This window comes from Mucilaginibacter arboris (genome assembly GCF_009754915.1).
Lineage (GTDB): Bacteria > Bacteroidota > Bacteroidia > Sphingobacteriales > Sphingobacteriaceae > Mucilaginibacter_A > Mucilaginibacter_A arboris.
Genome location: NZ_WPIK01000005.1, coordinates 230,685 through 288,355, shown reverse-complemented (window position 1 = coordinate 288,355; position 57,671 = coordinate 230,685). Strand labels below are relative to the sequence as shown.

Annotated in this window: 49 protein-coding genes and 2 pseudogenes (2 of these 51 cut by a window edge); 29 read left to right on the top strand and 22 right to left on the bottom strand. The window is 39.2% G+C overall.

Annotation, left to right across the window (positions count from 1 at the left end):
- The 7 genes and pseudogenes from GO621_RS07565 to GO621_RS07535 form a co-directional block, all read left to right on the top strand.
- Positions 1–1,123, top strand: the 3' portion of a protein-coding gene (locus tag GO621_RS07565; protein WP_157565670.1) for a hypothetical protein. 38 nt of this gene lie to the left of the window's left edge; the window shows 1,123 of its 1,161 coding nt (coding positions 39–1,161); its start codon lies off the left edge, out of view; it ends in the stop codon at positions 1,121–1,123.
- Between the two features lies 1 nt (position 1,124).
- Positions 1,125–1,697, top strand: a complete 573-nt coding sequence (locus GO621_RS07560) for a condensin complex protein MksE (RefSeq protein WP_157565668.1) — start codon at positions 1,125–1,127, stop codon at positions 1,695–1,697.
- Complete coding sequence (locus tag GO621_RS07555; protein ID WP_198170168.1) at positions 1,681–3,771, top strand: ATP-binding protein; 2,091 nt, start codon at positions 1,681–1,683, stop codon at positions 3,769–3,771. Before GO621_RS07560 ends, GO621_RS07555 begins: the two co-directional genes overlap by 17 nt.
- 253 nt (positions 3,772–4,024) lie before the next feature.
- Positions 4,025–4,840, top strand: a complete 816-nt coding sequence (locus GO621_RS07550) for a DUF7281 domain-containing protein (RefSeq protein ID WP_232335605.1) — start codon at positions 4,025–4,027, stop codon at positions 4,838–4,840.
- A gap of 432 nt (positions 4,841–5,272) precedes the next feature.
- A pseudogene (locus GO621_RS07545) lies at positions 5,273–5,425 on the top strand (transposase family protein); the annotation flags it as partial.
- A 165-nt stretch (positions 5,426–5,590) separates the two neighbouring features.
- Positions 5,591–5,875 (top strand): annotated as a pseudogene (locus tag GO621_RS07540) (ISAs1 family transposase); the annotation flags it as partial.
- A gap of 389 nt (positions 5,876–6,264) precedes the next feature.
- Positions 6,265–6,813: a hypothetical protein gene (locus GO621_RS07535; protein WP_157565660.1), complete on the top strand. Its 549-nt coding sequence runs from the start codon at positions 6,265–6,267 to the stop codon at positions 6,811–6,813.
- Positions 6,814–7,198: 385 nt separating this feature from the next.
- Here the strand turns inward: GO621_RS07535 and GO621_RS07530 are convergent, their stop codons facing one another.
- A complete protein-coding gene (locus tag GO621_RS07530) occupies positions 7,199–7,402 on the bottom strand; it encodes a hypothetical protein (protein ID WP_157565658.1) in 204 nt (67 codons plus the stop codon).
- A gap of 315 nt (positions 7,403–7,717) precedes the next feature.
- Between GO621_RS07530 and GO621_RS07525 the strand changes: the two genes are divergently transcribed.
- The gene (locus tag GO621_RS07525) at positions 7,718–9,253 is read left to right on the top strand and encodes a lipase maturation factor family protein (protein WP_198170167.1); all 1,536 of its coding nucleotides are present in this window, start codon (positions 7,718–7,720) and stop codon (positions 9,251–9,253) included.
- A gap of 202 nt (positions 9,254–9,455) precedes the next feature.
- Here the strand turns inward: GO621_RS07525 and GO621_RS07520 are convergent, their stop codons facing one another.
- Positions 9,456–10,292 (bottom strand): DnaJ domain-containing protein, encoded by an 837-nt coding sequence (locus GO621_RS07520; RefSeq protein WP_157565654.1) that lies wholly within the window; start codon positions 10,290–10,292, stop codon positions 9,456–9,458.
- A 928-nt stretch (positions 10,293–11,220) separates the two neighbouring features.
- On the opposite strand from GO621_RS07520, the gene GO621_RS07515 reads away from it, so the two are divergent.
- Positions 11,221–15,480 carry a hybrid sensor histidine kinase/response regulator gene (locus tag GO621_RS07515; RefSeq protein WP_157565652.1) on the top strand — a complete coding sequence of 1,420 codons (4,260 nt, stop codon included), beginning with the start codon at positions 11,221–11,223 and terminating at the stop codon, positions 15,478–15,480.
- A 539-nt stretch (positions 15,481–16,019) separates the two neighbouring features.
- Here the strand turns inward: GO621_RS07515 and GO621_RS19275 are convergent.
- Positions 16,020–17,207: a GAF domain-containing sensor histidine kinase gene (locus tag GO621_RS19275; protein WP_317163403.1), complete on the bottom strand. Its 1,188-nt coding sequence runs from the start codon at positions 17,205–17,207 to the stop codon at positions 16,020–16,022.
- A 448-nt stretch (positions 17,208–17,655) separates the two neighbouring features.
- Here GO621_RS19275 and GO621_RS07505 point away from each other — a divergent pair, with 448 nt between their 5' ends.
- On the top strand, positions 17,656–18,699 hold the full coding sequence (locus tag GO621_RS07505) for an Atu2307/SP_0267 family LLM class monooxygenase (protein WP_157565696.1): 1,044 nt from the start codon (positions 17,656–17,658) through the stop codon (positions 18,697–18,699).
- A 391-nt stretch (positions 18,700–19,090) separates the two neighbouring features.
- Here GO621_RS07505 and GO621_RS07500 read toward each other — a convergent pair whose 3' ends face one another.
- The 3 genes from GO621_RS07500 to GO621_RS07490 all read right to left on the bottom strand — a co-directional run bounded on the left by GO621_RS07500 (position 19,091) and on the right by GO621_RS07490 (position 22,735).
- Entirely contained in the window at positions 19,091–19,489 is a 399-nt protein-coding gene (locus GO621_RS07500) for a hypothetical protein (protein ID WP_157565650.1), read from the bottom strand.
- Between the two features lie 724 nt (positions 19,490–20,213).
- A complete protein-coding gene (locus tag GO621_RS07495) occupies positions 20,214–20,936 on the bottom strand; it encodes a PIG-L deacetylase family protein (protein WP_198170166.1) in 723 nt (240 codons plus the stop codon).
- Between the two features lie 125 nt (positions 20,937–21,061).
- Positions 21,062–22,735: a carbamoyltransferase C-terminal domain-containing protein gene (locus GO621_RS07490; RefSeq protein ID WP_157565647.1), complete on the bottom strand. Its 1,674-nt coding sequence runs from the start codon at positions 22,733–22,735 to the stop codon at positions 21,062–21,064.
- Between the two features lie 147 nt (positions 22,736–22,882).
- Between GO621_RS07490 and GO621_RS07485 the strand changes: the two genes are divergently transcribed.
- The gene (locus GO621_RS07485) at positions 22,883–23,083 is read left to right on the top strand and encodes a hypothetical protein (RefSeq protein ID WP_157565645.1); all 201 of its coding nucleotides are present in this window, start codon (positions 22,883–22,885) and stop codon (positions 23,081–23,083) included.
- Between the two features lie 79 nt (positions 23,084–23,162).
- Here GO621_RS07485 and GO621_RS07480 read toward each other — a convergent pair whose 3' ends face one another.
- Complete coding sequence (locus tag GO621_RS07480; RefSeq protein ID WP_157565644.1) at positions 23,163–25,031, bottom strand: chloride channel protein; 1,869 nt, start codon at positions 25,029–25,031, stop codon at positions 23,163–23,165.
- Between the two features lie 381 nt (positions 25,032–25,412).
- Between GO621_RS07480 and GO621_RS07475 the strand changes: the two genes are divergently transcribed.
- The 6 genes from GO621_RS07475 to GO621_RS07450 all read left to right on the top strand — a co-directional run bounded on the left by GO621_RS07475 (position 25,413) and on the right by GO621_RS07450 (position 32,980).
- Positions 25,413–25,640 carry a hypothetical protein gene (locus GO621_RS07475; protein ID WP_157565642.1) on the top strand — a complete coding sequence of 76 codons (228 nt, stop codon included), beginning with the start codon at positions 25,413–25,415 and terminating at the stop codon, positions 25,638–25,640.
- Positions 25,630–26,331 carry a Crp/Fnr family transcriptional regulator gene (locus GO621_RS07470; protein ID WP_157565641.1) on the top strand — a complete coding sequence of 234 codons (702 nt, stop codon included), beginning with the start codon at positions 25,630–25,632 and terminating at the stop codon, positions 26,329–26,331. The genes GO621_RS07475 and GO621_RS07470 overlap by 11 nt, the downstream gene beginning before the upstream one ends.
- 491 nt (positions 26,332–26,822) lie before the next feature.
- Positions 26,823–27,125, top strand: coding sequence for a hypothetical protein (locus tag GO621_RS07465; protein WP_157565639.1), 303 nt, complete (start codon positions 26,823–26,825; stop codon positions 27,123–27,125).
- 104 nt (positions 27,126–27,229) lie between these two features.
- Positions 27,230–28,618 carry a TolC family protein gene (locus GO621_RS07460; protein ID WP_157565637.1) on the top strand — a complete coding sequence of 463 codons (1,389 nt, stop codon included), beginning with the start codon at positions 27,230–27,232 and terminating at the stop codon, positions 28,616–28,618.
- A gap of 13 nt (positions 28,619–28,631) precedes the next feature.
- Entirely contained in the window at positions 28,632–31,889 is a 3,258-nt protein-coding gene (locus tag GO621_RS07455) for an efflux RND transporter permease subunit (protein WP_317163402.1), read from the top strand.
- 5 nt (positions 31,890–31,894) lie between these two features.
- Positions 31,895–32,980: an efflux RND transporter periplasmic adaptor subunit gene (locus GO621_RS07450; protein WP_157565634.1), complete on the top strand. Its 1,086-nt coding sequence runs from the start codon at positions 31,895–31,897 to the stop codon at positions 32,978–32,980.
- 299 nt (positions 32,981–33,279) lie between these two features.
- Here the strand turns inward: GO621_RS07450 and GO621_RS07445 are convergent, their stop codons facing one another.
- The 9 genes from GO621_RS07445 to GO621_RS07405 form a co-directional block, all read right to left on the bottom strand.
- Positions 33,280–33,474, bottom strand: a complete 195-nt coding sequence (locus tag GO621_RS07445; protein ID WP_157565632.1) for a hypothetical protein — start codon at positions 33,472–33,474, stop codon at positions 33,280–33,282.
- Between the two features lie 205 nt (positions 33,475–33,679).
- Positions 33,680–34,915 carry a PepSY-associated TM helix domain-containing protein gene (locus tag GO621_RS07440; protein ID WP_157565630.1) on the bottom strand — a complete coding sequence of 412 codons (1,236 nt, stop codon included), beginning with the start codon at positions 34,913–34,915 and terminating at the stop codon, positions 33,680–33,682.
- 76 nt (positions 34,916–34,991) lie between these two features.
- A complete protein-coding gene (locus tag GO621_RS07435) occupies positions 34,992–37,418 on the bottom strand; it encodes a TonB-dependent receptor (RefSeq protein WP_157565629.1) in 2,427 nt (808 codons plus the stop codon).
- Between the two features lie 632 nt (positions 37,419–38,050).
- On the bottom strand, positions 38,051–38,422 hold the full coding sequence (locus tag GO621_RS07430) for a response regulator (protein WP_157565627.1): 372 nt from the start codon (positions 38,420–38,422) through the stop codon (positions 38,051–38,053).
- A gap of 113 nt (positions 38,423–38,535) precedes the next feature.
- Complete coding sequence (locus GO621_RS07425) at positions 38,536–39,054, bottom strand: DUF3347 domain-containing protein (RefSeq protein ID WP_157565625.1); 519 nt, start codon at positions 39,052–39,054, stop codon at positions 38,536–38,538.
- 194 nt (positions 39,055–39,248) lie between these two features.
- Entirely contained in the window at positions 39,249–39,479 is a 231-nt protein-coding gene (locus tag GO621_RS07420; protein ID WP_157565624.1) for a hypothetical protein, read from the bottom strand.
- Between the two features lie 228 nt (positions 39,480–39,707).
- Complete coding sequence (locus GO621_RS07415) at positions 39,708–40,310, bottom strand: hypothetical protein (protein ID WP_157565622.1); 603 nt, start codon at positions 40,308–40,310, stop codon at positions 39,708–39,710.
- A 74-nt stretch (positions 40,311–40,384) separates the two neighbouring features.
- Positions 40,385–41,227, bottom strand: a complete 843-nt coding sequence (locus GO621_RS07410) for an isoaspartyl peptidase/L-asparaginase (protein WP_157565620.1) — start codon at positions 41,225–41,227, stop codon at positions 40,385–40,387.
- A gap of 1 nt (position 41,228) precedes the next feature.
- Complete coding sequence (locus GO621_RS07405; protein WP_157565618.1) at positions 41,229–42,143, bottom strand: cyanophycinase; 915 nt, start codon at positions 42,141–42,143, stop codon at positions 41,229–41,231.
- A 149-nt stretch (positions 42,144–42,292) separates the two neighbouring features.
- On the opposite strand from GO621_RS07405, the gene cphA reads away from it, so the two are divergent.
- Complete coding sequence (gene cphA / locus GO621_RS07400; RefSeq protein ID WP_157565617.1) at positions 42,293–44,917, top strand: cyanophycin synthetase; 2,625 nt, start codon at positions 42,293–42,295, stop codon at positions 44,915–44,917.
- Here cphA and GO621_RS07395 read toward each other — a convergent pair.
- Positions 44,910–45,539, bottom strand: a complete 630-nt coding sequence (locus GO621_RS07395) for a DNA-3-methyladenine glycosylase family protein (RefSeq protein ID WP_157565615.1) — start codon at positions 45,537–45,539, stop codon at positions 44,910–44,912. The two genes, cphA and GO621_RS07395, sit on opposite strands and share 8 nt — an antisense overlap.
- Before the next feature lie 81 nt (positions 45,540–45,620).
- On the opposite strand from GO621_RS07395, the gene GO621_RS07390 reads away from it, so the two are divergent.
- The 8 genes from GO621_RS07390 (at position 45,621) to GO621_RS07355 (ending at position 52,295) form a co-directional block, all read left to right on the top strand.
- Positions 45,621–46,799, top strand: a complete 1,179-nt coding sequence (locus GO621_RS07390; RefSeq protein WP_157565613.1) for an esterase-like activity of phytase family protein — start codon at positions 45,621–45,623, stop codon at positions 46,797–46,799.
- Between the two features lie 37 nt (positions 46,800–46,836).
- Positions 46,837–47,049 carry a hypothetical protein gene (locus GO621_RS07385; protein ID WP_157565611.1) on the top strand — a complete coding sequence of 71 codons (213 nt, stop codon included), beginning with the start codon at positions 46,837–46,839 and terminating at the stop codon, positions 47,047–47,049.
- Between the two features lie 292 nt (positions 47,050–47,341).
- Entirely contained in the window at positions 47,342–48,622 is a 1,281-nt protein-coding gene (locus tag GO621_RS07380) for a replication-associated recombination protein A (protein WP_157565610.1), read from the top strand.
- 77 nt (positions 48,623–48,699) lie between these two features.
- Positions 48,700–48,942: a hypothetical protein gene (locus GO621_RS07375; protein ID WP_157565608.1), complete on the top strand. Its 243-nt coding sequence runs from the start codon at positions 48,700–48,702 to the stop codon at positions 48,940–48,942.
- 12 nt (positions 48,943–48,954) lie between these two features.
- Positions 48,955–49,314, top strand: coding sequence for a type II toxin-antitoxin system PemK/MazF family toxin (locus tag GO621_RS07370; protein ID WP_157565606.1), 360 nt, complete (start codon positions 48,955–48,957; stop codon positions 49,312–49,314).
- 306 nt (positions 49,315–49,620) lie between these two features.
- On the top strand, positions 49,621–51,093 hold the full coding sequence (locus GO621_RS07365; protein WP_157565604.1) for a DUF5687 family protein: 1,473 nt from the start codon (positions 49,621–49,623) through the stop codon (positions 51,091–51,093).
- A gap of 2 nt (positions 51,094–51,095) precedes the next feature.
- Positions 51,096–51,791 carry an ABC transporter ATP-binding protein gene (locus tag GO621_RS07360; protein ID WP_157565603.1) on the top strand — a complete coding sequence of 232 codons (696 nt, stop codon included), beginning with the start codon at positions 51,096–51,098 and terminating at the stop codon, positions 51,789–51,791.
- 9 nt (positions 51,792–51,800) lie between these two features.
- On the top strand, positions 51,801–52,295 hold the full coding sequence (locus GO621_RS07355; protein ID WP_157565601.1) for a GNAT family N-acetyltransferase: 495 nt from the start codon (positions 51,801–51,803) through the stop codon (positions 52,293–52,295).
- Positions 52,296–52,303: 8 nt separating this feature from the next.
- On the opposite strand, the gene GO621_RS07350 is transcribed toward GO621_RS07355, so the two are convergent.
- The 4 genes from GO621_RS07350 to GO621_RS07335 all read right to left on the bottom strand — a co-directional run bounded on the left by GO621_RS07350 (position 52,304) and on the right by GO621_RS07335 (position 55,519).
- Entirely contained in the window at positions 52,304–52,756 is a 453-nt protein-coding gene (locus GO621_RS07350) for a nucleotidyltransferase family protein (protein ID WP_157565599.1), read from the bottom strand.
- Positions 52,753–52,950: a hypothetical protein gene (locus GO621_RS07345; RefSeq protein ID WP_157565598.1), complete on the bottom strand. Its 198-nt coding sequence runs from the start codon at positions 52,948–52,950 to the stop codon at positions 52,753–52,755. Before GO621_RS07345 ends, GO621_RS07350 begins: the two co-directional genes overlap by 4 nt.
- A 67-nt stretch (positions 52,951–53,017) precedes the next feature.
- On the bottom strand, positions 53,018–54,316 hold the full coding sequence (locus tag GO621_RS07340) for a M28 family metallopeptidase (RefSeq protein ID WP_157565596.1): 1,299 nt from the start codon (positions 54,314–54,316) through the stop codon (positions 53,018–53,020).
- 81 nt (positions 54,317–54,397) lie between these two features.
- Entirely contained in the window at positions 54,398–55,519 is a 1,122-nt protein-coding gene (locus GO621_RS07335; RefSeq protein WP_157565595.1) for a DUF4407 domain-containing protein, read from the bottom strand.
- A gap of 193 nt (positions 55,520–55,712) precedes the next feature.
- On the opposite strand from GO621_RS07335, the gene GO621_RS07330 reads away from it, so the two are divergent.
- Genes GO621_RS07330 through GO621_RS07320 form a run of 3 tightly spaced genes read left to right on the top strand, consistent with a single transcriptional unit; the run spans position 55,713 to position 57,142 of the window.
- Complete coding sequence (locus tag GO621_RS07330; protein WP_157565593.1) at positions 55,713–56,027, top strand: rhodanese-like domain-containing protein; 315 nt, start codon at positions 55,713–55,715, stop codon at positions 56,025–56,027.
- 1 nt (position 56,028) lies between these two features.
- Positions 56,029–56,223 (top strand): DUF6358 family protein, encoded by a 195-nt coding sequence (locus tag GO621_RS07325; RefSeq protein WP_157565592.1) that lies wholly within the window; start codon positions 56,029–56,031, stop codon positions 56,221–56,223.
- Positions 56,224–56,233: 10 nt separating this feature from the next.
- Positions 56,234–57,142 (top strand): prohibitin family protein, encoded by a 909-nt coding sequence (locus GO621_RS07320; RefSeq protein ID WP_157565590.1) that lies wholly within the window; start codon positions 56,234–56,236, stop codon positions 57,140–57,142.
- A 15-nt stretch (positions 57,143–57,157) separates the two neighbouring features.
- Here GO621_RS07320 and GO621_RS07315 read toward each other — a convergent pair whose 3' ends face one another.
- Positions 57,158–57,671, bottom strand: partial view of a LacI family DNA-binding transcriptional regulator gene (locus GO621_RS07315; protein WP_157565588.1) — the final stretch only. Its footprint extends 542 nt past the window's final position; 514 of the gene's 1,056 nt are visible here — the last part of the coding sequence; its start codon lies beyond the right edge, outside the window — the gene reads right to left on this strand; its stop codon occupies positions 57,158–57,160.

Sequence of the window (57,671 nt, the reverse complement as noted above, 5' to 3'; positions counted from 1 at the left end):
AAAGCGCAAAGTCTTGTCCTATAAATATGATGATGCCTTGGAAGTGCTGGATTATAATGAGGATAAACTTCGCCTGTTGCTTGAATTCACGGTACTCAGAGAAAATGGGGCTTATTTGGAGCTTGATGATCACTTCCTTCAATTTTTTGAACAGGTATTAGAAGTAAATGAAGAAATAAATGTTTCCTACATCACGGAGAATCTCCAAACCATAAATCAAAACATCATTTATTACCTGAAGGAAAATAGTGAAAGCAGGAAATATAATTATTTAAGGCAGGTTAAAAGCGCCTTAAGAAAAACAGGGATTATTGCTATAAGAAATGTCGTTGACCTGAAACGTAATATCGACAATACTTTTAAGAATGAACCGAATTATAAAATAAAGAAAGCTAAACTGGAGCACCTTGATATTAAGCGGAATGATATTGCAACCCTCGTCATGTTAACTGATAACCTGGTGGCTGGGGATGAAGAGCAAACTTTTTTCAAAACCGCTTCAGATGAAGAACTGCAAAGGATCATTAATGCGTTGCGAGGGAAGCTTAATTTTTGCCGCCATAATTTAATTTATATACAAAAGCAAATTATAGAGTTTTTGAACCGTTTAAAGTATCAAAGCGGGCTGCTTGAAAAAATCAGGCAATTAAAATATTTAAAAGACCAATTCGAATTAAAAAGCAAGACAAACATCGTCAAACTTTTGCTGGCAGACCACTCGCTGGTTTATGAGCCTAATCCTACCTACTCCCTAAAGCTTTCTTTAGACCAATTGCAGAGCGATGATGAGGCACTTGATGCCATTAAAAAAGTTGTAAGCAGAAACAGGTCAGGCGGTCGTTCTGTAATTCAGCTTTCTGATAATAATTTATCCGATTATTTACAACTTGATATAGAAGAGGTAGAACAAATAAATCTTAAGGCGGTTAAAAATAGCTTTCTCGCCGGTAGTAATAATCTGTTCGATTTTTTGCGGACCTACGATTTTGGCAAGCCTGTATCTTTCGAGGAGTGCCTTACCATTTATTGCCAGCTTATTTGCCAATACGATCTGCAATTCAAGTTGACCGCGGAGTACCAAACTAGGCAAAACACAGAATATTTATTGATTTACCCGTTATAACATGCAGGAAATACCCAAACAGTCAGCAGAGGTTTTTGAAATACTGAATAAGGGACAATTTATTTGTTCCAACAGCAGTAGAGAATCCGTGTGTAAGCTTTATTCTGTAATCAACCAAGATTTTGATTCCTATTGTGATTATTTCAAGGGTATTAATCTGATCCTGGAAGAAGGTGATGAATACTATTACTTTGCCCGATTAGAAAGCCGCGCGGAAATGGAACGTAAACTGGAAATTGCCATGAAATGGATTGACATTGTTGATTTTCTAAAAACGTTTGAAAATAGTTTCGGCCCAGGGTTTCGATTCAAACCCTCTGACTTGTTGATAAGATTGAGCGTTGACGCGGATTTGAAAAATAAGTTAGAAGGTCTAAAAAAATACGCACCTGGAAAGGAAAAGCATTCGGAAATCATCGACAAAGTGTTAGACATTTTGGAGAAGGATAACTTTATCGAGTTAGAAAATATAATCGTACATGAATATAAAACCCTGGCTTCATTTACATACCTGGAAAAGTTGATACTGAACATAGACATAACAGAGGATATACAGCATGAGATACCTGAATAAAATCGTTTTTATAAACAGTGCCGGTATGCCTTATGCCGATATAAGCATAGATGGCAATGTTCATTTTATTGGAACCCAGGGTGTAGGCAAGAGCACCACACTCCGTGCAATACTATTTTTCTATAATGTCGATAAACTTAAATTGGGAATTGAAAAAGGTAAGCGCACATTCGACGAGTATTACTTCCCCTACGGAAACTCCTTCATCGTTTATGAAGTCGCAAGAGAGTCCGGCCCCTTTTGTGTATTGGCATTTAAGTCCCAGGGCCGCGTTGCTTTTCGTTTTATAGAGGGTTCATACAATAAAGATAATTATATCAATCCCGAAAACAAAGCAATGTCCTGGGAGCAAATCAGGGGTACTTTTTCCGGGACAAATACATACACGCGGAAAATTGAGCGGTATGAAGAATACCGGGACATTTTGTATGGCAATAACAAAGGCCTTAGTGCGGAATTTCGTAAGTATGCTTTGATTGAAAGCAGGCAGTATCAAAACCTGCCTAGAACTATCCAGAATGTATTTTTGAATTCAAAACTGGAAGCAGAGTTTATTAAACAAACAATTATCATGTCTCTGAATGAAGAGGACATAAAAATTGACCTTGCGCAATATGAACTTCACCTTAAAGACTTTGAAGTTCAACTGGATGATATAAGCAAATGGAGCATTAAAAATCGCTCCGGTGAAGTCGTTGCCCGTCTGATCGCTGATGCTGCAAAAGATGAGAAGCAAGTGGCTGATGAGCAGATAAGGGTTTTAACAAATCAGGTTAAGAACCAGGTAGAAGTAAAAAAGAAAGAGCGGGATAACAAAATTTCCAGAGAGAATACTATCCTGCAAGAAACTTTGAATAAGCTGTCCGAAGATATAAAATCCGAAGCTGTACAGGTGCAAACCCGCATTAATGACATCCAGCAGCAGGCCAGTAGAGCCCTGGAACATGCCGGCGCAGACACCATGCGTCTTAATGCAATTGACCAAGAACTTGTTGCGATAGTCGAGGAGCTGCAGTTTATCGAAAATAACAGGCAAACGGTTTCTGAATATGGCAAGGATAAACGTGAATTATTTGATCTGGTTGACAAATTTAAGTCAGATAAAAAGATTTATGAGAACCAGTTGGCCATAGAAAAGCAGCGTCACGAACTCGCCAAAGGCAAGCTTCAGGAATTGGTGATCAAACGGAATCATATCATCGCAGGTTTGGATGCTTCTCAAAGAAGAATTGAAGAAGATATCCTTACATTTGACAATTTCAGCCTAACGGAAGTTTTTTCAAAACTTGACCCTTCTGCTCTTATTATATCCGAATCCGTTAGAACCACGAGGCGGGTTAAGGATTTGATCGATGAAATTAATGACAAGAGCTTTTCAGTAAGGGACAAACTTGACGACTTGCTCACATCCATACAAAAATTTTTGAGTCATTTTTCTTCAGCAAACATATTTGGATTTAAAACCAATCTCATTGAGACCAGCGACTTTTTCCTTTTTGCCGAAAACTTAAAGGAGTTTTTGGAGGAAGACAAAATAGCGGAGTTTGAAAAGCGTACTAATGAACGTTTTGCCAGTTTAATCTTCCAGATTGGCAAAGAGACCACGGACCTTGTTTCAAAAGAAGCTACCATACAAAAAGTTATTTCGGACATCAATAAGGATTTCGAGGAGCGTAATTTTACAGGTGTCATTAAAAGCATTAATCTGCGTTTATCACCAAGTGCAAATAAAATTGTGATGCTCTTGACCGAAATCAGAAAGTTCAATGATGAACATGCCCTGTCTTTAGGTAAATCAAACCTTTTCACCGGAAGCGAAACAGAGCAGATCAATAAAAAAGCAGTAGGGTACCTTAAAAACTTCGCAAATGAAATCACCTCATCCAAACTCGAAGTGATCAACTTATCCGATACGTTTGAATTGCAATTTAAAGTCGTAGAAAATGACAATGATAGCGGCTGGGTTGAAAAGCTGACAAACGTTGGATCTGAGGGGGACAGATATATTGGTCAAGGCAATGATCAATATCATGCTTTTAAATGTTTTCAAGGAAAGTGCATCAAAAAGATTTAAAGATTTTCGCCTGCATTGTATGATGGACGAAATCGGTAAACTTCATCCCAACAACGTGAAGGGCATATTAAAATTTGCCAATGACCGGAATATTTTGTTGATTAACAGTTCACCAACATCATATAATGCTGTCGATTACAAGCACACCTATTTGTTGGCAAAGGACAATAGAAATGTGACAACGGTGAAAAAGCTCATTACTAATAATTAAAGTATGGTTTTAAGCAGATCATTAGCCAGTATATTTTTACAATTGTCTAAAGGTGAAAAAATACCAGCGAGCAAATTGAAAGGCCCGCTGGTAGCTGAATTATTGATGGAGGGTATTCTTGCTGATATAAGGTCTGGTCGTACAAGAAGCCTGTTGTATGTTCCGAAAGTCGAATCGCTCAACGCATTTTTATCAAATCGATTTTCCATAACTGATCTGGAATACTATATCAATAAGCTAAGCCAGGACATTATTACAAGGGCAGATCTAATTGAAGCTGCTGCTAATTCAAAAGCAAAAAAGGTAAGGACTTTTACAGGCTTTCTTGTAAATTGTTATGAACCTGTCACAGCCATACTGAACGGAGAAACTATCAAGGTTAATCCTCCTACCCGAACATTTCAATTTATAAATGATACGAAGCATTTTATTCCACATTCCGGCTTAACCATAGTAGGCGTTGAAAATTCTGAAAGTTTTACCCGTATAGAAAAGCAAAAACATTTATTTAAAAATATCCATCCGTTATTTGTCTGCAGGTATCCCCTTAATCAAAGCAAAGACCTGTTAAAATGGCTAAAAGCTATCAACAACCCTTATTTGCACTTCGGTGATTTTGATTTTGCAGGAATTGGCATATATGTAAATGAATATAAGCGTTATTTGGGATCGCGATCAACATTCTTTGTGCCCGATAATATAGAATTATTGATCAAAACTTGGGGAAACCGAAAATTATACGATAATCAGAAGATTAATTTTGATCTTAAGGTTGTCGCGGAGCCAAAAATTACAGCGTTGATTGATCTAATACATACTCATAAAAAAGGCTTGGAGCAGGAAATCCTTATAAAATAAAACGCTTATAATCGCACCATCGATCATGTGCCTTTGGTTGAAACTTTCTTTTTAAGATTTTTCAGTTTCCGCGCGATACGAACTTTTCGGTTGATGGCAAAAGCCTTTTCCCAAAACTCAATCGTCTTGCCGATCTGGTTATTCGCCTCGTAATATTCTCCGATCTTACGGTAGATCCTATCGATGCCAAAGCTATAGGATACATCTTTGTAATTAGGGCTTGGTGAATGTTGAATATATTGTTGATTAACAACCTATTAAGTACCAGGGTAGACGCAGTAAAATAAATTTCTTTTTAGATGTTGAAATAAGGGGGCAAATAATTGATTTTCAGTTGACCGTGTATTGGTTATCCATGTTTTATTTTATATATTTATTTGACAATCAGGTATTTGTATGAATAAAAAGTAGTGGGTTTCCACTTATTTTAGCACAATGAAAGATCATCGTTTAAATCGAAAAAGAAATCATGACATGCTTGATATTATCGCCATCACCATTGCCGCTGTTGTATGTGGTGCCGAAGACTGGTATGAAATTGAAGAATTTGCCTTAGCCAATGAACCTATTTCAAAATGTTTTTAACGCTGGAAAATGGCATACCCTCGCATGATAACATTAACCAAATTTTTTAGAAGGGATCACACAGGACCAATTGATCAGCATTGATGGAAAAACAATCCGGGGGCTAAGGAAAATGGCAAAAAGTCGCCTGTTCATGTAGTTAGCGCCTGAGCCGATCAAAACGGGCTAGTATTGGGCCAGCTTCGGGTTTACGAGAAATCGAATGAAATTACGGCTATCCCTGATTTATTAAAGTCGTTATTTATAGAGGATTGCCTGGTATCCGTTGATGCGATGGGGTGTCAACATAGTATTGCAGATGCTATCGTAGATAAGCAATGTGATTATTTGTTAGCTGTAAAGGGGAACCAGGGCGGACTGCAGGAAAACGTGCTTGATTCTTTCCGGTTTGCGCTTGCCATGCATCAACTTCCCTTTTTATTTTATCCATTGAAGCGATATGTCTGTTGAGGCATTGTCCGTTCAACACATGTAATTCTATTCCATCTTTTTTAGAGCCTGTTTAAATTTTATTCAATTTATTTTTATGCTTCTTTTATCACATAAAAAACCACTAAATTCTCATGCTTTTAGTATCGGGTAATAATGCAAAAAATAAAATTTATAGGCATAAAAGAAGCATTATAATTTCCTCTGATATAAATTTAAACAGGCCCTTAAATTCTCCCTTTTATTTTTTACTTGCCTACAGCTGTTTTTATGCCAGTGAACGCTGTATGGTAGCTGATGGTTTTAAGGCGATAAACAAAGCATAGCCATGATTAATCAGAATTTAAACAGCTTCTGTAGCTGCAATAAAAGCCATTCGTATCTTTGAAATAATTGAAAAGGTACTTTAAATGATCCATCCCAAATTTTATTTCCTGATTTTAACTTGTATTTGCGTGTTATTTAATGTTAAAACTTACGCACAAACAGATACGGGTAAAATAAAAACACAAACCTATTTGCAGGTTTACTACTCCCTCACCAATACACCCGGAACTCTTGGAGGAAAATCTAATTTATCAATTGAAGTTGGCAAGCAATGGAATGTTTTTAGCTTAGGGGTTGATTTAGGCAAAACTACTTTAGAACATATTAAGGGCAGAGATACGTCCTTCTATTTTGAAGTTAGGCCAAACCTTAACATTTTTCAGCAAGGCAGGTTTACCAATACACTTACGGTTGGCGTAGGATATGTTTTTTTAGCACCAAATAATTTTTTAAGCGAATTAACTTCCGGTATTGAGTATACTGCTACGGATCGTTTACACCTTAACGTAAACTTCGGCCAATTCTATTATAGCGGCAGATATACGGCGTCATCAGTAACATTTTTTGGAGTTTCTGCTTCTTATTACTTTTTACCTTACAAAAACAGGTCTTCTATTATAAAACCTAAATGATAGTTGTAAAATAACATCTGTCGGCCAAGTACATAAATATTAGAAATACTGCTTTAAACCTCAGTAAGAATGGCATAAAGGAAGGCAAAACATCTATTAAAGGCCGTTCGCTAATTGTTTAAGGGCATTAATACCGGGCATAAAAAATAGGCCCCGCCTTTGGTCGTTACAAATTCTGGCAGGTCATGGATCCGTGTCCTTGCCGGGCAGCCCTGCATGCTAAACACGTTTTTGTCATTTCGCTGCCCAATCAGGGGGTCAGTCTCGTCATTCAGTGCTCCAAAGGACTAATTATTTACCAGTTCTGCTGGACAAATTCAAATTGCCTTTCAATATTGCTGTTTAGGCAAATAAAATGAAGGCCCCGCTCTTTTTTGTCGTCTATTTATACGTTCTCTGACCGGTGCCCATACGAGCGTCCGCGCCAGATAATGAGGTGCCGGTTAACTGTCCGTAGCGAGATAGCAGGGCCATTAAATAACGAATCCCGGGGATTGGTACGGCGGATATGCGCACCTACCGGGCAGCCAAAGCCATCCGGGTCTTTTTCTGCAAAGCTGAAATTATTTTCTATCCATTTATATAGCAAACCGTTGTTACAGTTTTAGTGAATCAGTTAAGGTGGCTAAACAAACAGCCAATACTCTAAAGGCAAACGGATCAAAATTAATCCTTTTATCTGGCTGGTATTATTGATTTAAATAATAAACTAAGCCTGTTTAACTATCATTCAATATATTTTGTATGCTTCTTTTATCAGCCCAAAACAGTTAGGCTTTCTATACTATTTATATATTTTAAAAGCAAAAAATTTAGGCATAAAAGAAGCATTGCAATTACTGCTGATATATAAATATATATTTATCTGGACTGATTAAATTTACCAATGGAAGTGATAAACCAAATGGATAGTAAACCTAACAGCACTCTTGGCCTACCGGATGTAATGCCAACCTACCGGCTCACCCGCTTTGTTATTCTTCGCCTGTTAGGTGCAATTTACGCGATAGCCTTTCTCATAGCAATCAATCAAATTGTTCCTTTAATTGGCGCTAATGGCCTTCTTCCGGCAAGTATCTACCTCAAACAAGCGAGTGCTGCACTGGGTTCTGCCGGAGCTGGCTTTGTTCGCCTGCCATCGGTTTTTTGGTTCGGGTGTTCTGATGCAACACTTTTAACTGTCGCCTGGGCAGGGTTCGTGCTTTCCTGTGTGATTGTTGCTGGCTATGCTAATGCTTTGCTGCTTGCCGTTCTCTGGTTTCTCTACATGTCTTTTGTCCACGTCGGGCAAGAGTGGTACGGGTACGGCTGGGAAATCCAGCTTACCGAAACCGGTTTTCTGGCTATCTTTCTTTGTCCGCTGCTCGATCTGCGCCCGTTTCCTAAGTATGCACCACCCTTTGCCATCATCGTTTTATTTCGATGGCTGATCTGCCGGATCATGCTGGGTGCGGGAATGATCAAGTACCGGGGAGATGAAATATGGCGAAACGGAACAGTCCTTTATTACCATTTCGAAACGCAGCCCATTCCTGGCCCTTTAAGCCGTTGGTTTCATTTTTTGCCACGATCTGTTTTAAGAACGGGTGTTTGGTTTAACTGGCTGGCCGAACTTGTAGCACCCTGGTTTGTATTCTGGCCACGCCTTGCCCGCCATATTGCAGGAGTAGTAATCATATTATTTCAGTTTAATATTATCCTGAGCGGCAACCTTTCTTTTTTAAACTGGCTGACTATTATCCCCGCTTTAGCTTGTTTTGATGATGGTTTCTGGTCTAAAGTTCTCCCAAAAAAGCTTGTTATTAAGGCAGCAGCCGCTGCCAGTAATGCCGAAGAATCTAAACAGATGCTTACTACTGCCTGGATTGTAACTGCCCTTGTTGCAATTCTGAGTATCCAGCCTGCCTTGAACATCCTTTCTCCGGGACAGATTATGAACACTTCATTTGATCCGCTCGATCTCGTAAATACTTATGGTGCATTTGGGACCGTGGGGCAGGAACGTTTAAATGTGGTGTTTGAAGGAACAATGGACAGGGATTCCAGCGATAAAGCCAACTGGAAACCTTATATCTACAAAGGCCTGCCTGTGCTTCTGGATAAGCAACCGCCGCAAATTGCCCCTTATCAGTTGCGGTTAGACTGGCAAATGTGGTTTGCCTCAATGGCTTCTCCCAATGAATATCCGTGGACGTTAAACCTGGTATGGAAACTTCTTCATAACGATCCTGGTGCTGTAAGTTTGTTTGCCAGCAGTCCTTTTCCTAAAAAACGGCCGCAATTTATCCGTGCAGTTCTGTATCGTTACACTTTTGTTAAGCCAAATAACCCTCAGGGTTTTTGGTGGGGCCGTAAGCGGATTGGTATCTGGCTTCCGCCTATGTCTGCAAAAGATACGCGCTTAATCAGATATTTGAAAAGTGCAGGATGGATCCGATAACTTAAAAAGGCTTCTTGTTTTAGTACCTGTTTTAAATTTTTATGCGAAGAAAAAGGCTCATGCTTCTTTTAGCACCTAAAAATTTGTACCTGCATCAATTTAAAATTCAAACACTAATTTGTACCTGATAAAAGAAGCATTCCTGATAAAAGAAGTATTTGGTTTAGCGGAGAAAAAAGTATCAAATAACATTAAGAATTGTTTATTTGGTTTGAAGCGTCCATTTTGGAACATAACCAGTGCTGTTATCAAAAAGTATTTTATAGTACATGCTGCCTTTTTCTAATACAAATACTTGCGAATTGGTAGGGATTACCTTAATAATAACAGAACTGTAGTTATCAGATTTCCTCATATTGATTACACCGGTTTCGTTCGATCTGATGTAAGTGGCATATAAAAAAGGTGCATCTGCGTTGGTGCTTTTATCGGTATTGATGCTGTTTTTATCATTATTGCTGTTGTCGTTATAACTATTCGCCTTGTCGTTATCGCTATTTGTGTTGCTGCTGCTGGCAGTGGTCTTGCTGGCAGTAACAGGCACTTGCCCAACTAATGGCGTTTTTACAGTATCGGAATTTATTTTTGGAGGATTGATAATTGTCCTGATTTTAGAAATATGCCTTTTTTTATGATGTTTGGTTTTGTGGAACGAAACGGTGGTAAAAACAGTCGCTTTTTTCGTCTTGATTGCTTTTGAGCTGCTTATCGATTTGATAACATAATTACCAAATATAAAAGTGAATAGGATTAAGATAAGGGTAAATGAAACATCAATCGTCCGGTTTATAAAAAAACGTTGTTGCTTTTGATGAATTTTACTTAACCGGGCAGCCTGGATTTCATTTAATTCTTTATCGTATTGCCTGCGCCTGTCCGGGTCCCCAAGCACTTCGTAAGCTTCGCATACTTCCTGGAACTGGCTGTCGTTTTGGTTCAGGTAAGGTTGAAGGTTTTTTAATAAATTTTCATAAGCTTCCTTTATTTCTATCGAAGTGGAATTTATATCCGTTGCTAAAATGGAATAGAAATCCTTCATGTTTAATTAAACAACTAAGTTTGATAAACGGTTGGATTGGTTTTTTGCTACATCGTTTAATTCAAAAATGATAATCAGCCTTTGCCAGTACTTGTTGGAGGGGTTCTTACAGAATCTTCAGCCTTTATAAAACTGCCCGCTCTGCCTCCATTTCTCATAAAATAAAACTTCATCGATTTTCTGGCAACATTTAGCACGCCTAATATTGAAGTTGTTTAAACTTTTTTTCTGGCCGATGCTTCTTTTATCAGCTAAAAAATGTTAACCATTCACTAAAGACCTATAAGGTTTTCAAAACCTTATAGGTCTTTAGTGATTAAATGTAAACACCAATTTTACCCGGTAAAAGAAGCATGCGCACCAAGCCCGGGCACATCAATCCTAAGCATATCCGAAGGGTCTGTACAAACTTAAACAGGCCTTGAAAGTTTAAACAACTTCATTATAGGTAGCTATTTTCATGATAAAAACTGATTGGTGTTTTTTTAGCGATAGTACTTTAAAAAGCTCATCTTTTTAAAAAGCTTAAGCATAATCAATTTAATGGCTGCTTCTTTTTTCAGTGCAGATTTTTAGGCGGTAAAAGAAGCATCAGGATTTTTTTCTAAGATAGGTTTAAGCTGCCCTTGCTGCTTTAAAAACCAGCTATCAGGATTTAGTACAGCTTGTGTTTAAATTTCATGCTTCTTTTATCACCTAAAAAAGGTTCAACGATTATTGTGGCCTGATAAAAAAACAGGCATAAAAGAAGCATCCTGATAACGCTGATATAAATTTAAACACGCCTGCTTAACGCGCCTTCCGGCTTTGTAACCTTTTTAAATGGTTTAAGTATAAGTTTCTTGTTATCAAACCATTAAACTGTTATTGTTAATCACCCCACTGCTTGTTTTTAAAATCCGAACCCTATAATAGTTACCCCTAAAATATGATAAAGAGGTTAGTAAACCCTTATTTAAGAAATTTTAAAGCCGGTATTGTTTTAAGCCTGGTTATATTAAGTAGTTTATATGGAAATGCCCAGCAAAAAGTAAAGTTTACGCACCTAACTACAGATAATGGCCTGTCGCAAAGTACCGTGCAGTGCATCCTTAAAGATAAGTATGGCTTTATGTGGTTTGGAACAGAAGATGGCCTGAACCGTTATGATGGCTATCGTTTCAATTTTTACCGCAATAGCCCCAACAATCCACACAGTTTATGTGCCAATAGGATAACGTCTTTATTTGAGGACAAGCAAGGTGTTTTGTGGGTAGCTACAAATGGAGGCTTAAGTAAATACGACAGAAGTAACGATTCTTTCACCAATTATCATCCTACGGGAAGCAACGGTTCTATAAGCAGCGATGCAATAACCAGTATTAACCAGGATTACCTGGGCAATTTGTGGATTGGTACTTATCAGGGCCTTAATTTATTTAATTCTAATAGAAATGAGTTTAAACAATACAAAGCTAACCCAGCAAACCCCGATAGTTTAAGCAGTAATGCAATCACTGCTATTTTTGAAGACCATCAGCATAACCTTTGGATAGGTACTAATAACGGCTTGAACCTGTACGACCGCAAAAAAAACCAGTTTATTAAATTTTTTCAGCAAAAGAACAACCAGGAATCCCTCACCGATAATCATATCAGGGCGATTGCGCAAGATGAAACGGGCAATTTGTGGATAGGTACCGACGAAGGTGGCTTAAATGAATATAATTATAACAAGCATACTTTTTTTGCTTATAAAACCAATCCTAAAAATTCAAACAGTATCAGCAGCAATACTATTTTTTCGCTCTCAGCAGGCAAGAATGGCTCGCTATGGATCGGGACGGAAGATGGGTTGGATTATTTTGATGTACGGAATAAGATGTTTACCGTTTTTCGTAATAATTCTGATAATGGAAACAGTTTGGCAGGTAAATCTATACGTGCTGTTTTATTAGATAATGAAGGTATTCTTTGGGTATCTACTTTTTCGGGAGGCGTAAACAAATACGACGAAAATATACCCTTGTTTGATGTTTACCGCAGCAAAGAAACTGATAACCTGGGATTAAGTGCACCGATTGTTACTTCGTTTGGAGAAAGTAGCAACGGCAATATTTGGATAGGTACAGATGGTGGCGGGCTTAACTTGTTTAATCCACAAACAGGTGTTTTTAAACACTACAAGCACAATGCTGCAAATGCCAACAGCCTTTCTAACAATACGGTACTTAGCATTTTGAAAAACAAAAGCAGCAACAGGTTTTGGTTAGGTACTTATGGTGGCGGGTTGGACTATTTCGACCCGGAAAAAAACACTTTTAAGCATTTTACAAAAGGAGAGGGTGAAGATCATTTAAGTGACGGCCATATTTATGCTTTAATGGAAGACCATACGGGCAATTTATGGATTGCTACCAATGAAGGAGGCGTAAACGTACTTGACCCCACCACTAATAAAATTATCCGTTATCAGGAAAATACCCGGCATCCTGATGATCCGTATGCTTTAACTGGCAATGTTATCCGTGCTTTTTATGAAGACAGGCAAAAGAATATCTGGGTAGGTACTTATGATCGCGGGATAAATGTTTTTAACCCGGCCACTAAAACTTTTACCCGCCTAAACAAAGCAAACAGTAATTTATCAAATAACATTGTTTATTGTATTGAGCCGGATAGTAAAGGCAATGTTTGGGTAGGTACAATGGGCGGAGGTTTAAACCTTTGGAATGCCAGGCAAAAAAAGTTTACCTCTTATACTATAAATAACGGATTAAGCAATAATGTAATTAACAGCATTGTAGAAGATGGGCAGGGCTTTATATGGGTAAGCACCAACAATGGTATCAACAGGTTTGACCCTAAAAAACATAGCTTTAAAAATTATAGTCAATATAACGGGTTGCAAAGTTCTGAATTTGTTTTACGGTCCGGCTTTCGCAGCAGCACAGGCAATATTTATTTTGGAGGAATAAAAGGCTTTAATGTAATTAACCCTGTAGGCATTAAGCAGAACTACAATATTCCAAAAGTGCTGATTACAGATTTCCAGTTGTTCAATAAATCTGTTTCGGTTGGTGCAAAAAATTCTCCGCTAACCCGGTCTATCACCGATACAAAAGAAATCAAGCTTAGTTACCTGCAAAGCGTTTTAACTTTTGAATTTGCTGCATTAGATTATACCTTTCCCGAAAAAAACCAATATGCCTACATGATGGAAGGCTTTGATAAAGGCTGGAACTACGTGGGCACCGAACATAAGGCTACTTATACCAACCTGGACCCAGGCACCTATATTTTTAGGGTAAAAGCTGCTAACAATGATGGTTTGTGGAATAAAAAGGGCACATCGTTAAAAATTATTGTTCTGCCGCCGTTTTGGGAAACTTGGTGGTTTAGAGTTTTGATACTGGGTTTTGTTGCTGCCATTATCTATATCGTTTATCAAAGCAGGATGCGCAGGGTTGAAGCTCAAAAAAGTGCGTTAGAAAAACAGGTAATTGAACGTACGCAGGAAGTAAAAAAACAAGCAGAAGACCTCCTGGGGCTGAACAAAGAATTAGTCCAGCAGCGTGCTTACGAACAAAAGGCACGTACAGAAGCCGAACATGCACGAATGGAAGCTGAAAGGGCAAATCAGGCAAAAAGTATATTTTTAGCTACAATGAGCCACGAAATCCGGACACCAATGAACGGTGTTGTTGGTATGTCTTCCCTGCTTGCAGAAACGCCTTTAAACAGCCAGCAAAGGATGTACACGGAAACGATTATTGCCTGTGGCGAAAGTTTGCTCAATGTTATTAACGATATTTTAGATTTCTCTAAAATTGAGTCGGGCAATATGGAACTGGAAACAGAAGATTTTAACCTGAGAAGCTGTGTTGAAGACGTACTGGATATATTTAGTACACGTGTGGCAGAAACCGGGATAGAAATTGTATATCAGATACAGGATAATGTTCCTTTGCAAATTGTGGGCGATAAACTGCGTTTACAACAAATTTTAACCAACCTGATTAATAATGCCATTAAATTTACCTCGAAAGGAGAAGTTTTTTTAGGTATAAAGTTGTTAAACCTGGATCCGGACGGTAATGTAAAATTACAGTTTGACATTAAGGATACAGGCATAGGGATACCAGAAGATAAACTGGAACGGTTGTTTAAAGCGTTTTCGCAAATAGATTCTTCCACTACCAGAAAATATGGCGGAACAGGTTTAGGGCTGGTGATTTCTGAAAAGCTGGTTAAACTGATGCATGGCAATATCCAGGTTGAAAGCCAGGTTGGAAAAGGTTCTACTTTTTCATTCACAATAAAGGCTGCTGTTGGCAACAAGGTGCTGGAAGCCTATAAACAGTATGACATGTCTGGCCAGGAAGGCAAAAAGGTATTGGTAATAGATGATAACCAAACCAACAGGCTTATACTGCAACTGCAGTTAGAAAACTGGAAGCTTCGCCCTGTTCTTGCCAGATCAGGAGAAGAAGCATTAGCCTTATTATCAAAAAATAATTTACCAGACCTGATTATAACGGATGCACAAATGCCAGAAATGGACGGTTTTCAATTATCAGAAACGATTAAACAAACTTATCCGGATATTCCAATCATCCTGCTTAGTTCTATGGGTGATGAAAATAACAAGAATAAAAAACAGCTTTTTACTTCGGTACTAACTAAACCCATTAAACAGCATGTGTTAAGCAGATATATCCTGGACGGACTGCTGCATAAAGGTAGTTTCCCTGTAGAAAAAACAATTATCCAGGAAAAGTTAAAATCCAATTTTTCTGATAAGTACCCTATGCAGATACTTGTTGCCGAAGATAACCTGATCAACCAGCATGTTATCAATCAGATGCTGAAAAAATTAGGTTACCAGGCCGGGGTGGTAAACAATGGAAAGGAAGCCGTTGAAACTTTAAGTAAAAAGTTTTTTGATTTGGTTTTAATGGATATGCAAATGCCGGAAATGGACGGACTGGAAGCTACGCGTATTATTCGGGCAACCATGGAAAAACAACCCATTATTATTGCCCTTACAGCTAATACCATGCAAGGCGACCGGGAAGAATGTTTAAACGCCGGAATGAACGATTACATTGGAAAACCGGTTAAAACAGATGAGCTGGTTGAAAAACTGGAAAAATGGGCTTTTGTAAAATTAACAGAAAACCAGGTATCAGATAAACCGGTTTATTAAAAACCATTTAACTCCTGTTCAATATATTTTGGATGCTTCTTTTATCACCTAAAAATAGAGGGGCACTGCTTTTTCTGTCCTCTAAAAACAAAAGCGAAAAATACAGGCATAAAAGAAGTATTGCTGATATCTATAACACTTCTTTTACCAGGTAAAAAATTGCAACTATTTTGTTTTAGGTTGATCTGTTTTTACAATAATGCGGGGCAAAGGTGTATCAAAAAGATTTGAAACAGATATTCTTGTAGAAAATTCATCAATAGTTATCGCAACAGCAATTTAGTAAAAATTAAAGGACTGGCTATGATAACCAAATGGATTAAAGGACTTTAGGTTGAAAAAATTCAAATCAAAAACAAATTGAATGCGTTTAATTTTCGATACTTCTTTTATCGGCTAAAAAATCGTCAAATTATTTATTAGAGCGATCAGGCCGTAAAAAAGGCAGAAGCAAAAATTACAGGTGTAAAAGAAGCATCATAAAATCTGGTTGATAAGTTTAAACAACCTTTAAGCGCAATAAATAATTTATTTCAACCTTAATCCTGAGGTATCTTTAAGGTAAAGCAGGTTTCTTGTTCCGCAGAAATAACATTAAGCGTACCACCGTGGGCGCGCGAAATTTCAGCAGCTATGTACAGGCCAAGCCCTAAGCCCTGCTGGTTTGGTTTAACTTCTCCACGGGAGAAGGGTTGAAAGAGGCGCTCAATTACAGCGGCAGGAATTTTATTACAGGAGTTAATAACGCTTAAAGTAAACTCGTTATCATCGCTTTTTGCCTCAACCAGAACAGGTTTACCGGCTTTACCATAAGTTAGCGCATTGCCTAAAATATTAGAAAAAAGCTGTGCAATACGTTTGCTATCGCAAAATACAGGTGTTTTTAAATCAAAGTCTGTTTCAATAATATGGTCTGGCCAGATCACCTGCAACTCGGTAATTACCTGGTTCAGTGTTTTTTCTAACTGTTCATTTACCGATTGGCTTAAAACTAAGCCTCCCCCTAAACGGCCACGGGCAAAATCCATAATATTTTCAATCAGGCCGGCCATTCGGTAACCTGAATCCTGGATAATGTTGACCAGGCGAATCCCGCGTTCATTTAAAGGTATCGTCCGAAGCAACAGTTGGGCACTATTGGTTACCGCACCAACCGGGTTACGTAGGTCATGGCCTAATATCGCAATAAACTGCTCCCGTAATTCGGCCGTTTCACGTTCTTCTAAAAGCGTTGACTCTGCAAGGGCAAGTTGTTCGATTGATTGCAGGTGAAAAGCAATCAGATCGGCAAACAGCTTGAACATGCTGATTGTTGCTTGGTTTTTTAAATGGGCAGGTTTAGGGTCGATAGCGCAAAGCGTACCAAAAAAAACGCCATCCTTACGGATAATCGGTACCGAAATATAACTTTGAAAGCCATACAGCGCAGGTGTTGGATGAGAGGCAAAGGCGTCATCTTCGCTCACATGATTTATAACAACCATTTCTCCGCTTTGCCGTACATCGCGGCAGATAGTGGTTTCAATCTTTAACTCACCTCCCGGCTCCATTCCGAATTGTATTTCATCCCGTACCGCACACGCAATCCACCGTTCATCTGTTACCTTGGCTATGGCAGCAAAGCCCATGCCGGTGGTACGACAAATAACTTCAAGGATATTATCGATTATCGGAATACGGTTGATGGCGCTTACCTCTTCCTGGATCTTAGCTTGAAAATTGTCCACTTATTGTTTTTCTGAAAACGCTTAGGGTTTTTGATGCAATTTATAATATTTATTACAAACACAAAATGTTTATTTATTGCTGTAGCTGTAAAAAATTTGTGGCAGGTTAGATATATTTCTATAACTAATCTTGAATTATTTATCCAAATGTATGTAACTAAAGAAGCTCCTTGATCCAGTATAATCGAAGGGGGCCAAACTCCTATACTCTTTTTAGCAGGTTAATCCCTGGCCCTTTCAATATCGGTTTCGTTAGTTTTATATTAGTTGTAGTGGCTAAAATAAGCAGCTGTTTTTTAACCGCCTGGTCCTATCCTGAACTTTATCTCAAATAGTTAATGCTTCTTTTAGGCATATAATTTATGTGTTTGTAATTCACCTCAACACAAAAAGAAAAGTTATTGCTTTTTAGGTGATAAAAGAAGTAACGAAAAAGCGGGCCCAAACCATGGAATTAGGTATCAGTACATTTGGAGAAGTAACACCGGATGGTGTAGCAGGAAAAGCCGTACACGCACATCAGCGGGTACAGCAATTATTGGAAGAAGTAAAGCTGGCCGATGAAGTCGGACTTGATGTATTTGCTTTTGGCGAACACCACCGTCCGGATTTTGTGATCTCTGCTCCCGAAATTATGATGTCGGCTGCGGCTGCCATCACCAAAAATATCAAATTATCCAGTTCTGTAATCGTTTTGAGTTCTGCTGATCCGGTGCGTGTATTTCAAAACCTGGCAACCATTGATTTAATATCCAACGGACGTGCAGAAATGATGGCCGGCCGCGGTTCTTTTATCGAATCTTTTCCTTTGTTTGGTTATAACCTGAACGATTACGACGCACTTTTTTCTGAAAAACTCGACTTGCTCCTCCAAATAAACAAGCAGGAAGTAATTACCTGGAAAGGGAAATTCCGCGCGCCTTTAACTAACCAGGCTATTTATCCGCGGCCTATTCAGCCTGCTATTCCAATCTGGCTGGCGGTTGGCGGTACGCCGGCTTCTGCAGTTCGTGCCGGCCGGCTTAACCTTCCTTTGGCAATTGCTATTTTAGGAAGCGCGCCCGGGCAGTTTGTGCCTTTTGTAAATTTATACCGGGAATCAGCAGAAAAAGCCGGACATGAGGTAAGTAAACTGCCATTGGCCATTAGTTCTCAGTTTTATGTTGCGGAAGATGCCCGGCAGGCTGCTGATGAGTTCTACCCATCTTACGAAGCACTAATGAACCGGGTTGGAAAAGACAGAGGCTGGTCGCCGATGAACCGGGCGCAATTTGAATATTTGCGGAACGACGGCCCTTTAGTAGTTGGAAACGTACAATTAGCTATTGATAAAATAATGGCCCAATATGAGCTGTTTCACAATACCCGTTTTTTAGCGCAGCTGGTTACTGGTTTTACACCTCACGTTAAAGTTTTAAAAGCGATTGAATTGTTCGGAACGAAAGTAGCGCCGGTTATCAGAAAAGAAATTGGTGTGGAAAAAGTGGTTTAAGGTTTTCTGAGATTGGATTGATAAAGAAGGCATCGAGCTTTTTTTATATAAAGTCTAATATATTTTTTCAATTAAAATAGTTTTCCCTCAATAGGTTACAGTTAAAAATACTTAAGATTCCAAAAGTTAATTGTAAATTTCTAATGGACTTTATATAACAATTTTCAGCTATCCATTTAAAAAAATCTTGCTTGTCCACCTTCATTGTCGATAAGTTTGTTTTAATATGCGCAAAGGGGATTTCCTTTTTATCGCCCCAAAATATTATCGACTGAAAACAACCCGGGCACTTCCACTTATGATGGAAAGAGTTGATGCTTTTAGGTTTGCATCCTTTACTCTCTAAAAATTTAACCCAACAGGAAACTCTGACCGGACGATCATTTCCCATTTACACAGACATTAGTTGCTGTTCTATCTCAGTTTCTGCCGGAAGATTAAAATTTCTTAAAATACCTTCTCTATCGATGTGTGCATCTGCTGTAAAATCCTTGTTAAAAATCGGATCTCTTTTCCATCCTAACTTTTGTAACTCTGAAACAACTTGTGGTTCCGGAAGTGAAAACAGGCCATCTAAGTAATCATCTACCACCTCATCCAGCATTTGAATGGCCTCATGTTTATTATTTCCGTATGAAGTTAGATTAAGCGCAGGCAGATAAGCAATTTGGTGCCCGTGATCTTCAAAATAAGCGATGGAGAATACACCACGAGCCGTTCCTCGCTTAATATTAAGATGGATTTCCTGTTTTAACGGTTTGGCAGACCCAACCAATCGTTTTCTTATCATGAATGATAACGTTCTAAAAAGTAAGCTAATCTATAATTAATTAGTGTAAAAATGGTTTGAAAACCGTAAAAAAAATACGAATAAAACATTAATCGGCTGCGTTGTTATTCGGCTTTTTATCTTTGAAGTTATTTAAACTTTTTTTCTGGCCCTCTTTTTTTGGGGCCGATGCTTCTTTTATCAACTAAAAATGCTGGCCATTAAATTTTGATTTTTTAGGTTAATGCTTCTTTTATCACCTAAAAATGTTAACCATTGTTTTTTTGATCCATTAAATGTAAACACCAATTTTTACCCGGTAAATCACTAAAGACCTATAAGGTTTTTAAAACCTTATAGGTCTTTAGTGATTTAGTTGCTATTTAGCTTTTATTCAAAAAAGCTTTAATAGCATCTTTGAAGCTGTTTAAATTTTGTCCTTTTGTTTGATGCTCTTTTAATGCCCTCATTTTTTATTTTTTTTGGCTAAAGCCTGTTGCCGGTTATCCTTTATCCACGGCCTGAAGGCCGTGGCAACCACATTTGAAAATGAAGGAATGTTCTGTCCAACAGGTACAATTCAGCATAACAAACAAAAACCTGTCGTAAAACCAGGCTTTAAAATTGCCACGGCCTTCAGGCCGTGGGTGATATGAACGCAGGTAGCGGCTTTAGCCAAAAAAAAGAAGCATACAAAAAATATGGAATAAATTTTAAAACAGGCTCTTTAACTTATAAAACTTATTTACGCCAATGCTTCTTTTAACTGCTTAATTATTTCAGCTTCGCCCCAAAGCCTTTCCCCGCCAAGATGGTTCATGTAGGTAATGATCTCCGAACAAATTTCATCATTCACCTGGCTTTTGTAAACCCTGATTGCTTGCTCTTTGTCAATTTTACTGTTTGCTAAACCGCCGATAAAGCTTTCCAGCTTTACGTTTAATTTCCCCTCTAAATTTTTAATATGGTCATCTACTTCATCCTGTGTAACTCTCGATGTATAAGGCAGATCTTCATAAAAAATTACCTGTTTATTTGGATAAATTTTGGCAACAGCTTCTATACAAATGGTATGGTCGATATGGTTCCCTAAAGCAAGCGGACAAAAAATCAAGCCACCTGCGTTTGCTGCTAAAAAGCTTCTGATTTCTTCAATAATATCTAATTCCGTTGAGTTAAATTGATGGAACTGATGAATGTATTTATTCCTTAGCGGTGCATCTAACAGATCCAGGTTAATAATATTAATAGCAGAATTAAATATTTGGTTAAAAGACACATCTTCGTCTTTTCGCAAAATGCTTACCGCATCTTTACCTTTTACACCGCAATTAATGGTGGTAAAAGCAGAAACGGTAAAACAATTGATCAGCGTTACCGGAACATTGCTGGCAACAAACCTGGAAATATTTAGCGAAAGACAAAAGGCCGCATCATCAATATGAGGCGATAAAATGTAGATTTTCAAACGCAGTACCTTTTAAATTGATATTGGAAAAATGCGGATGCTTCTTTTACCGGTGTTTTCTTCAGATAAAGAAATTTAGATTTTTAGTCGATAAAAGAAGCATCCAAAATAAAATTGAAACTGGTTTATACTTTATAACTGGATAGTTGCAAAGGATTGGTAACCGGTGTTTTTTTGGAAATGATAAACGGCGGAACAACCAGATGATGGATTGGATGCTTTACAAAGCAATTAATAGCATCGGTTAAAGTTTCTACCATCGTCTCATTTTTGCCGTTAAAAGAAGTATTGGCAATAATACCAACGCCTGTTTTTTCTTTGAACTTAGTGATCAGATCGTAAATAAAAGCATTGTCTTCTTTGCTTACGGTTTGGATGCGGGCGCTGTAATCAATATGCTCGATAGTTGGAAATTTGTGCTTGTATTCATCCTGCAAAAACGCGGTGAAAAGCATAAACGGCGCCCTTCCTTTAAAATGGAAATACTTGCTTACATCTTCCTGCAATACAAATGGCGCAATCGGCCTAAACCATTCCCGGCCTTTTATAAAAGTATTGATCCAGAATTTGTTAACGGCATAACGCGTATCGGCTACAATACTTCGGTTACCTAAAGCCCGCGGCCCGAACTCGCTGTGGCTTTGGAAAACGCAAAGAATTTTCCCCCAATAAATATGGTTAGCGCATTCTTCAATTAAGTTTTCTGGTTTTTGGATCGTTAATTCCGGGTAATTTTCCATCAGTTTGGTTACTTCACTGATATTTACCTCCGGGCCTAAATAATCAAACCTCCAGTCAAATTCGTTCTTTAGCTTGAAGCATTCCATCGCACCATAAATGGCACAGCCAACAGAAGTTCCGCCATCATGCGGCGCTGGCGGGATGAACAGATCGTAACCCTGCTCTAAAACGCGGGTATTGGCAACGCAGTTTAAAGCGCAGCCGCCGGCATACGCAATGTTTTTTGTCCCGGTAATTTCGCTTAACCAGGCTGCAATTTCAATCAAGGCTTTTTCAAAAACTTCCTGGCCTTTTGCTGCAAAATCGGCTTTTTCCTGGAAAGTTTTTTCTTCGCTGCTGTAAAAGTATTCAGTTGATTTGAATGCTTCCCGCCATTCTTCCGGAATCATCACTTCGCCTTCTTTCACAATCAAATCAGGTAAATCCAATTTACTCGGATCGCCATATCCGGCCAATCCCATTACTTTTCCTTCGCTGCCTTCTCCCGCAAATAAACACTGGGTTAGTTTGTAATAAAAGTTGCCCAATCCGTTCGGCTTTTCAGGGTTCCGGTCGTGCAACTGTTTTTTGATGCACTTAATTTTGCCGTTATGGCAGTAATAATAAGACGCTACTTCAAACAGGTTTGCTTTGCCTTCTTTTCCCGGATAATCGTATTTAATATGTTCAACCGGACTGCCAACAGAATCAATAATCATTACCGCACAAGTATCAAAACCGGATGGCGGGAAAGCGCTGTATAAATGGGAAAGATGGTGCGAAATTTCGATAATGCGGGCATTATCTTTTAACTGAAATTCCCTTCGCAGCTCTTCGTGGTATTGTTCCTTTTTTTCGATCTCGTTATCTGCCGACCAGCATTCCACAATTAAATCATACTGTCGGTTAACTGTTGGAATGTGCTCTTTGTATAATTTCATATCGCCCAGCCTTCCCCAATGGTGCTTGCGTTTGGTCAGGCGTTCTTTGTGAATGGATAGGATGTGTTTTCCGCCTTCAAAAACCGAAATTGTTCCGTCTTGTGTTCTGTTGATACCTAAAATAGAAGGTGTTGCCATATATAAGAAATAGGTTTATTTAGATTAGTAATAGCGCAAAGGATACAAAATAGTTTGAGTCCAAAAAATTATTAATAATAAAGCCGGCGGCAAAGCTTTACCAACACAAATAACTGCAGAAGCAAAAAGGTTACGCTAACAAGGGCCATGCTTCTTTTATCACCTAAAAATTGGCAAGGCCGTTTGCCTTTTGCACCGGCAAGCAAGGGGCAAATACCAATTTATAGCGCTAAAAGAAGCATCAGGGCCAATACAGGGCATATTGAATGGCGCGGGATAATTTTAAAAATCTCTTATAAAATTGAAATATTGTTTTTCAATATTAAAGCCATGCTGATTTTTAGGTGATAAAAGAAGCATGATGATTGATATGCATAAATTGAACCTGGGGTTATAACAAGCAGCGCTACAATGAAGATGAAAATATTTATGCCTTCAATAACTTTTTCCTCCGGAGCAATAGCTTTAAACGCTGGCGTTTAAAAGAAATATGAGTGCTTGGCTGTTCATTTTCATCCTGATAAGAACTGTAATTATTTAAGATATCCCCGGAGGTAAGAACGCCGGTTACTTTATTGTCAGCAGAAGAAACCACCGGTAAAATCTCTAAGCCCGCTGCCGACATTATATTAACAGCCTTTCTTAAAGAATCCAGCGGCTGGATATAAGCATTACTGCTTTTTAAAATTGTTCTTACAGGGTTTTCAGGTTCCAGCGCTTGTTTATAAAGGTCTGTAAGCTGTAAAATGCCTGCGAAAGTATCCTCTCTTGTAACGGCAATAAAATAGTTTTGCTGCATAGAGGGATTGTTGCTTAACCAGTCTTTAATATGCTTAACCGTGTCTTCTTCACGAAGAATGCGCGTGTTTGCGCTCATTACCTGCGAAACCGTTAGCTTGCCTAAAGAATCGGGTTCAAAAGAATCAGGGGTAAAAACCCCGCGCCGGGCTATTTTTTCGGTCATGATGGTGTTTTCCATCAGGAAAAAAGAAACCAAATAAGAAGCTGTGCAAGCGCCTAACAAAGGAAGTAAAGCGTGCGACTGCATAGTAGCTTCGAGTGCAAAAGTGATACTGGTTAAATAAGCCCTAGATGCGCCTGCAAACATAGCCGCCATGCCTGTTAAAGCAGCCAGAGGTATGCTGATGCCGCAGTTAGGAAAGATGCTTAAAATTAAAGCACCTAAAACAGCGCCTGCAGCGCCGCCAAGCGTTAACAAAGGGGCAAGCGTACCGCCGGATGTACCGCTTCCTAACGCAATAGCCCAGGAAAGGAATTTAAAGAACAGCAAACTTAAAACGATGGTTAAAGGAAGTGAGCCGGATAAAAGGCTGGTGATATTATCATAACCTACACCCAAAGTATGAGGCGCGAAATAACCGATCAAGCCTACCACCAGACCGCCTATTGCCGGCCACCATTGCCAGTGTATGGGTAGTTTTTCAAAATTATCCTCAATAAAATAAACGATCTTAGTTACAGCTAATGATAAAAAGCCAACTATTATTCCTAAAGCGCTATAAATTCCTAAAGCTACGTTAGAGGGCGTGGTTAAATCGGGCATCGGAAAAACAGGCCCTGCTTCAAACAGCAAATGGTGGCCTGCAGCGCCTGTAATACAAGCCAGCGCCACAGGAAGGATGGCACGCGGAGAAAACTCAAACAATAACAGCTCGATAGCCAGAAAAACTGCGGCAATTGGTGTTCCGAATATGGCAGACATGCCCGCCGTTGCTCCTGCTGCCAGGATGATCTTTCGTTCTCCCGATGTGATCTTAAACAATTGTCCTAAAGTTGAGCCCAGTGCGCCTCCGGTTGCTATGATCGGCCCTTCTGCGCCAAAAGGCCCTCCTGTACCAATAGCTATTGCTGATGACAGGGGTTTTAAATAGATAAGGGAAGGCTTGATCTTGCTTTGATTTACTAAAATCTGTTCCATTGCTTCCGGAATCCCATGTCCGCGGATGGCTTTTGAGCCATAAAGCGCCATAAAACCTACTATTACCCCGCCAATTGCAGGAATCAGGATTGCCCAAAGCCCTAAATGGTTATTTGCAGGGCTATGATAGTTGATATCGAACTTCCCGTAAAAAGAAATATTGGTTACCAGGTTGATCAGGTAGATTAAAAATTTAGCAATAATGCTGATGGCAGCAGCCACCAGCACTGCCAGCACTGATATTTTAAGCAAACGCTTTTTTGCCACTATATTTTTTTGCGGGCCAGCTTTGCTATCCATTATTTTTTCTAAAATAGGCGAAACTGGTATTCCTGTTTCAGGCATGGCTTTATTCATAGTTAAGCTGTACTTATAGAGATAACTTTAAAAAGAGGTGTTGTTAAATTGTTGCAAAAGTAGGGTTTCTGCTGGTTTTAACAATAGCAGCAAATGTAATTAATATGTTTAAAACAATAATATACTTAAATTTTTACTTATTTAAGTAGTAAAAACATTGTAAAAACAATATTAGCAGGCGCAAACCTGATGATTGTAGGTGGTTTCGTTTTTAGGTCAATTAATGAGGTTAACGTTAGTTGACTCACATGTACGGGGGATTAATATAAACGGTATACGCTCGTTTCCGTGGCCTGTATTTACAGGATCTGTAATATGTATACTTGGGCAATCTTTAATATCGCTTCCTGGAACCAAAACGTTAATCAGTAAAGGCCACAATTGTTAAAAATTAGTGCACAGGTTTTTACGGTTCTGTTTTTTATCCGTAAAAATGGTGCTTCTTTTAGCCAGTTAAAAACCGGTGCTTATCTTTTTTATATCGATAAAAGAAGCATGGCCCAGTATCCTTGCCTGCAGGTAAAACAAGGTTATCCTGTAATAACCTTTCTTTTGCCAATTAATCCTTATTTTGCATGCTTTATTTTAACTTTTATTATTGGAAATTAAAACGATCAGCAAAGCGTGCGACCTTAAAAGCTGTTTCTTATGCAAGCTTTGCCTAAAGGATTGGCTGCCAGCCATCGAAGTGCATAAAAAGAATTTTTTTGTAAAAAAAGGCCAGCCTGTTTTTAAAGAAGGAGACCCGGTAAAAGGCATTTATTTTGTATATGAAGGTAGCGCCAAGGTTTATAAAAAATGGGGTGCCGAAAAAGACCTGATTATACGGTTTGCTAAAAAGGGCGATATTTTAGGGCACCTTGGCTTAGGGGAACAATCTTTTTACCCCGTATCTACCACTGCACTCGAGCCTAGTATCGTTTGTTATATCGACATGGGTTTTTTTGAATCTACCCTGATGATCAACACACAGTTAACCTACAAGTTGATGCGGTTTTTTGCCAATGAACTACAACAATCAGAAAAAAGGATGCGCGATTTGGTACACATGTCTGTTAAAGGACGAATTGCGCAGGCCTTATTGGCCTTAAAAAACCAGTTTGGTGTTAATGAAAACGGTTGTATCAATATCGAGCTTTCCCGTCAGGACCTGGCTTCTTATGCAGGCGTAGTATATGAAACCCTGTTCCGCATCATTAACGAGTTTATAAGTAATGGTTTTATCGCCCTGAAAGGTAAAAGCATTGTAATAACCAATGAGGAAATGCTGTTAAAGCTTACCAGCGAAAATGATTTATAAAACGAAGTCCCCCTCATTATACCTGATACTTCAGTTGCAGCACCTTTAAGCGCCTTTTTAAATTACTATCCAAAAGGCAATACTTCTTTTATCACCATAAATTGTGTTTGTTCACATCAATACCGAAAGTTGATTGATTTTTAGGTGATAAAAGAAGTATCAACCCCAAAAAGAGGCCAGAAAAAAGGGTTAAACAGTTTATATATAATAAAGCAAGGAACAGTAGCAATTGACAAAAAAAATGTAATGCTTCTTTTATCAGGTAAAAATCCGAGCGTTTTTTGGTGAAAGGATGGTAGGTCCTTTAAAATTTACAATTCAATTATTGCAACAATTACGTTACCAGCAGAAAGAGAACAGATTTATATTGAAATTTGAGTTCTGATAATGCAGTATTTTTTTAATTACTGATGCACGCTTTAAAATCCATAAAAATATTGATCTGTATGCTGGTGTTTTTGCTTTTGGCAAAACCGCTTGTTGCATTTAATATGTATAAAAGGGTTTTAAACACAGATCAACAGTCTAACCGTTTTTTATTATCTAAGCTGATCAGAAAAAGAAAAGAAGGGGAATATACGGAAGATGTTGTGGCAGAAATGAGTGCTGCCCAGCAAAAAGTTGCTGCCCCTGTTTTTAAGTTGTTGCTGCATTATGCTTCTTTTATCGCCCTTTTTTTAGGACTTGGCTTTCGGTCATCCTTAAAAAATATCCAGCATCATTTAAAAAGTACCTTTTTTCAAATAGTGCCCCAAAACCATTATTTCCTCCTGGTGGGCAAATTAAGCATTTGATTTTCTGAAAATTTCAGCCTTTGTTTTTACTGGGGCTGCTTTGAAATGTGAAGTTTTTATCACTGCACTAACCATCGTTATTTTCAGAAATTTAACAATAAATTATGCTTAGCCTTAAAAAAGTCTGGATACTATGCTTGCTCTTTTTAATTAAAAATCAGGTTTATGCCCAGCAGCAAACTGTGCCAATCAGTTTAAATACTTTGCTTAACCGCATTAACCAAACGGCGCCTTCGCTTTTAACAGATTCTGCTGCCATTCAAATCCGCAAAGCAGAAGCAAACGAAACCCGCTATAACTGGCTGCCAAACCTTAACTTAAATTACCAGGCGGATATCGGCACCAATAACAATACCGCCGGCGGCTATTTTGGGTTTGGTATCATTCCATCCAATTCGGGCGGCAGGCGCACTGCCAGTAATACAGATGCAGCTTTAACCAATTTAGGTATTGCTTCCCTCGATTGGGAGATCTACAATTTTGGTGCTTATGATGCCGAAAATAAAGTAGCTATTTCCGAAGTTAAAACAGAACAAAACCAGTTTGCACGGTCAAAATACCAGTTACAGGCTTATGCCATCAGCAATTATCTGGAACTGCTGCGCCTGCAAAACCTGCTTTTAATCCAGCAGAAAAATATCCGGCGGAACGAAGAAATCAGGCGTTCTATATTGTCGCTTGCCCGGAGCGGGGTAAGGGCCGGGGTTGATACTTCTATTGCAACTGCCGAACTTTCTAAAGCCCGTTTAAATTATATCGAGCTGGTTAATCAATCCAAACAGGTACAGTTACAGCTTTCTGCCATCAGCGGAATTCCTCCTGTTGAAATGGTTGCCGATACCAATGCTGTCCCTCAGTTAATTGCTTCCACACCGTTTGCGGCTTTAGGCGTTGATACGGTAAATCACCCCTTAATTAACTATTACAAATCACTTGTTGAAACCAATCGGCAAAGAGAATTATTAGTGAAAAAAAGCTATAATCCTAAAATATTGCTGGAAGGAGCGGCCTGGGGCCGGGGTTCGAGCGTAGATAACAGTGATAGTTTCAATGCGTTCTCAACCGGCTGGGGTTTTCAGCGGAGTAATTATTTGGTTGGTATAGGTATTAGCTATAATATTTTCGATCTGAAAAGAAGGCAGTTGCGGCTTGGCGTACAAAAAGCAGCAACTAATTATTCTTTAAAAGCCTTGCAGGAACAGCAAAACGCTTTGGCATTAAGTTCTGGCCAGGCAAATACAGAATTATTTACGGCACAAGAACGGCTTCGCGAAATACCCATACAGCTGGAGGCAGCAGAAGCAGCTTACCGGCGCAATTTTTCGCTTTATAAAAACGGCCTAACCAATATTGTAGAACTGGATGCTGCCTTAAATATTCTTTTCCGTGCAGAAACGGATTATACCAATGCCAAAAATGCTTACTGCCGCGCCTTGTTCCAGAAAGCCATCGCCCAAAATCAAGTTGCTTCATTACTTAACCTATTAAAATAACAAGTATATGTCAATGGTCACCTCAGCACTTAAAAGGCCAATTACCACCATGGTAATTACCATGAGCCTTTTACTATTTGCAGTGCTTAGCGCAATAAAAATCCCTATAGATATTTTCCCTCAGCTTAACCTGCCTACCATTTATGTTATTGAATCTTATGGCGGTATGTCGCCGCAGCAAATGGAAGGCTTCTTCTCCACCGGTTTACAGAACCAGTTTCTGTACATTAACGGGATAAAAAACATCACCAGTAAAAATATTCAGGGCTTAACATTGATTAAGCTGGAATTTTACGAAAGCACTAACATGGCCGAAGCTTCGGCACAGGTAGCTTTGCAGGTAAACCGGGCAACCAGTTTTTTCCCTCCGGGGGCATTGCCGCCGCAGGTGATCCGTTTTGATGCTTCTTCTTTGCCTGTTGGCCAATTGGTTTTTTCAAGCCCTTCACGTAGTTTAAAAGATATTTACGATCTGGCTGCTACCCGCATCAGGCCGATGTTCGCTACTATTCCCGGCCTTTCGGCACCTCCGCCGTTTGGCGCTAATGCGCGTTCTATCACCATCAATGTTGATCCGGATAAGCTGCGTAGTTATAATTTAACGCCGGATGAAGTAGTAGATGCCCTTTCCAAGTTCAATGTAATGTCGCCTTCGGGGAACCTTCGGTTAGATAATACCATTTATCTGACTACCATGAACACCCTGATCAAGAATTCGGAGAACTTTGGCAACATCCCGGTTAAAACACAGAACGGTGTCCCCATTTTTGTAAAAGATGTAGCGCGGGTAGCAGATGCGGCCGATGTTACGGTTGATTATGCCTTGATAAATGGTAAGCGTTCGGTATATATTCCGGTGGTAAAAACAGCAGATGCTTCTACCTGGACTGTGGTGCAAAACCTGAAAAGCAAGTTGCCGGAAATGCAGTCGCTGCTGCCAGATGATGTAAAACTTTCTTATGAGTTTGACCAGTCTGTTTTTGTGGTAAACGCAGTAAAAAGCTTAATGACCGAAGGCGGATTGGGCGCTTTGTTAACTGGTTTAATGGTATTGCTGTTTTTGCGGGATTGGAGAAGCAGTTTAATTGTGGTAATCACCATCCCGGTTTCTATTTTGATTGGGGTTTTATTGCTTAGCCTTTTCGGCCAGACCATTAATATCATGACGTTAAGCGGATTGGCACTTGCCATCGGTATTTTGGTCGACCAGGCAACAGTTACGATTGAAAATATACACCAGCATCTGGAAATGGGCAAATCAAAACGATTGGCTATTTATGATGCCTGCGAAGAAATTGCCTTTCCGTTACTGCTGATCCTGCTTTGTATCCTTGCTGTTTTTGCACCTTCTTTTATGATGAGCGGCGTGCCTAAAGCCATGTTCCTGCCGCTTTCGATGTCTATCGGTTTAACCATGATCGTGTCCTACGTATTGGCGCAAACGGTGGTCCCTATCCTGAGCAACTGGCTGATTAAAGCGGAACGTTATCAGCATGGGGAGCACGGGCACATTCATGCGCATGCAGGCGAAGGGCTCGATCATCAGCAGGAGGTCCAGATCAACAAACATGAGGCTATTGAACATGAGGAGCCTGAAAAGAACGACTTTTTTGAAAAGGTGAAAATGCGTTTTATCAATATCCTTAATCGTTGGATGCCCAACAAACGGCTGATCGTGCCTTTTTACCTTGTAAGTGTAATTGTGCTGGCGGGCTTATGCTTCTTTTACATAGGAAAAGATATGATGCCTAAAATAAATAACGGACAGTTCCAGATGCGGATCAAAGAGCCCGAAGGAACGCGCCTCGAACGCACGGAGGATAAGTTTAAGCAGGTACTGCAGATCATTAACAAAACGGTTAACAATCATGTAAAAATTACATCCGGCTATATCGGCCTGATCCCGAGCAGTTATGGCAGCAGTAACTTATATATTTTTAATACCGGTACCCATGAAGCCATTCTGCAGGTAAACCTGGATGAAAATTATAAGGTGAACATGGATGAGCTGAAAGACGCCTTACGTAAAAATATAGCCCATGAGCTGCCGGAACTGCAAATCACTTTTGAGCCTATTGACATGACTGAAAAGATCATGAGCCAGGGTGCATCAACACCTATAGAAGTGCAGGTTGCCGGAAAAGATATGGAGCAAATTGAAGGTTATGCTAATAAAGTGGTTGATAAGCTCAAAAAGATTAGTTACCTGCGGGATGTACAAATTGTGCAACCCTTAAAATTTCCGGTTATTGCGATTACGCTCGACCGGTTAAAAGCGGCACAGTTAGGGTTAAATATCAAAGAGATTGCCCGTTCTGTAACAGCCAGTACTTCCTCCAGCCGTTTTACCGAGAAAAATTTGTGGCTGGATGAAAAAGGTGCTTACACTTACCAGGTACAGGTGCAGGTGCCGGAATATGTGATGAACACGATGGACCAGCTTAAAGAAGTTCCCTTAGTTAAAGGGCAAAGCAGTCCGGTTTTGGGCGATATTGCTACTTTTAAAACTACTTATGTTCCCGGTGAGTACGACCGCAGCGGGCCCCGCCGTTTTCTCACGGTAAGTGCCAATATCTATAAAACGGACTTAGCCACAGCAACTTCAGATGTCAGAAAAGCGGTAGCATCATTAGGGACACCGCCAAAAGGACTATTGGCTACCATCGGTGGTATGTCTGGGCTTTTGGTTGATACTTTGTCCAGCTTACAAAATGGTTTACTATTTGCAATTCTGGTTATTTTCCTCCTGCTGGCAGCTAATTATCAATCATTTAAAGTTTCGTTAACGGTGCTTTCTACGGTTCCTGCTGTCGTTTTTGGTTCGCTGATTATGCTGCTGATCACTGGTTCTACACTAAATCTTCAATCTTATATGGGTATGATCATGTCCGTTGGCGTTTCAGTAGCTAACGCGATCCTGATTGTAACCAATGCAGAAAACCTCAGATTAGAATACCGTGATGCTACCAAAGCTGCTGTAACCAGTGCCTCAATCCGTTTGCGCCCAATTTTAATGACCAGCTTAGCCATGATTGCAGGAATGGTCCCGATGGCATCCGGCATGGGAGAAGCTGGCGAACAATCGGCACCATTAGGCCGCGCTGTAATCGGCGGTTTGTTTGCCTCGACACTGGCCGCCTTATTTATCCTGCCGCAAGTATTTGCCTGGGTACAGGATAAGACTACTTATGATTCGCCTGCCTTAATGCCTGAAAGTGAAACTGAACCAGAAACACAAGCTAAAACTAAACCCGAACCTGTTAACGCATAAACATCATGAAATTTAAAATAATTTTATTAGCTGCTACCAGCTTTTTATTATATGCCTGTTCAGGCAACCAAAAACCGGTTGATATAACTGTAAGCGAAAAAAGCAAAACAACAAGGGAGCATGAGCTTGGTACGGTTTCAGAAAAAGCATTATCATCATCCGCCCGTTTACCAGGGCAGTTAAAGCCTTTTAATGAAGTTAACCTGTTTCCAAAAATAAACGGGTTTGTTAAACAGGTTTATGTTGATCGTGGCTCCATAGTTAAAAAAGGCCAGTTGCTGGTTACTTTGGAAGCTCCCGAAATGCAATCGCAACTCCAATCCGCAAATTCACGTTATTTACAAGCGCAGGAAACCGCTTCGGCCAGCAAAGAAAAATATCAGCGGTTAAAAGAAGCAGCAACTGAGCCAGGTTCGGTTTCACCGCTTGATTTAGATAACGCTCTGTCAAGAATGAAAGCTGATGCGGCTATCGCTAATGCCGAGCGTTCAAACGTGGCATCTGTTCGTACTATGATAGGCTACCTTAATATTTATGCACCTTTTGATGGCATGATCATTCAGCGGAATATATCTCCCGGTGCTTTGGTTGCTCCCGGCAAATCTACAGATCAGCCCATGCTAATTTTGCAGGATACACGGAAATTGCGTTTACAAGTTGATATACCAGAAGATTATGTGGACAAGGTTGATTTAAAAAGCCCTGTCCGGTTTACATTTAATGCGATGCCCGGCCAGCAGCATACCGCTAAGATCAGCCGTTCTGCTAATGCTTTAGGAAGTATGCGTCAGGAAGCGATCGAAATAGATGTGATCAACACAAACGGGCAACTTAAACCAGGCATGTATGCCGAAGTGCATATACCCATGCAATCAGGGGCTAAATCCTTACTGGTTCCTAACAGTGCTATTGTACGTTCAACAGAACGCGAATACGTAGTAGCCGTTCGTGAAGGCAAAGCGGCCCTTATTGATGTAAAGGAAGGATTATCTACACATGATTCAACAGAAGTTTTTGGCAAACTTAAAGCTAACGACCGGATTGTATTGCAGGGAACAGATGAAATTAAAGAAGGCGATGAGGTGAAGTGATCATTTAAGCCTTGCCTAACTTCGTTCAACTATTTTTGATGCTTCTTTTACCGGGTAAAACTTGGTGTATGTATTGGCTAAAGACCTATAAGGTTTTCAAAACCTTATAGGTCTTTAGTGATTAACCGTAAAAATTGGTGTTACATTTAATCGATCAAAAAAACTAGGGTTAACATTTTTTAGGTGATAAAAGAAGCATCGGCTTAAAAAACCAAAACCAAAGATTAAGGGCCTGTTAAAATTTTGTCCTTTTGTTTGATATTCCTTTGATGCCCTGATTTTTGTTTTGTGTGTTTTGGCTAAAGCCTGCTTTCGGTTATCCTTCGTCCACGGCCTGAAGGCCGTGGCAACGGTAAGTTGAACATAAAAGGACGTTGTGCCGGCACAGGGCGGTCCAGCATTGGTAAACCAATATCTGTCGTAAAACCAGGCTTTAAAATTGCCATGGCCTTTAGGCCGTGGGTTGTATCAACACCGGTAGCGGCTTTAGCCAAAAAAAGAAGTTAATCACTATTGACCTATAATCACTAACTGACCTATAAGGTTTTCAAAACCTTATAGGTCAGTTAGTGAATCAAAAAAACTAGGGTTAACATTTTTTAGGCGATAAAAAAAGCATCGGCCCAGAAAAAAAGAGGACCGGAAAAAGAAGTTTAAACAACTTCAGGGCTTTAAAATGTAACCAGCACTAAGTTCAACCTACAGCATACTGGCTGGTGCTTTTTTTACCGGCCTTTTTTTAATCCGGTTTAGCCACATCATTACGCCGGTTACCGGGAAAATAAGGGATAACAAGCAAACAATAAAACTGATAATTTTAGTTGGTAAACCATAAACAGAACCGGTGTGGATCGGCTTTACAAAAGCACGTGCGCGCTGCCCGGCGCTTTTATCGGCAAACTTTTGCACGCTGATGGTTTTGCCAGAATATTGATCGATAAAATAAGTATCCGAAGCTGTTTCTACTGCTCCTTTTGGCAGCACGTTAAGGGCAAAAGTACCGGATGAATCACGTGGGGCACGAATGGTGTAAGATGCTGTATTTTCAATTTCCCGTGTGTTGCTTGCTGCTATCTGGTCTATTGTTAACGGTTTTAATCCGGCCTGGTAAACAGATGCGGGCTGTTTGGGCTGCTCCTGAGAAAATGTAGAACCGGTAAGCGTAAACAATAATTTGTTGGCCCAGGGAAAAGTCATGATCAACCCGCATGAAACGATCACCAGTAAAAAAACAGAAGTGTAAAAACCGGTAACAATATGCAGGTCGTGCGTTAAGCGTTTCCATCCGCCGGTCCATTTATATTGCAGGCGCTGCTTCATGATCTTTTTGTTTTTCGGCCACCATAAAATCACGCCTGTTATCAGGATAAATAAGAAAAACAATGTTGAAAAACTTACTATTTTATTGCCGATACTGTTTTTACCAGCTAATAAAAAGCGGTGGAACATCTCGACCGAAAAGAAAAAAGATTTGCGCCGGTTAAACTGATCGATCACTTCGCCGTTATAAGGATTAACAAAAACGGTAAGGTTTGGCCTGCCACCTTCTTCCGGTTTTTTACCTTTTAATCTAGCCTGCTTTCCTGTTTGCTGGCCATCATTTCTGCGCTCCCCAGCCCTTTGTCCGCGTTCTTTTCCATCTTTTCCGCCTTTTTTCTCCGGAACAATCAAGCCAATTTCTACCGTTCTGTCAGCTTCAGTATAAACTTTTACATTGGCCAGTTTGGCTTTTGGTACTTCTTTTATCGTGTTAAAAACCAGTTGAGATAAAGGTAAACGCGTGGCTTCGGGTTGTACATAATAGCGATTGTGGTGCAGCGCATGTTCTATTTCTTCTTCAAAAACCATTATTGTTCCGGTAAGGCAGGAGCAAAAAATGAAGATGCCTGCTGCTAAACTTAAATAAAGGTGAATGCTGCGGAAGAATTTTTTCATGATGCTGTTTTTATCTGCAAAAAACAAACACCGTTGCTGGTGTCTGTTTTTTAATAAGCCGTTTTTTAGATTTTAATTAGAATTTATAAGCCAGTGTGGTTAAAAATTGACGTGGTGGAATTGGCGTAATGCTGTAATTATCGTGGATCAGATAATTCAAAGTATTGCCAATATTGGAGATTTTACCTAACAGGGAAAATCTTTTGTAAGCATATCCGGCAGAAAGATCAACCGTTGTAAAACCGCTTAAAGGGATTAAACGGCTATATTTTTGCGTTTGATTAACCGTATTGTTATATCCGCCAAAACGGGAACCGGTATAAAATGCTGATGCGCCTAATTTTAATCCGCGTAAGGCTGGAAGATCAAAGGTATAAAACAAACTTCCGTTAAACGTATTTGCAGGACTGTTTACCAAACGTTCGCCTACAATGTAAGAACCCGTTGAGCCCGTTGTTTTAGTGTAGCGAATGTAGTTGTAGCCGTAGCCAGCAACAAAGTAGAAGTTTTTGGAAATATTTCCGTTAATATCTATATCAAAACCATCACTTTTTGTTTGTCCGCTAAACTCTCTAACGGTTGATACTGTATTTGGGTTTCCGTTACTGTCAAACTGTGCTTGTATAGCTAAGTCGCTGTTGGTAATCCGGTAAACACTTAAATTTGCAGTAAGCTTTCCGTTAAAAAGGTCATTCTTGATACCTGCTTCGTATTGATCAACAGTTGAAGGTTTTAAAGTTGCCCCGTAAATATCTGTATAGGTAGAATTGGTGTTGAAGTTGTTGCTATAAGTGGCGTAAACAGAAGTTGTTTTAACCGGCTGATAGATTAAAGCAACCTTTGGTGAAAAAGCTTTATCTATTTTAGTTGATGCCGTTCCTCTGCTATCCAAACCGGTTTTTAAATTCGAGATAGAAGTTTGTTCTGTTTTTACGATTGAATAACGCAAGCCAGCCAATACTTTAAATTTATCGGTGATACTGATCAGATCCTGTGCATAATAACCAAAACGGTAAGAAGGCGATTTGGTACGTAAAGTATCAGTAGAATTTGGCATATCCGTGCGTACCGGATATTCATTCAGATCAACAATATTGATCTTATCATAAACAGTATTGGTAGCTGTTATGCCGTTGATCGCAAAATTTCTGGTTACATTCAACACTTCTGCAAAATCTGTTCCTACCAATAATTGATGGCTTAAAAAACCTGTTTTAAATTTGCCGTTCAGGTTAACCTGGCCGGTATAATCACCTTCATAAGTTTTAGCGCGGGTTAAACCTCTGTTCCAGGTTCCGTCTGCGCCAACATTATTAGGCAAACTGGAGCCGAAAGAATTAACGCTTGTTCCTTGTACAGAACCAATTGCATTTAAATACCAGGAATCGTTGAACTTATGGTTTAAGGTAGCTGAGCCGGTTCCCTGTTCTAAATTACTATATGCCCAGTTGGTATTGATATATTGCGAACGGGGAACATCAGGAATAAACCGGCCGTTATTTAAAGTTCCTACGCCGTTATCAGGTGTTAGATCTGCTTTAAAGTAATTGCCTTCTACCAGTAATGTTGTTTTTGGGCCGAGATTGAACAGCAGCGAAGGACTAAAGTTAGTTATTTTGGTTTTAACCTGATCACGGTAGCTGCCGCTGTTTTCATAACTTCCGATAACACGAAAAGCTACATTTTTACTGATCGGGCCATAAACATCAACCATTGGTTTATAATCATTGTAGCTTCCGTAACGCATGGCAACTTCTCCGCCAAAATCAAACTTGGGCTTTTTGGTAACCAGGTTAATTACCAGCCCGCCGGAAGTGTTTCCATAAAGTAAGGCAGAGCTTCCTTTTAAAACTTCAATAGATTCTAATGTGCTGGCATCCGGGAAACCTGCTGTATTAGTTAATACACCGTTTCTAAAAATACTTCCGGATGCGCCAGCAATGCCAATGGTATATCCGCGTGCAGAGAAAGATTCGGAAACTCCGCCACGGGTTTGTGTTAAGGAAACCCCGCTTACATTTCTTAAAGCATCGCCTAAACGGTTAACCTGCTGGTCTTCAATGGTCCGGCTGGTTACTATACCTGTGCTTTGTGGCAGGTCTAAAGGGCTGATGGCTGCTTTGCCCAGTGTTACCGGTATGTTATTACTGTTTTTATTGGCATTAATATTTACTTCTTTTAAGTTGGAAGTGCTTTCGGCCAGATTAAAATCTGCTATTACTGTTTTTTCTGCAACTACCGTTAGGGTTGTTTCTTTATTGCTACAGCCCACGCAGGAAACGCGCAGCGTATAAGTGCCTGGTTTCACATTGTTAAACGTGTAACTGCCATCTTCTCTGCTAAAAGCAATTTTGTTTAATTCTTTAATTGTTATGGTTACGCGATGTTCGGGTTGGCCATCGCTCGTTTTTATTTTTCCTGATATTCTTCCGGTAAGCGTTTGTGCATCCGCATAAATCAATATAAAAAGTAGTGGTAAAAGAAGTAAAGCTTTTTTAATCATGAGTCAAAGATTAGGACTATTATTATTTAGATCAATTCTAATATGGCGGCAAAGATAAATTTCTAAGACAAAAACCCAAATATTATTTAGAATTATTTTAAATAAAAATAGAGGTTGTTTAAACTTTTTGGTACCAATTTAAATTTGGTCCTCCGGCATGCACAGGTTTGGTGCCCATGCTTCTTTTATCGGGTAAAATTGGTGTTAGTGAATGGTTAATATTTTTTAGCTGATAAAAGAAGCATCAGCCTAAAAAATCAAAATTTAACGACCAGCATTTTCAGGCGATAAAAGAAGCATCGGCCCAAAAAAGAGTGCCAGAAAAAAAGTTTAAATAACTTCATAATAAAAAAGCAATCCGATAAAGGAACAATAGTTTTAAATAAGGTTCAGCAAGGCTTTATCATCTGATACCTCCATTTTCTGAAAGAAAATTTTTGAAGAGTTTAAAATCTGTCGGTAAGCAGTAGTGAAAAATTATAATCAGAGCCGACGAAATATTGAGCCAAACAGACAGAATTTTAGCTTTATAAATAGAAAAGATATTGGGAGGAAAAAAATTAACCGGAAAGCAGTTTTTATAAAAAATCCGAAAGGTTAAATTCTAATGCTTCTTTTATCGGCATAAAACATTAGCTGGCCTGGGCGTAGTATTCTTCTACTTTATCGATCAGGTTTACAATATCAAAAGGTTTACTGATGAAATGATTGGCGCCTGCATTATCGGCCGTTTCTTTACCATCTATATTGGCAGAAATGACAATTACCGGTAAACGCTCTGTTTCAGGTGATTTTCTTAATTGTTTAACTACTTCGTCGCCCGTCATCAATGGCATCCATAAATCAATAATAACCAAACCCGGATGTTCTTTCTTGATCGCGTTAAACATATTCGGGCTGTTGCTTTCTGCTACTGCACGGTAGCCGTAAGTTTCCAATACAAATACAAGCATTTCAAGAATGTCCTGATCGTCATCACACACCAATATTGTTTTATTTACCATCTTATTTTTGGGAAGTAATTCGAATTATATTTGTTAACAACGCGAAAAAGCATTACATGGTTTTTAATAATTTGATTACGTGGATTTAAACACAGTTTTACCCAAAGTTTTAATTATTTTATCAGGATTACTGAACTGCTTCCAGCCATCTTTTCTGTAACTTTTCCGCAATCCGGCATTTGTTTGCCATAATACGGGTTTTGTATGGTAGCAGCATCATTTAACCAGTATTGCTTTTTCATGGGGCAATATTGGCGGTAAATGGTAGGGTGGGTTTTAAAATTTTTGAATAAGGAATACATGTCATCAGAAAGCGCAGCAAAGTGTTCCCGCTGATGGGCTATGCTTTTAGATTCACTGATATGCTGACTGTTGTAACGCAATTTTTCGTTGTATTTTGTCCAGTCGGCTTTTTGCCTGTCATCTAATTTTGACGCATTAACCTGTTCTATTGCGTTAACCAATACAGTTGCCTGTTTATTGGCCATTTCGCTATCATCATTAACCAAAGCTTTTTCTACTCCAAAATAAGCTTGTAAAACCTGGTTAATAGCTGTAGTGCTATTTTGGGCTTTAGTTTGATAATAGCTAAAAAAGAAAAGCACGGATATCAGGTAGCATATATTTTTCATGATCGCCTGGTTAATGTTAAAGGAGGTACAATTTAAGCCGGAACAGAAAAAGAAATACAGGGTTTGGATTTAATAAAATTGCCAGATAACAATTAATTGTTATCTGGCAGTATAGCTTAAGGTTGTAATAACTAAAAAAGCAGTTACGATGTAACAACAGCTTGGTAGAATTTTACTGTATAAAAACAGTATGGTTAATCCCAGCCTTCGCCTTTTTTAGCATGTCCGCTGTTAATGTGTTCTTCTGCTTTTCCTTTTCCTAAAATAGCGGCCATGTTATTTCCGTCGGCATCTTTTCCTACCGCAATATATCTCCCGGATTTAACATTGATAACAGGGTCCACCATTGGAACGTTTTTTGTTTTTGTTTTAACAGAATAAGCAGTTATACCACCGCCTGTTTCTTCTTTTTTAGCTTTTGCCATGATTTAGATTTTAAATAATTGTTTTACATTAACTCGTAAAAATACAATTTGTTTATATCAATTAACAGAGTTGCAAGTTAAACTGAACTATATTTTGATTTTTTCGCAGCGTTTCTGCTTGTTTTTGTGCTTAAACAATATATAGCTACGCCAGATGTGGTTTTTATACGATAAAAGAAGCATTAGGTTTATGCAGAAACGCAAAGGTATTAACCGGATTAATTGCTGTTACAAAAGGTCTGAGTAATGGTTTTCTGCTTTGATGCCCACTTCTTTATTTATCCGGATTTGTTTAGAATGTTGTTCAATCAGTAATAAATCTGGTGCCATGCTGTGGGAAGCAGCAATTGTTTTTGCTTCAAACAGATCTGCATTTGCCTGTTTAAAATCGCCCAAATTAGATTTAACATCTGCCAAAACCAATAACGAACCAATAATCCCTTCATAGTTTTTTTGTTGCCTTGCAATGGCGTTGCTTCGTAACACATACCATTTTGCTTCAGAAAAACGGTTTTGGCTGAAGTAAAAATTGGCGAGCTTATTAAACTGTACGCGCATACTATCGCTGCCATAACGCATACTTCTGCGCAAATTTTTCATAATAAAAGCTTCTTCGGCATTTATACGGTAACGGCTTCGGGCCAACTGGGTATTAAACCCGTTAAAAGAAGCATTTGATGAAAATGTTTCGGGAACCGTTTCAACTGGAAGTAAGGGCTTAATAAGTTGTGGTAAACGCTCATGATTTTTATGCCAGGGTAAATTAGCTGGCCATTGCGCAGAAACTTTTAACGAAAAAAGACTGATAAAAACAGCTAAAAATAGTTTCATAATGATGATTGGTATTACAAAGGTTAAATTTTATGGGCAGTGGATTATCAGGGTAATATCAAATCTCTTTTGTTTTAATCGAAAACTTCCAGCCCATCATCATAACAAGCCCAAACCATGTAGGGATGGGTATCGGCATGATAAATTTCTCCATTTGATTTTATGCTGATAACGCCTGCAAAACCATCAAAAGCGCTTAATTCTGATAAAGTTTTTTCACACGCATCACTCAGTTTAAAACCATCGGTTACCCGTGTTACAATTTTGGCAGCAACGGCGCCGCTCATAATATCTTCGCCTACACCTGTGCAGGAGACAGCAGCAAAACTATTGGCATAATTACCTGCAACCGTAGCCGAATCGCTAACACGGCAAGGGATTTCAAAGCCTTTGCCTCCGGTTGAGGTAGCTGCTGCCAGGTCACCATGCTGGTCCAAAGCGACACAGCCTACCGTACCTAAACGGACAGAGTTTTGTAGTTTTTGCTCATATTCCTGTTTACGTTGTGGTGTTTGCGGATTAAAGTAAGGAAAGCCATGCTCCATTGCAAAATCTTTTGCACCGCTTCCGCTTAGTACGCGGTCTTGCATAGGCAATAATTTTTCGGCTACCTGAATCGGATTTTTTACATCTTCCACGTTGATAACGCCTGAAAAATGTTCTGTGTTTCCATCCATTAAGGCAGCGCTTAGCCTGATTTTACCATCACTTTGGATTTGCGAACCGTAACCAGCATTAAATAATTCGCAATCTTCTAATAAAGATACTGCAAAAACAGTAGTTTGTACTGCTGTGTGCGTTTTTAAAAAAGTATAACTTGCTTCGGCTATGGTAGCTAAAGCTTCCTGTTTTGCTTTTTTAACTTCCTGGTTCGTGCCAGATTCGCTAAAAAATCCGCCGTGAATAATCAGTTTCATGTTATTGGTCGCTGTCTGGAATATTTAAAGATAGGGCATTTACAACTTTAACTGCCTGGTTAATGAATAATTTATGTAAGCGTAAATCAAATTTATCACAAATAGACATTACATGCACTTTCAAGTTTTCAACAGAAACGGCTGTACCCATTTCTACATCATAAATATTGGTTTCGATAATGTTCCTTCCATCCACCACAATAGTTAGACCAGAACCTATAGCTTCCATTACTTTACCTTCAGTAATCAGTAAACCGGCATCTTCGCCCAAGCCAATCCCTAAAATTCCGGGATTGCTGGCTACGGCATAAAACAAACGGCCAATGCGGCCGCGTTGCACAAAATGGGTATCAATAATAACCGAATCTATAAAACCTAACCCGGCTGTAATTTGTACTTCTCCCTTAATCATGGCATCATTGCTTTCGCCACGGTAAATCATATTGGCCGAAGCCGCCGCCGCACCGGCCGAAGTTCCGGCTATCAGTAAATGTTCATGAAAATAGCGCTCCTTCAGTATCGATAAAAATTCAGTCCCTCCAAAAATAGAGCTTAAACGAAGCTGGTCCCCACCGGTAAACATCACTACATCTGCCTTTCTTATACGTTCTAAATACGCTGCATTGGCTGCATCTTCCCGGCTTCTAATGTCCAGAACATTTACATTTTCAACATGAAGCTGGTTAAAAGCCCTGATATATTCTTCGCCAACCAGTTCCGGGATTCGTGATGCGGTGGTTATTACTTCTACCAGCGGATTATATGGATGGGCAGATTCTGTAATAATCCGTTTTAAAATTCCATGTTCAAAAAACCGAAGATGGTCTGGTTGTTTGATATTTTCTGACGCACTAATGTTCGTACCCAAGTCAACGGCACCGCCAATAATTATTAATTTTCCTTTTGGTATGATCATCAATCAAATATTTAAGGTATTTTTCCAAAGATAACCGCGTAAGGCCTAAATAAGTTAGGATTAATTACATTTTTATCCAAAAACTTATTTACTTGCAAGTGTTTTATTAAAAATACCTGTTTAAAAGAAGCTATAGAAGCATATATTTTATGAAGATAGAAAAAATTCAGGTACTGAAAGGGCCAAATATTTGGAGTACTTACCGGAAAAAGTTGATACAAATGCGCTTAGACCTGGAGGAGCTGGAAGAAAGGCCAACCAACATGATCGAAGGGTTTTATGAAAGGCTGGAAGCTTTAATTCCTTCCCTGTATAGCCATCGCTGTTCGCCGGGTGTTCCCGGAGGTTTTTTTGAAAGGGTAAAAAAAGGTACCTGGATGGGTCATGTAATTGAACACATTGCCTTGGAAATACAAACCTTAGCAGGAATGGAAACCGGTTACGGCCGTACCCGTGAAACCCATACCAAAGGTATTTACCATGTGGTTTTTAACTATGAAGAAGAAAAAGTAGGCGTTCATGCAGCAGAAGCTGCCGTAAAAATAGCGGAAGCCTTGATCGATAACTTACCATATGATCTGGAGGAAGATATCCGGGAACTAAAAAGAATAAGGGAGCAAACCCGTTTAGGGCCAAGTACCGGCTCTGTTGTGGGAGAAGCAATAGCGCGCGATATTCCATGGATCAGGCTGAACAACCAATCTTTGGTGCAATTGGGTTATGGTAAAAACCAAATGCGTATCCGGGCAACCATGACGGAGAAAACAAGCAGCATTGCCGTTGACCTTGCAGGCAACAAAGAAGAAACAAAACGGCTTTTAGAAGAGCAGGCTATTCCGGTTGCAAAAGGGATCGCCATCACATCAGTTGATGATGTTGACCTGGCTATACATAAAGTTGGTTTTCCGCTGGTGTTCAAACCGTTGGATGGTAATCATGGACGTGGAGCAACCATTAATGTTAAAACTAAAGAGGAAGCAGAGGCTGCCTTTGAACACGCAGCAAGGATTTCCCGAAAGGTAATTGTAGAAAAATTTATTTCCGGGTATGATTTCCGGGTCCTTGTGGTTGACCATAAAATGGTTGCTGCTGCTTTGCGTGTTCCGGCACATATTATTGGTGATGGTATTAAAACGATCCGGGAGTTGATCGATCTGGAAAACCAAGACCCGCGGCGCGGCTACGGCCACGAAAATGTGCTGACCGAAATTTCCATCGATCGCGATTCAGTGGATTTACTGAATAAAAAAGGTTATACAGTTGAAACTGTTCCGGCAAACGGAGAAATTGTTTACCTAAAATCAACAGCTAACCTTAGTACCGGCGGAACCTCCATCGATGTTACCGATATGGTCCACCCGGAAAATGTATTTATCAGCGAGCGGATTTCCAGGATTATTGGTTTGGATATCTGCGGCATTGACATCCAGGCACAAAATTTAACGGAACCACTTACCATAAATGGTGGCGTAGTATTAGAAGTAAATGCAGCGCCAGGCTTCCGGATGCACCTGGCACCAAGTGAAGGTTTGGCCCGTAACGTTGCAGCCCCCGTAATCGATATGTTGTATCCTTATGGAAAATCGGCACGTATCCCTATCATTTCCATTACCGGAACAAATGGTAAAACTACTACCACGCGTTTAATTGCGCATATTGTAAAAAATAATGGTTACCGTGTTGGTTTTACCACTTCAGACGGCATTTATGTGCAAAACACAAAAATGTTAAAAGGTGATACTACAGGCCCGGTTAGTGCAGAATTTATTTTGAAAGACCCAACGGTAGAATTTGCTGTGCTGGAAACGGCACGCGGCGGGATTTTACGTTCAGGTTTAGGTTTTAGCCAGTGTGATATTGGTGTACTTACTAACATCCAGGAAGATCATTTAGGGCTGAACGATATTTATACACTTGATGAACTTGCACGGGTAAAAGAAGTAGTGATCAATTCAGTAAAAAAAACAGGTTGGGCGGTAATTAATGCCGATAACGATTACTGCGTTAAGATCGGCAAGAAAGCCAGGTGCAATGTGGTTTATTTCAGTATGGATGAAAGCAACCCGGTAATTGTAAACCATTGCAGCCAGGGCAATATTGCTTGTATTTACGAGAATGCTTACATCACCATCAAAAAAGGAAACTGGAAAATACGGGTACAAAAAGCAGCACAGGTCCCGTTAACTTTTGGCGGTACGGTTGCTTTCATGATCCAGAATGTATTGGCTGCCACGCTTGCTGCTTTTGTTTGGGGTTTCCGTACAGAAGATATTAAAACTTCGCTCGAAACCTTTATTCCTTCGGTTGCGCAAACACCTGGACGCATGAATATTTTTGATTTCAGGGATTTTAAGATTATGGTCGATTTTGCCCATAATCCAGATGGTTTTAACGGCATCAAACAGTTTATGAAAACAATTGATTCACCTCAAAAAATAGGTTTAATTGCCGGTACAGGTGATCGCCGGGACGAAGATATCAGGGAACTTGGGAAAATTGCAGCAGAAATGTTCGATCACATTATCCTCCGCCAGGAAAATCATTTGCGCGGAAACAACAAAGAACATCTTTTAAGGCTGATGGAAGAAGGTATTTTGGAATCAGGCCTAAACAGAACTTATGAAATGGCCGACAAAGAAATGGATGTGATACAACATGCCATCCGAATAGCTAAACCGGGCGCTTTTATTGTTGCTTTAAGCGATGTTGTAGATAATGCGATAGATGTAGTGCACCGGTACCAGGAAAAAGAAAGGGCCGGAGAAGTTATTTAATTTTCCGTCTGCTTAAATATTCGTGCCACAAAAGCATGGTAGCTATAGTGCGAAAAGGTTTCCAGGCTTCTGCAATTTGCAGAAGCCTTTCTTTTGGCGTATTAGTCGGCAAGTTTTTTAATCTTTTTAAAGCATTTACAACAGCCAGGTCACCGATAGGGAAAATATCGGTTCGGTGCAAAACAAAAATCAGGTAAATATCAGTTGTCCAGTTGCCAATACCTTTTATGGCAGTTAGTTTGCTTCTCACTTCTTCATCTTTCAAGTGTTCTAACTGTTGCAGGTTTAAAACGCCGTATAAAAGGTTTTCTGCCAAATGTTTGGCATAAACTGTTTTTTGCCTGCTAAAATAACAGGCTTTTAGTTCTTCATCGCTTAAAGCCAAAAGTGTTTCTGGCGTAATTTGTCCGGTTCTGTTTTTTAGTTTTTGCAAAGCCGACCAAGCAGAAGCAAGAGAAACCTGCTGTTCTAAAATAATATGAACGAGTGATTCAAATGTATTTGGCCGGCCCCAGAACGGCGGATAGCCGAACGCAGAAATTATGCTGTTAAAAGAAGCATCGCGGCTGGCAAGATCATCACAAAGGGAATGAAAATTTTGTTGGTTAAAAGAAGCATTCATCTCATCAAAAAAATAAAAATGGATTAAGGAGAAAGCCGTTTTATAATGATTTAGTTTTGCAGATTACAGAAGAATAATTGAATGAAATCAAAATTTAAACTTCCCCGGCATCTTCAGGCAATGCTGTTTTTACCGGTGTTTTTTTTGCTTGCTTCGGCTTGTTCAACACTAAAAAAAACATCGGTAAAAGAAGTATCAACAACCATCAGCAAGTTGCAGTTTTTGGACGAATACGATCTGCCGTACAATCTTCAATATAAAAATACGACTGTTGGCGGTTTGTCTTCGATAGATTACGATGCGAAAAACGATCTGTATTACCTCATCAGCGACGACCGTTCTGAAATTAACCCGGCGCGTTTTTATACAGCTAAAATTAGTTTGGCAGGAAAAGAAATCAACAGCATCAAACTTATTAACGTAACAACTTTACTGCAACAAAATAACCAGCCTTACCCGGATATGAAAAAACATACCAAGCAAACGGTAGATCCGGAAGCGCTGCGTTATGATCCGATATCAAAGCAACTGGTTTGGAGCAGCGAAGGCGAACGCATTGTAAACCAAAAAGATACTTTGCTGATTGATCCGTTTGTTAATATGGTTTCTACTACCGGAAAATACATTAATACACTTCCTTTGCCTGCTAATTTACACATGCAAGCCGTGGAAAGCGGACCGCGAAAAAATGGCGTTTTGGAAGGATTGGCTTTTGCCGATAACTACAAAACCTTATTTGTAAGTTTGGAAGAACCGCTGTACCAGGATGGCTCGCGGGCTGATGTAACACCAAACGAAGCATTAAGCCGGATTTATAAGTACGATTGGAAAAGTAAAATAAATACAGCTCAATATGCTTATAAGCTGGAGCAGGTTGCTTATCCAACTATTCCGGAAAATGGTTTTAAAGTGAATGGTATTCCTGATATTCTTTCCGTTAACCAAAACCAGTTGCTGGTAACCGAGCGGTCTTATTCTGAAGGGCACCCAGGTTGTGTTATCCGTGTTTTTTTAGCTGATTTAAACGGCGCTGATAATGTAATTGCCAATCCTTCTTTAATTAAAAATCCACCCAAACATCTAATCAGCAAAAAACTGTTGTTAAATATGGATGACTTAAAGATTTACATTGATAACGTAGAAGGCGCCACTTTTGGCCCGACTTTACCAAACGGGCACCGATCGATTATTTTTGTGACGGATAATAATTTTAACAAGACCGGGAAAACGCAGTTTTTTTTGTTTGAAGTGGTCCCGTAAAACTCGGATTCTTAAGACAGAAACCTTATATTTGTTTATGAGATTAGTGATCGAAAACATCAAAAGCAAACATTATAAATGGCTGGCGGAAATGGCTAAAGCACTTGATTTTAAAGTGGTTGAGGTCGAGCTTTCTGAAGACGAAGAGGATGCCTATCTTTTAGCAGCAATGGAAGAAGTAAAAGATGAGCCTGTTGTTTCTAAAGCAGAAGCAGAGGAATTTGAACAATGGCTTAAATCTGTAAAATAATGCTTTATGAATATCTGCCTTCTTTTTTGCGGGATGTAAAAAAGGCTTCAAAAGAAGCGCAAATTGATTTAAACATTATTATATCCGAAGTCAAAATAGTTGATTCGATAAGTTCTATTTTAAATTTAAAAAATTAAAGGGAACTGTTCGGCAAGCATATCGAATAAGATGTAAAAATTATCTGGTTTGCTTTTATTATGAAAGCGGAACTATAACCTTTGCAAAATTTCTTCCACGAAAAAACGTTTATAAATATTTCCCATAAGGGCACATTTTAGGTAACTTGTACCTTATGAACAATTTACCTCCTTTAGCCGAGCGTATGCGGCCAAAAAGTTTGGATGATTACGCTGGTCAGCGGCATCTGGTTGGTCCGGGAGCGGTTTTGCGCCGGGCGATAGAATCAGGCAATATACCTTCTGTAATTTTATGGGGGCCGCCGGGCGTAGGTAAAACTACTTTGGCTGGTATTATTTCAGAATCTTTGCACCGTCCGTTTTTTGCTTTAAGCGCCATAAATTCAGGGGTAAAAGAAGTACGGGAAGTGATTGAAAAAGCTTCGCTTCTGAAAAAAGGCGGACAGCCGCAGCCGATTTTATTTATTGATGAAATCCACCGTTTCTCCAAATCGCAGCAAGATTCTTTATTAGGCGCCGTTGAAAAAGGAATTGTAACGCTGATTGGCGCTACCACCGAAAACCCTTCTTTTGAAGTTATTTCTGCTTTGCTTTCGCGATGCCAGGTTTACATCCTTAAAAATTTAACTGAACAGGAACTGACTGGTTTACTGCAAAAAGCTATTCAAACCGATGCTGTTTTTAGCACTAAAAAAATAGTGGTCGAAGAATATGAAGCTTTAATCAGGCTTTCGGGAGGAGATGCGCGCAAACTGCTTAATATTTTTGAACTGCTGGTAAATGCTTTAGATAGCGAAGAAATCACCATTACCAATAAATTAGTGCTCGATAACGTGCAGCAAAACATGGCATTGTACGATAAAGCCGGCGAGCAGCATTACGATATTATTTCGGCTTTTATTAAGTCCATCCGCGGCAGCGACCCAAATGCGGCTGTTTACTGGCTGGCGCGAATGACTGCCGGCGGCGAAGATGCTTTGTTCATCGCCCGGAGATTGCTGATCTTGGCTTCGGAAGATGTGGGAAATGCCAATCCAAATGCACTGCTTTTAGCTAACAATTGTTTTCAGGCAGTAAACGTAATTGGCTGGCCGGAATCGCAGATTATCCTTTCGCAAACCGTAGTTTATCTGGCAACTTCGCCCAAAAGCAACGCCAGTTATGAAGCCATTAGCAAAGCGCAGCAATTGGTTGCCCAAACCGGCGATCTGCCGGTGCCTTTGCATCTGCGCAACGCGCCAACAAAGTTCATGAAAAACATTGGCTACGGCAAAGAGTATCAGTATGCGCATGCTTTTGAAGGGAACTTTGCCGAGCAGGAATATTTGCCGGAAACCATCAGCGGAACAAAACTTTATGAGCCAGGTAACAACCCGGCAGAGGCCAAATCTAAAGAACGTTTAAAAGCTTTATGGAAGGAGAAGTATGGTTATTAGGTTCGGAGAATATTATTGGCCCGGCTATAATTGATGTTCAATTTTATACTACTTTTGTTTAGTAATCATTATTGGGAATGAGAGTTATATTAGAAAACTTCAATGAAAAGCATATCGGCCTTTTAAAAGAAATGGCTGATATTTTAAAGTTCAGATTTACAAAGCTTGATCATTCTTCGCCAGAGGTATTGCCTGCATATCCTGCTATTTCTGAATCTGAAGAAAAAGAAATGACTTTATTTGCTATGCAGGCATCAGAACAATCTATGGCAAATGTTTGGGATAAAGAGGAGGATGACTACTGGAATTCTTATCTGTAAAATTCGCGAATAATGGTTTATCAACAAGGCGATGTGGTGCTTTTGCCTTTTCCGTTCACCAATCAACACGGGGCCAAAGTAAGGCCTGGAATTGTAGTGTCCAATTCCATGGTTAACAACACATCGGCAGATGTTATTATTGTACAGTTGACCACTCAAAACCCTAATAATAATGTTTTAGCTGTTGAAATAAACAACAGCCATGTTGCTATCCCTTTTAAACCTCCCCATAACGCACAGTACGTTTACTGTAAAAAAGTACTTGTTATCGATAACGTTCTTATTATTAAAAAAATTTCACGCATTGCTGAGAAAGCTAAAATGGAACAGATATTAGAAAGGATAAAATCTGTTTTTGATATAGAAACATGAATTATAAGCAGGACAATAATCCTAATGCTTGTTTTTTCTAAGCCTGTGTTTAAATTATGCCAGAAGAAATACTCATGCTTCTTTTACCTTATAAAAATTGGTGCCTGCACTAACCGGAACAAATTAAAAACCAGTTGCCACACCAATTTTTAGGTGATAAAAGAAGCATGGCAACAACCTTAATCAATAAGTTTTAAACAGGTTTAATGATTTTTAGGTGATAAAAGAAGCATAGAAAATATTTAAACAATATTCAACAGGCACTAAGTCCTTTTAAAACACTTATTTTACACGCAAATTAAGCCTATGATCCGTATTTTTATCCATCACGAAATTAAAGCCTTTCTTCGTACCGTTGGCGCAGGCAAAAGCATCGCCGTAAAAATAGTATTGGCTATCCTGATTTTGTACCTGCTGCTGAACGTACTTGCGCTTGGCTTCTTTATGGATAAAATTTTAGAAGAAGTTGCCCCAAATGAAGATTTGATCGCTTCCTTCTCCAAAACCATTCTATATTATTTTTTGGTCGATTTACTTATGCGTTTCCAGTTACAGGAACTGCCAACTTTGCAAGTGCAGCCTTATCTGCATTTGCGTATTAAAAAAAATGTAATTGTTCGGTACCTCTCTTTCGTATCGCTGCTTTCGTTTTTTAATTTATGGCCGGTAATACTGTTTTTACCCTTTATTTTTAAAGTAATCTGGGTGGATGCCGGCCATGCTGCTGCATTGTTTTTTATCGTTGCAATTTTAGGTTTTACCATTTTTAACAATTATTTAAGCTTATACATCAAACGCAAATCAAACCTTAATGGCTGGGTTTACTTAGGTTATGCTGCCTTATTAATACTCTTAACAACTGCTGATTTTTCCTGGCACTTATATTCCATCCGTAACCTGTCTTCCTGGTTTTTCCATGGCATCATTCAGCATTACTGGTTTGCGCTGCTTCCGGTAATTTTGGCTGCGGTAATGTACTTTATCAATTTTCTCTACTTAAAAGATAATCTGTACCTCGAAGAGCTTGGTTCTAAAAAAGCAGCTTATAAAAACAGTACTGATATTCCGTTCTTTAATCGTTTTGGTAAGATTGGTGATCTGGTTTCTAATGAAATTAAACTCATTTTGCGTAATAAAAGAAGCCGTTCTTCTATCATAATGACTGGCGCTTTTCTGTTTTACGGAATACTGTTTTATACCAATAAAAGCTATAGTGACAGTATGAAACTATTTCCTGCAATTTTTATGACAGGCCTTTTCATTATTAATTACGGCCAGTTTATGTTTAGCTGGCAAGGTTCACATTTTGATGGTATTTTAATTAGTAAAATCAGTTTCTCCGATTTTCTAAAAGCTAAGTTTTTACTTTTTACCACGGTTTCTACGCTGGCTTTTCTGCTAACGCTGCCTTACGTTTACTTCGGCTGGCACGTTATATTTATACATTTAATGATGTATTTGTGGAACATCGGCGTAAATACAGTAATTGTGCTCTTTTTCGCTAATCGGAATTATAAACGGATTGATCTTTCTAAAGGCGCTTCTTTTAACTGGGAAGGTGTAGGCGCTACGCAATTGCTGCTTGGTTTGCCGTTAATTTTATGTCCTTATCTCATTTATTTGCCAGGCAAATGGCTGGGCAATCCGGATATTGGATTGATTTTGATCGGGCTGACCGGAGTCTTGTTTGTGCTTATGCGGAACTACTGGATCAGGCAATTAGAAGCCGATTTTGAGGAGAAAAAATATACCATTGCTGAAGGTTTCAGAAACAAATAACCATGATCGAAATTAAAAACTTAACAAAATCTTATGCCGGGGTAACGGTTGTAGATATTCCGCATTTAACTATCCGAAAAGGCGAAAGTGTTGGCCTGGTTGGAAATAACGGCGCCGGAAAAACAACTTTATTTCGCATGGTCCTCGATCTGATCCGGCCGGAAAGCGGCGAGGTTTTATCCAACGGAAAAAATGTAATGCACGATGAGCAATGGAAAGATTACACCGCTTCTTATTTAGATGAAGGCTTCTTGATTGATTACCTTACGCCGGAAGAATATTTCTATTTTATTGGCAGTTTGCATAACGAAAACAAGGTTTCTGTTGATGAAAAACTTAACGGGTTAACTGATTTTTTTAATGGGGAAATCCTGCAGAAAGGAAAATACATCCGTGATCTTTCCAAAGGAAACCAGTGCAAAGTTGGCGTTGCGGCTTGTCTTCTTCAAAACCCGCAAATTTTAATGCTGGACGAACCTTTTGCCAACATCGATCCTACAACACAAATCCGTTTAAAAAACCTGCTCAAAGATTTATCTCTTAAAAACAGCATGACTACAATTGTTTCCAGTCATGATTTAAACCACATTACCGATGTTTGCCAGCGTATTTTGTTAATGGAAAAAGGGAAAATTATCCAGGATATTCAAACCAATTCCAACACTTTGGAAGAACTGGAAAGCTACTTTTCTGTTTAATTTTGATGCATGGTTAAAATCAGACATGCTACGCTTGCAGATGTAACAGCAATACATTTATTGGCAGAAAAAATTTGGTGGCCTACTTATACAACTATTCTTGAGAAAGAACAGATTCGATTTATGCTGGATTTGTTTTATGCGAAAGAAAAGCTTCGAAAGCAAATCAGTAGCGGCGGGCAAAGTTTCCTGCTTTTATTGGAGAATGAATTACCGGTAGCTTTTGCCGCCTTTGCTGCAAATCAGGAAAATCAGGAGATCATGATTTTAGAAAAGATTTACTGTTTGCCACAAGCACAGGGAAAAGGTTATGGAAAAGAATTGCTTGAATTTGTAGTAACGCAGGCCCGTATAGCCGGAAAAAGCATTTTACAACTTTATGTTCACCGCGAAAACAAAGCCAGAAATTTTTATGAAAAGATGAATTTTAAGGTGGTAAAAGAAGTAGACCGGCCCTTGGGTAAATACTTGCTAACGGATTTTGTGATGCAGAAGGAGTTGTAAGTTCTTCCTTATTTAGTTTTTCTTCTAAGTGCTTCAATATCTCCTAAATCTTTTGCACGGCCTGATGCCTGTTTATTTGTTATAAAATGATTTATGTTGATATAGGAAATTTGTAGATTATCTACTTCTGCATCTATCTTGCCTTTATAAGCCTCTTCAAAATCAACTCCTGATATTGAATTTAAAATATCAATCCTTAAAGGTGGATAGCCTAACTGAGTAATATTATTTTCTTTTATAAAATCCTCTTTTGTAAGGCCTAAAGAGCCAAATCCAAAATCTTCTAAAACTTTTACCATCTTAGCTGCATTTTCCGCGCTTGGTTTAATCCAAATGTCTAAATCACCTGTATGTCTTGGTCGTCCATGAAAAGCTAAAGCATGGGCCCCAACTATTATATACTCAACCTGATGGGTATTTAGCAATTCAATAAAATCAATAAAATCTTTTTCAAAAATCATAAAGTTCTTTTGGCAACCACTTTTGCGATTTTTTTCGGATAAGAACCATTTAGCCAGGTATAGTAATTAATTCTTAATCGGGTAACTTCTGCAAGTCTTTCTGATGCAGGTTTCGATTGCCAAAATTGTACATCCAGTTGATCTTGCTCTTCCATTTTAACAAAGGTAACTACCATCGCCATTTTTCTTTCCATGTATAAATATACTTAATACAAATTAACCTTTAACATCTGCTTAAAAGAAAAGAACGAATAAAATGCATTACTCTTCCAGTTTCGGGATCCGTTTAGGCGTATCTTTCCCACTCACAATACTTCTCGAACTTAATTCAATAGCACGAATGGTAGCTGTAATATTGTTCACATCCAAAGAGCTCAATTCATCTTTTACCGTATGGTACAATTTATCGGTATCGATCTGATCGGTAGAAATGGTATGTGCCGGAACACCAACTTTAGCTAAGGAAGCATTATCACTGCGGTAAAATAAGTTTTGCTGCGGATAAGGGTCAGGATAAAATTTAAAGCTTGTTCCTTCCAGGTTTTTTTGGAGGATCGTTCCGAAATCAGACCGTTCAAAACCGGTGATAAAAGCAGTATTAGGCCCGAACTTAGAAGTTTTGCCAATCATTTCAATATTAAACATCGCGATCGTTTTCTCCGGATCGATCTGTGTAGCAAAATATGCCGAGCCAAATTCGCCTATTTCTTCTGCCGTAAAAGCAACAAAAATTAAGGTACGTTCATTATTATTTAGCTTTTTATAATATTTAGCAAGCTCAATTACGGCTGTTGTTCCGGAAGCATCATCATCGGCGCCGTTTGCAATTGAATCGCCTTCAACTGGCTTAATAATCCCTAAATGATCGTAATGGCCCGAAAAAACCACGTATTCTTCTTTTTTAGATTTTCCCGGAATCATGCCCGCAATATTAAAAAGCGGCAGTTTTTCTACTTTGCCGGTATATTTTACGGCGTAAGCTTTCACCTCGCTAAAATCACCTAAAACAAAAACAAGTTGCTGGTTTGGGTTGGCTTCTTTGCTGATACTGCCGCGTTGGTTTCGTGCTGCCAAACGTTTAAATAAAGCTTCAAAATGCGGATCAACCAGCACAAGTGTTTTTTTATTACTGCTGATTAACGTTCTATACTCGTTTATAAAATTCTTTTCAGCACCAATTTTTACAATTTCAACGTCAGGATCATTGCCCCAGTTAAAAGAAGCTGCACCGCTAATTGCCATCACATTTTCTGCTGGAAGAATGGTATTGTTAACAGAAACCAAAGTTACGGCAGGTGTAACGCGGAACATGCTGAAGTTTTGCCGGTAATCTGTATTTCCGCTTAACGGCAGCAGCTCAATGTTCTTGTATTCGTTTTCAATAAAACGCGCTGCTTTTTCTATACCTGGCGTAAAGGTGGCACGGCCTTGCATATCATCCGCAGAAAGCGTTTTAATTATTCTTTCTACATCATTTTTGCTGATTAACTGTTCTGGTTTTTGTGCGAATACTGTGCAGTTTAGGCCAATTAACAGCAGCAGAAAAAGTTTTAATTTCATAGATGTTGAATGAATAATAGTAACGAAAATGAGGGCTGATGAAAATGATTGCTTACAATAAAATGTGCGGTAAAAGAAGCATTACGTTTTCAAATCTTCCCGCATAAGTTTGCGTTCTGCACGTTTACTAATATTATTTTTGGTAAGGTTAATATTGGTGTTAATGCGATGGTCCTGCACAGCATCAGTAACCGTAATATCTTGTTCCATATCCTTTTCTGCAAAATGAATATTGGCTTCTTCGGTTTTACCCAAGGCAACATCGTACGGGCCTTTTGGCGACATCAGCTTAACCAAAACCGGCAAGCATTCAAACAAAATAAATAAATAACTGATGAACGATTGCGCGAGATAAGTATCCAGGTCACGCGTACCATTTTGATTGTAGGATAACTGGCCGAGCGCCCAGTTCCGATCAGCAAAACCGGCAACGTTGGATAAGCTGTCTAACTGCCGGTCGTTAAATAATTTAGTATCCGTTACGCCTTCCACATCTTTTCGGTTAGCAATGTATTGGTCCATTTTGATCTGGTCTTCGCGTACTGTTTTCAGCCGGTCTTCTTTTTCTTTCAGTACAGCATCTTTTTGCTTAGCATAAGTACCAAAGCCGGTTTTACCCGAAGTTTGGTTGGTTTTATCTCCAAAAATCTCCTGGTTTAACTGGTAGCGGGAACGGTTAATATCTTTTTCGAGCGAATCCCTTTCCGCTTTGATATCTGCAGCTTTGGCTAAATCCATGCCATACTTTTTATTAAAAGTAATGTTCATGGTATCAATTTTAGAACGCTGGCCTTTTAAATAAGATGTTTTTAATTTATTGCGGATCTCCTTGTCGAAAATTTTCAATTCCAGCGGACGGGAAATGACAATACCAATCATAATAGCCAATAAAATCCGTGGCGTTGCTTGTAAGATTTGGGAATTAATAGACCCTCTTTTGTTGATACTGCCAACAATATAACGGTCCATGTTGAAAATAGCCGTTCCCCAGATCAGCCCAAACAGCATGGCAAAAAACGGAGCGCCGGGATTTCCGCTAAACACAAAATACATGGCGTAACCGCCAGACAAAGCAGCGAATAATGCAGTAAAAAATATAGTTGCCCCAATACCTACATATTTATTCAGTTCAATCGGATACTTTTTTAACGTATCCACATGCACGCCGGAACAGAACCAAAAAAAACGGTTTATTTGTTTCATTTTTCAAAAGTACATAACAAATGCTCTACTTAGCTCATGTTTAAGCTAATGGCAGTATCTGCACCGCTTTTTTTACCTTGTAAAAACAGTATTTATGGCAGAACGGAGATTTGCAGGCATAAATTATTTCAAGCTATTAAAAGCTGCTTTTAAATCAATTAAACCATTAACTTTGAAGTATAATTTTATAAATATGAAAGAAATAACCGTACAGGAATTAAAAGAAAAAATGGATGCAGGCGAAGATTTTCAACTGATAGATGTGCGTGAAGATTTTGAGTATGAAATGTCTAACCTGGGCGGCGAACTGATACCGTTAAGCGGGATCATGATCGAATCCGGCAAAATCGATAAAAATAAACCTGTAATTGTACAATGCAGGAGCGGAAAACGCAGCGCAGCAGCAATTATGCAGTTAGAAGGGCAGGGCTTTACCAATTTATATAACTTAAAAGGCGGCATGCTGGCCTGGGCAGAAGAAATTGACCCTGAAATGCCGGTTTACTAAAATGGGCGCAAAACTTTTTCTAAATATTCTCTACAACCTGGGCATTATTTTATGTGCGGTCCTGATTTACTGGAGCTTTAACCACCATCGTTACGATTGGCTGGCAGCAGGTGTTTTTATCATTATCATCACCGTTGTTTTAAAAATACGGCTTGCAAAAGAAGTACGCGCCCTTCAAAAAAAGCAATCTCCTTAAATTAAAATACATGCTGTTAATTATTCTGGGTGTTCTGCTGCTGGTTATTAGCAGTTGGCTAAAACGCACACCTTCTGTTAACCCTGCTTACATTCCGGTTATCTTCATAGCTGGCATTGCCATGCTTCTTTTAGGCATAAGTTTTTCTATGTTTAAAGTGATTGAGCCAGGGAAGGTTGGCGTTAAAACGTTGTTTGGAAAGGTAGAAAGTGATGTACTGCCAAGTGGCCTGCATTTAATTAATCCGTTGGTTGAGGTAACAACATTTGATGTAAAAACCCAGAATTACACCATGAGCGGTGTTACTTCCGAAGGGCAGAAAGAAGGAGATGATGCTATCCGTATTTTATCTGCTGACGGGTTGGAAGTAACCATAGATTTATCAGTACTTTTTAGGGTAAAAGCAGACCAAACCCCTTTTATCCTGCAAAATATCGGCCCCGAATATTTAGATAAAATTGTACGTCCGGTGGCACGGACAGCTATTCGGGATAACGCAGTTTATTATGATGCAGTAGCGCTTTACTCTACCATACGACAGGAATTTCAGGATAAAATTTACCGTACCATCAGTGAAAGCTTTGCCAAACGCGGTATGGAACTGCAGCAACTTCTGATACGGAATATTACCTTGCCGCAATCTGTTAGGGCAACCATCGAATCCAAGATCAATGCCGAGCAGGACGCACAAAAAATGCAGTTTGTATTGCAGAAAGAGCGGCAGGAAGCAGAACAAAAAAGAATCCAGGCGCAAGGAATTGCAGATTATCAGCGCATCATTTCAACCAATTTAACCGACAAGCAGTTGCAGTACGAATCCATACAAGCGCAAAAAGCAATTGCCTTATCGCCAAATTCTAAAGTAATTATTATGGGCAACAGCAAAGGGGTGCCATTTATTTTGGGCGATAAGAACTGATGCTTCTTTTACCGGCTAAAAAACATCAGGCAAAGCAGGTTTCCTGGAAAGTACGGAAGAACTTCGGATAGAAAATTCTGTATCAAGCAGCTGGGTAGTAAATTCGGTAACCGGGTATTTGCTTTCGATAATGCTAATTAATTTTTCGGTAGCTAATTGCCCGATTTTAAATGCCGGCTGTCTGATAGTGGTTAACGGCGGATTAAACAATTCTGCCGTGTTAGAATTGGTAAAACCTGCAATAGCCAGATCATCCGGAACAGATAAACCTAAATGATTTAAAATGGTAAGGCAGCAAGTGCTTAAGCGGTCGCTGGTAATTAAAACGGCATCGGGTTTGTTTTTTAAGTGAAGCAGCTCTTTTACAGCTGTTTCTACTTCTTCAAAAACCATTCCGCCATGGCCACAATATTTAATTAAATCTTCTGTAAACGTAAGCTGATGTTTTTCCAATGCAGCTTTGTAACCGGCAAGGCGTTCTGTAGAAATGGATAAATGTGCTGCATTGGCTAAATGCGCAATGGTTTTA

Excerpts from the sequence above, each read along its gene's own strand:
- GO621_RS07560 (WP_157565668.1), top strand. The coding sequence starts at position 1,125 with ATGCAGGAAATACCCAAACAGTCAGCAGAGGTTTTTGAAATACTGAAT.
- GO621_RS07555 (WP_198170168.1), top strand. The coding sequence starts at position 1,681 with ATGAGATACCTGAATAAAATCGTTTTTATAAACAGTGCCGGTATGCCT.
- GO621_RS07535 (WP_157565660.1), top strand. The coding sequence starts at position 6,265 with ATGATCCATCCCAAATTTTATTTCCTGATTTTAACTTGTATTTGCGTG.
- GO621_RS07525 (WP_198170167.1), top strand. The coding sequence starts at position 7,718 with ATGGATAGTAAACCTAACAGCACTCTTGGCCTACCGGATGTAATGCCA.
- GO621_RS07520 (WP_157565654.1), bottom strand. The coding sequence starts at position 10,292 with ATGAAGGATTTCTATTCCATTTTAGCAACGGATATAAATTCCACTTCG.
- GO621_RS07515 (WP_157565652.1), top strand. The coding sequence starts at position 11,221 with ATGATAAAGAGGTTAGTAAACCCTTATTTAAGAAATTTTAAAGCCGGT.
- GO621_RS07505 (WP_157565696.1), top strand. The coding sequence starts at position 17,656 with ATGGAATTAGGTATCAGTACATTTGGAGAAGTAACACCGGATGGTGTA.
- GO621_RS07500 (WP_157565650.1), bottom strand. The coding sequence starts at position 19,489 with ATGATAAGAAAACGATTGGTTGGGTCTGCCAAACCGTTAAAACAGGAA.
- GO621_RS07490 (WP_157565647.1), bottom strand. The coding sequence starts at position 22,735 with ATGGCAACACCTTCTATTTTAGGTATCAACAGAACACAAGACGGAACA.
- GO621_RS07485 (WP_157565645.1), top strand. The coding sequence starts at position 22,883 with ATGCTTCTTTTATCACCTAAAAATTGGCAAGGCCGTTTGCCTTTTGCA.
- GO621_RS07480 (WP_157565644.1), bottom strand. The coding sequence starts at position 25,031 with ATGAATAAAGCCATGCCTGAAACAGGAATACCAGTTTCGCCTATTTTA.
- GO621_RS07465 (WP_157565639.1), top strand. The coding sequence starts at position 26,823 with ATGTATAAAAGGGTTTTAAACACAGATCAACAGTCTAACCGTTTTTTA.
- GO621_RS07460 (WP_157565637.1), top strand. The coding sequence starts at position 27,230 with ATGCTTAGCCTTAAAAAAGTCTGGATACTATGCTTGCTCTTTTTAATT.
- GO621_RS07455 (WP_317163402.1), top strand. The coding sequence starts at position 28,632 with ATGGTCACCTCAGCACTTAAAAGGCCAATTACCACCATGGTAATTACC.
- GO621_RS07450 (WP_157565634.1), top strand. The coding sequence starts at position 31,895 with ATGAAATTTAAAATAATTTTATTAGCTGCTACCAGCTTTTTATTATAT.
- GO621_RS07440 (WP_157565630.1), bottom strand. The coding sequence starts at position 34,915 with ATGAAAAAATTCTTCCGCAGCATTCACCTTTATTTAAGTTTAGCAGCA.
- GO621_RS07435 (WP_157565629.1), bottom strand. The coding sequence starts at position 37,418 with ATGATTAAAAAAGCTTTACTTCTTTTACCACTACTTTTTATATTGATT.
- GO621_RS07430 (WP_157565627.1), bottom strand. The coding sequence starts at position 38,422 with ATGGTAAATAAAACAATATTGGTGTGTGATGACGATCAGGACATTCTT.
- GO621_RS07425 (WP_157565625.1), bottom strand. The coding sequence starts at position 39,054 with ATGAAAAATATATGCTACCTGATATCCGTGCTTTTCTTTTTTAGCTAT.
- GO621_RS07420 (WP_157565624.1), bottom strand. The coding sequence starts at position 39,479 with ATGGCAAAAGCTAAAAAAGAAGAAACAGGCGGTGGTATAACTGCTTAT.
- GO621_RS07415 (WP_157565622.1), bottom strand. The coding sequence starts at position 40,310 with ATGAAACTATTTTTAGCTGTTTTTATCAGTCTTTTTTCGTTAAAAGTT.
- GO621_RS07410 (WP_157565620.1), bottom strand. The coding sequence starts at position 41,227 with ATGAAACTGATTATTCACGGCGGATTTTTTAGCGAATCTGGCACGAAC.
- GO621_RS07405 (WP_157565618.1), bottom strand. The coding sequence starts at position 42,143 with ATGATCATACCAAAAGGAAAATTAATAATTATTGGCGGTGCCGTTGAC.
- cphA (WP_157565617.1), top strand. The coding sequence starts at position 42,293 with ATGAAGATAGAAAAAATTCAGGTACTGAAAGGGCCAAATATTTGGAGT.
- GO621_RS07395 (WP_157565615.1), bottom strand. The coding sequence starts at position 45,539 with ATGAATGCTTCTTTTAACCAACAAAATTTTCATTCCCTTTGTGATGAT.
- GO621_RS07390 (WP_157565613.1), top strand. The coding sequence starts at position 45,621 with ATGAAATCAAAATTTAAACTTCCCCGGCATCTTCAGGCAATGCTGTTT.
- GO621_RS07385 (WP_157565611.1), top strand. The coding sequence starts at position 46,837 with ATGAGATTAGTGATCGAAAACATCAAAAGCAAACATTATAAATGGCTG.
- GO621_RS07380 (WP_157565610.1), top strand. The coding sequence starts at position 47,342 with ATGAACAATTTACCTCCTTTAGCCGAGCGTATGCGGCCAAAAAGTTTG.
- GO621_RS07375 (WP_157565608.1), top strand. The coding sequence starts at position 48,700 with ATGAGAGTTATATTAGAAAACTTCAATGAAAAGCATATCGGCCTTTTA.
- GO621_RS07370 (WP_157565606.1), top strand. The coding sequence starts at position 48,955 with ATGGTTTATCAACAAGGCGATGTGGTGCTTTTGCCTTTTCCGTTCACC.
- GO621_RS07365 (WP_157565604.1), top strand. The coding sequence starts at position 49,621 with ATGATCCGTATTTTTATCCATCACGAAATTAAAGCCTTTCTTCGTACC.
- GO621_RS07360 (WP_157565603.1), top strand. The coding sequence starts at position 51,096 with ATGATCGAAATTAAAAACTTAACAAAATCTTATGCCGGGGTAACGGTT.
- GO621_RS07355 (WP_157565601.1), top strand. The coding sequence starts at position 51,801 with ATGGTTAAAATCAGACATGCTACGCTTGCAGATGTAACAGCAATACAT.
- GO621_RS07350 (WP_157565599.1), bottom strand. The coding sequence starts at position 52,756 with ATGATTTTTGAAAAAGATTTTATTGATTTTATTGAATTGCTAAATACC.
- GO621_RS07345 (WP_157565598.1), bottom strand. The coding sequence starts at position 52,950 with ATGGAAAGAAAAATGGCGATGGTAGTTACCTTTGTTAAAATGGAAGAG.
- GO621_RS07340 (WP_157565596.1), bottom strand. The coding sequence starts at position 54,316 with ATGAAATTAAAACTTTTTCTGCTGCTGTTAATTGGCCTAAACTGCACA.
- GO621_RS07335 (WP_157565595.1), bottom strand. The coding sequence starts at position 55,519 with ATGAAACAAATAAACCGTTTTTTTTGGTTCTGTTCCGGCGTGCATGTG.
- GO621_RS07330 (WP_157565593.1), top strand. The coding sequence starts at position 55,713 with ATGAAAGAAATAACCGTACAGGAATTAAAAGAAAAAATGGATGCAGGC.
- GO621_RS07325 (WP_157565592.1), top strand. The coding sequence starts at position 56,029 with ATGGGCGCAAAACTTTTTCTAAATATTCTCTACAACCTGGGCATTATT.
- GO621_RS07320 (WP_157565590.1), top strand. The coding sequence starts at position 56,234 with ATGCTGTTAATTATTCTGGGTGTTCTGCTGCTGGTTATTAGCAGTTGG.